General features: G+C 57.4%; 51 protein-coding genes and 1 pseudogene (2 of these 52 only partly in view). 23 read left to right on the top strand and 29 right to left on the bottom strand.

The genetic code is table 11. The annotated features are described in order from the left end of the window. The 4 genes from PYW49_RS16750 to PYW49_RS16765 all read right to left on the bottom strand — a co-directional run. Positions 1–350, bottom strand: the 5' end (the start) of a protein-coding gene (locus PYW49_RS16750; protein ID WP_089599417.1) for an MFS transporter. Its footprint begins 1,033 nt before the window's first position; 350 of the gene's 1,383 nt are visible here — the first part of the coding sequence; the start codon lies at positions 348–350; the stop codon falls past the left edge of the window. Between the two features lie 226 nt (positions 351–576). Next, positions 577–2,544 (bottom strand): xylonate dehydratase YagF, encoded by a 1,968-nt coding sequence (yagF, locus tag PYW49_RS16755; protein WP_320387008.1) that lies wholly within the window; start codon positions 2,542–2,544, stop codon positions 577–579. Positions 2,545–2,558: 14 nt separating this feature from the next. After that, a complete protein-coding gene (yagE, locus tag PYW49_RS16760; protein WP_320387009.1) occupies positions 2,559–3,467 on the bottom strand; it encodes a 2-keto-3-deoxygluconate aldolase in 909 nt (302 codons plus the stop codon). Positions 3,468–3,677: 210 nt separating this feature from the next. Beyond that, positions 3,678–4,130, bottom strand: a complete 453-nt coding sequence (locus tag PYW49_RS16765; RefSeq protein WP_320387010.1) for a YhcH/YjgK/YiaL family protein — start codon at positions 4,128–4,130, stop codon at positions 3,678–3,680. A gap of 675 nt (positions 4,131–4,805) precedes the next feature. Here PYW49_RS16765 and arcA point away from each other — a divergent pair. The 5 genes from arcA to PYW49_RS16790 all read left to right on the top strand — a co-directional run bounded on the left by arcA (position 4,806) and on the right by PYW49_RS16790 (position 9,989). Then, complete coding sequence (gene arcA, locus PYW49_RS16770; RefSeq protein ID WP_320387011.1) at positions 4,806–6,026, top strand: arginine deiminase; 1,221 nt, start codon at positions 4,806–4,808, stop codon at positions 6,024–6,026. Between the two features lie 10 nt (positions 6,027–6,036). Next, positions 6,037–6,948 (top strand): carbamate kinase, encoded by a 912-nt coding sequence (gene arcC / locus PYW49_RS16775; protein ID WP_134349484.1) that lies wholly within the window; start codon positions 6,037–6,039, stop codon positions 6,946–6,948. A 25-nt stretch (positions 6,949–6,973) separates the two neighbouring features. After that, complete coding sequence (argF, locus tag PYW49_RS16780) at positions 6,974–7,978, top strand: ornithine carbamoyltransferase (protein ID WP_320387012.1); 1,005 nt, start codon at positions 6,974–6,976, stop codon at positions 7,976–7,978. Positions 7,979–8,025: 47 nt separating this feature from the next. Beyond that, entirely contained in the window at positions 8,026–9,429 is a 1,404-nt protein-coding gene (locus PYW49_RS16785; RefSeq protein ID WP_134349483.1) for a YfcC family protein, read from the top strand. An 80-nt stretch (positions 9,430–9,509) separates the two neighbouring features. Continuing rightward, complete coding sequence (locus PYW49_RS16790; RefSeq protein WP_047346435.1) at positions 9,510–9,989, top strand: arginine repressor; 480 nt, start codon at positions 9,510–9,512, stop codon at positions 9,987–9,989. 3 nt (positions 9,990–9,992) lie between these two features. Here the strand turns inward: PYW49_RS16790 and PYW49_RS16795 are convergent. Continuing rightward, positions 9,993–10,110, bottom strand: a pseudogene (locus tag PYW49_RS16795) (hypothetical protein). Here PYW49_RS16795 and PYW49_RS16800 point away from each other — a divergent pair. The 5 genes from PYW49_RS16800 to gbpA all read left to right on the top strand — a co-directional run bounded on the left by PYW49_RS16800 (position 10,090) and on the right by gbpA (position 13,678). After that, the gene (locus tag PYW49_RS16800; protein WP_022646880.1) at positions 10,090–10,194 is read left to right on the top strand and encodes a pyrBI operon leader peptide; all 105 of its coding nucleotides are present in this window, start codon (positions 10,090–10,092) and stop codon (positions 10,192–10,194) included. The pseudogene PYW49_RS16795 and the gene PYW49_RS16800 overlap by 21 nt on opposite strands. Before the next feature lie 34 nt (positions 10,195–10,228). Beyond that, positions 10,229–11,161, top strand: a complete 933-nt coding sequence (gene pyrB, locus PYW49_RS16805) for an aspartate carbamoyltransferase (protein ID WP_320387013.1) — start codon at positions 10,229–10,231, stop codon at positions 11,159–11,161. Positions 11,162–11,173: 12 nt separating this feature from the next. Continuing rightward, positions 11,174–11,635 carry an aspartate carbamoyltransferase regulatory subunit gene (pyrI, locus tag PYW49_RS16810; RefSeq protein ID WP_134349482.1) on the top strand — a complete coding sequence of 154 codons (462 nt, stop codon included), beginning with the start codon at positions 11,174–11,176 and terminating at the stop codon, positions 11,633–11,635. Between the two features lie 73 nt (positions 11,636–11,708). Continuing rightward, positions 11,709–12,095, top strand: a complete 387-nt coding sequence (ridA, locus tag PYW49_RS16815) for a 2-iminobutanoate/2-iminopropanoate deaminase (protein ID WP_134349481.1) — start codon at positions 11,709–11,711, stop codon at positions 12,093–12,095. Between the two features lie 131 nt (positions 12,096–12,226). After that, the gene (gbpA, locus tag PYW49_RS16820) at positions 12,227–13,678 is read left to right on the top strand and encodes an N-acetylglucosamine-binding protein GbpA (protein ID WP_320387014.1); all 1,452 of its coding nucleotides are present in this window, start codon (positions 12,227–12,229) and stop codon (positions 13,676–13,678) included. A 90-nt stretch (positions 13,679–13,768) separates the two neighbouring features. Here gbpA and PYW49_RS16825 read toward each other — a convergent pair whose 3' ends face one another. Further along, positions 13,769–16,153, bottom strand: a complete 2,385-nt coding sequence (locus PYW49_RS16825; protein WP_320387015.1) for a beta-N-acetylhexosaminidase — start codon at positions 16,151–16,153, stop codon at positions 13,769–13,771. Positions 16,154–16,353: 200 nt separating this feature from the next. Continuing rightward, a complete protein-coding gene (mgtA, locus tag PYW49_RS16830) occupies positions 16,354–19,062 on the bottom strand; it encodes a magnesium-translocating P-type ATPase (RefSeq protein ID WP_320387016.1) in 2,709 nt (902 codons plus the stop codon). 390 nt (positions 19,063–19,452) lie between these two features. On the opposite strand from mgtA, the gene treR reads away from it, so the two are divergent. The 5 genes from treR (at position 19,453) to nrdG (ending at position 26,727) form a co-directional block, all read left to right on the top strand. Then, positions 19,453–20,400, top strand: a complete 948-nt coding sequence (treR, locus tag PYW49_RS16835; protein WP_134349477.1) for a trehalose operon repressor TreR — start codon at positions 19,453–19,455, stop codon at positions 20,398–20,400. Between the two features lie 128 nt (positions 20,401–20,528). Next, complete coding sequence (treB, locus tag PYW49_RS16840; protein ID WP_134349737.1) at positions 20,529–21,947, top strand: PTS trehalose transporter subunit IIBC; 1,419 nt, start codon at positions 20,529–20,531, stop codon at positions 21,945–21,947. 51 nt (positions 21,948–21,998) lie between these two features. After that, entirely contained in the window at positions 21,999–23,642 is a 1,644-nt protein-coding gene (gene treC / locus PYW49_RS16845; RefSeq protein ID WP_320387017.1) for an alpha,alpha-phosphotrehalase, read from the top strand. A gap of 376 nt (positions 23,643–24,018) precedes the next feature. After that, positions 24,019–26,157 (top strand): anaerobic ribonucleoside-triphosphate reductase, encoded by a 2,139-nt coding sequence (gene nrdD / locus PYW49_RS16850; protein ID WP_134349475.1) that lies wholly within the window; start codon positions 24,019–24,021, stop codon positions 26,155–26,157. 105 nt (positions 26,158–26,262) lie between these two features. Further along, a complete protein-coding gene (gene nrdG, locus PYW49_RS16855) occupies positions 26,263–26,727 on the top strand; it encodes an anaerobic ribonucleoside-triphosphate reductase-activating protein (RefSeq protein WP_320387018.1) in 465 nt (154 codons plus the stop codon). Positions 26,728–26,759: 32 nt separating this feature from the next. Here the strand turns inward: nrdG and PYW49_RS16860 are convergent, their stop codons facing one another. The 10 genes from PYW49_RS16860 to PYW49_RS16905 all read right to left on the bottom strand — a co-directional run bounded on the left by PYW49_RS16860 (position 26,760) and on the right by PYW49_RS16905 (position 35,392). Further along, on the bottom strand, positions 26,760–28,670 hold the full coding sequence (locus PYW49_RS16860) for a BglG family transcription antiterminator (RefSeq protein WP_320387019.1): 1,911 nt from the start codon (positions 28,668–28,670) through the stop codon (positions 26,760–26,762). 19 nt (positions 28,671–28,689) lie between these two features. Further along, complete coding sequence (locus PYW49_RS16865) at positions 28,690–29,826, bottom strand: lactonase family protein (protein ID WP_320387020.1); 1,137 nt, start codon at positions 29,824–29,826, stop codon at positions 28,690–28,692. Positions 29,827–29,910: 84 nt separating this feature from the next. Next, positions 29,911–30,651, bottom strand: coding sequence for a 2-dehydro-3-deoxy-phosphogluconate aldolase (gene dagF, locus PYW49_RS16870; RefSeq protein ID WP_320387021.1), 741 nt, complete (start codon positions 30,649–30,651; stop codon positions 29,911–29,913). Then, entirely contained in the window at positions 30,648–31,766 is a 1,119-nt protein-coding gene (locus tag PYW49_RS16875; RefSeq protein WP_320387022.1) for a DgaE family pyridoxal phosphate-dependent ammonia lyase, read from the bottom strand. Before PYW49_RS16875 ends, dagF begins: the two co-directional genes overlap by 4 nt. Beyond that, positions 31,750–32,883, bottom strand: coding sequence for an amidohydrolase/deacetylase family metallohydrolase (locus tag PYW49_RS16880; RefSeq protein ID WP_320387023.1), 1,134 nt, complete (start codon positions 32,881–32,883; stop codon positions 31,750–31,752). Before PYW49_RS16880 ends, PYW49_RS16875 begins: the two co-directional genes overlap by 17 nt. A gap of 42 nt (positions 32,884–32,925) precedes the next feature. After that, positions 32,926–33,567 (bottom strand): DUF4310 family protein, encoded by a 642-nt coding sequence (locus tag PYW49_RS16885; RefSeq protein WP_014068673.1) that lies wholly within the window; start codon positions 33,565–33,567, stop codon positions 32,926–32,928. A gap of 12 nt (positions 33,568–33,579) precedes the next feature. Further along, the gene (locus tag PYW49_RS16890) at positions 33,580–34,356 is read right to left on the bottom strand and encodes a DUF4311 domain-containing protein (RefSeq protein WP_024907277.1); all 777 of its coding nucleotides are present in this window, start codon (positions 34,354–34,356) and stop codon (positions 33,580–33,582) included. A 22-nt stretch (positions 34,357–34,378) separates the two neighbouring features. Then, the gene (locus PYW49_RS16895; protein ID WP_006810338.1) at positions 34,379–34,678 is read right to left on the bottom strand and encodes a DUF4312 family protein; all 300 of its coding nucleotides are present in this window, start codon (positions 34,676–34,678) and stop codon (positions 34,379–34,381) included. A gap of 2 nt (positions 34,679–34,680) precedes the next feature. Then, the gene (locus tag PYW49_RS16900; RefSeq protein WP_023293430.1) at positions 34,681–35,043 is read right to left on the bottom strand and encodes an SFCGS family glycine-rich protein; all 363 of its coding nucleotides are present in this window, start codon (positions 35,041–35,043) and stop codon (positions 34,681–34,683) included. A gap of 10 nt (positions 35,044–35,053) precedes the next feature. Then, complete coding sequence (locus PYW49_RS16905; protein ID WP_134349469.1) at positions 35,054–35,392, bottom strand: glycine dehydrogenase; 339 nt, start codon at positions 35,390–35,392, stop codon at positions 35,054–35,056. Between the two features lie 451 nt (positions 35,393–35,843). Between PYW49_RS16905 and PYW49_RS16910 the strand changes: the two genes are divergently transcribed. After that, positions 35,844–35,966 (top strand): Hok/Gef family protein, encoded by a 123-nt coding sequence (locus PYW49_RS16910; protein ID WP_286164385.1) that lies wholly within the window; start codon positions 35,844–35,846, stop codon positions 35,964–35,966. 70 nt (positions 35,967–36,036) lie between these two features. On the opposite strand, the gene cybC is transcribed toward PYW49_RS16910, so the two are convergent. Both cybC and pmbA read right to left on the bottom strand, forming a co-directional pair. Further along, complete coding sequence (cybC, locus tag PYW49_RS16915; protein WP_008501412.1) at positions 36,037–36,423, bottom strand: cytochrome b562; 387 nt, start codon at positions 36,421–36,423, stop codon at positions 36,037–36,039. A 44-nt stretch (positions 36,424–36,467) separates the two neighbouring features. Continuing rightward, on the bottom strand, positions 36,468–37,820 hold the full coding sequence (gene pmbA, locus PYW49_RS16920) for a metalloprotease PmbA (RefSeq protein ID WP_134349467.1): 1,353 nt from the start codon (positions 37,818–37,820) through the stop codon (positions 36,468–36,470). A gap of 95 nt (positions 37,821–37,915) precedes the next feature. On the opposite strand from pmbA, the gene yjgA reads away from it, so the two are divergent. Next, positions 37,916–38,467, top strand: a complete 552-nt coding sequence (yjgA, locus tag PYW49_RS16925; RefSeq protein ID WP_134349466.1) for a ribosome biogenesis factor YjgA — start codon at positions 37,916–37,918, stop codon at positions 38,465–38,467. A 103-nt stretch (positions 38,468–38,570) separates the two neighbouring features. Here yjgA and mpl read toward each other — a convergent pair whose 3' ends face one another. After that, on the bottom strand, positions 38,571–39,944 hold the full coding sequence (mpl, locus tag PYW49_RS16930; RefSeq protein WP_134349465.1) for a UDP-N-acetylmuramate:L-alanyl-gamma-D-glutamyl-meso-diaminopimelate ligase: 1,374 nt from the start codon (positions 39,942–39,944) through the stop codon (positions 38,571–38,573). A 197-nt stretch (positions 39,945–40,141) separates the two neighbouring features. Between mpl and fbp the strand changes: the two genes are divergently transcribed. Continuing rightward, entirely contained in the window at positions 40,142–41,140 is a 999-nt protein-coding gene (fbp, locus tag PYW49_RS16935) for a class 1 fructose-bisphosphatase (protein ID WP_134349464.1), read from the top strand. 150 nt (positions 41,141–41,290) lie between these two features. After that, positions 41,291–41,647, top strand: a complete 357-nt coding sequence (locus tag PYW49_RS16940) for a helix-turn-helix domain-containing protein (protein ID WP_320387024.1) — start codon at positions 41,291–41,293, stop codon at positions 41,645–41,647. Here the strand turns inward: PYW49_RS16940 and PYW49_RS16945 are convergent. The 5 genes from PYW49_RS16945 to ytfQ all read right to left on the bottom strand — a co-directional run bounded on the left by PYW49_RS16945 (position 41,619) and on the right by ytfQ (position 47,825). Then, positions 41,619–43,190, bottom strand: a complete 1,572-nt coding sequence (locus tag PYW49_RS16945) for a methyl-accepting chemotaxis protein (RefSeq protein ID WP_320387025.1) — start codon at positions 43,188–43,190, stop codon at positions 41,619–41,621. The two genes, PYW49_RS16940 and PYW49_RS16945, sit on opposite strands and share 29 nt — an antisense overlap. Positions 43,191–43,258: 68 nt before the next feature. Beyond that, positions 43,259–44,239, bottom strand: coding sequence for a galactofuranose ABC transporter, permease protein YjfF (gene yjfF / locus PYW49_RS16950; protein ID WP_320387026.1), 981 nt, complete (start codon positions 44,237–44,239; stop codon positions 43,259–43,261). Further along, positions 44,226–45,251: a galactofuranose ABC transporter, ATP-binding protein YtfT gene (gene ytfT, locus PYW49_RS16955; RefSeq protein ID WP_166790950.1), complete on the bottom strand. Its 1,026-nt coding sequence runs from the start codon at positions 45,249–45,251 to the stop codon at positions 44,226–44,228. Before ytfT ends, yjfF begins: the two co-directional genes overlap by 14 nt. A 10-nt stretch (positions 45,252–45,261) precedes the next feature. Continuing rightward, on the bottom strand, positions 45,262–46,764 hold the full coding sequence (ytfR, locus tag PYW49_RS16960) for a galactofuranose ABC transporter, ATP-binding protein YtfR (protein ID WP_320387027.1): 1,503 nt from the start codon (positions 46,762–46,764) through the stop codon (positions 45,262–45,264). A gap of 104 nt (positions 46,765–46,868) precedes the next feature. Beyond that, positions 46,869–47,825 (bottom strand): galactofuranose ABC transporter substrate-binding protein YtfQ, encoded by a 957-nt coding sequence (ytfQ, locus tag PYW49_RS16965; RefSeq protein ID WP_247824474.1) that lies wholly within the window; start codon positions 47,823–47,825, stop codon positions 46,869–46,871. 309 nt (positions 47,826–48,134) lie between these two features. On the opposite strand from ytfQ, the gene ppa reads away from it, so the two are divergent. The 3 genes from ppa (at position 48,135) to PYW49_RS16980 (ending at position 49,939) form a co-directional block, all read left to right on the top strand. Beyond that, positions 48,135–48,665 carry an inorganic diphosphatase gene (gene ppa / locus PYW49_RS16970; RefSeq protein ID WP_010427397.1) on the top strand — a complete coding sequence of 177 codons (531 nt, stop codon included), beginning with the start codon at positions 48,135–48,137 and terminating at the stop codon, positions 48,663–48,665. A gap of 222 nt (positions 48,666–48,887) precedes the next feature. Next, positions 48,888–49,472 (top strand): hypothetical protein, encoded by a 585-nt coding sequence (locus tag PYW49_RS16975; protein WP_134349458.1) that lies wholly within the window; start codon positions 48,888–48,890, stop codon positions 49,470–49,472. After that, complete coding sequence (locus PYW49_RS16980) at positions 49,469–49,939, top strand: hypothetical protein (protein WP_320387028.1); 471 nt, start codon at positions 49,469–49,471, stop codon at positions 49,937–49,939. Before PYW49_RS16975 ends, PYW49_RS16980 begins: the two co-directional genes overlap by 4 nt. A 316-nt stretch (positions 49,940–50,255) precedes the next feature. Here the strand turns inward: PYW49_RS16980 and PYW49_RS16985 are convergent, their stop codons facing one another. The 3 genes from PYW49_RS16985 to tamA are packed head-to-tail and all read right to left on the bottom strand — an operon-like array spanning position 50,256 to position 56,109. Beyond that, positions 50,256–50,600, bottom strand: a complete 345-nt coding sequence (locus PYW49_RS16985) for a gamma-glutamylcyclotransferase family protein (RefSeq protein WP_024907288.1) — start codon at positions 50,598–50,600, stop codon at positions 50,256–50,258. A gap of 2 nt (positions 50,601–50,602) precedes the next feature. Then, a complete protein-coding gene (gene tamB / locus PYW49_RS16990; protein WP_320387029.1) occupies positions 50,603–54,379 on the bottom strand; it encodes an autotransporter assembly complex protein TamB in 3,777 nt (1,258 codons plus the stop codon). Then, positions 54,376–56,109 (bottom strand): autotransporter assembly complex protein TamA, encoded by a 1,734-nt coding sequence (gene tamA, locus PYW49_RS16995; RefSeq protein ID WP_320387030.1) that lies wholly within the window; start codon positions 56,107–56,109, stop codon positions 54,376–54,378. The genes tamB and tamA overlap by 4 nt, the downstream gene beginning before the upstream one ends. Positions 56,110–56,333: 224 nt before the next feature. Between tamA and msrA the strand changes: the two genes are divergently transcribed. After that, positions 56,334–56,975, top strand: a complete 642-nt coding sequence (gene msrA, locus PYW49_RS17000) for a peptide-methionine (S)-S-oxide reductase MsrA (RefSeq protein ID WP_320387031.1) — start codon at positions 56,334–56,336, stop codon at positions 56,973–56,975. On the opposite strand, the gene PYW49_RS17005 is transcribed toward msrA, so the two are convergent. Then, positions 56,976–57,272: the end of a LacI family DNA-binding transcriptional regulator gene (locus PYW49_RS17005; RefSeq protein ID WP_134349454.1), read on the bottom strand. 762 nt of this gene lie beyond the right edge of the window; 297 of the gene's 1,059 nt are visible here — the last part of the coding sequence; its start codon lies off the right edge, out of view; it ends in the stop codon at positions 56,976–56,978.

The following is a 57,272-nucleotide window of genomic DNA, read 5'->3' on the forward strand; positions in this document are numbered from 1 at the left end:
AGGAGAATGTAGGTCACGCAGGCGTAGATGATTTTGCCCTGCGCGGAGAAGTCCGGCGTGTAGAAGGTCAGCACGCAGACGATGCCGAACGGGATGGCACCCCACAGCAGGAACGGGCGGAACTGACCGTGACGCGTGCGGGTGCGGTCTACCAGCAGCCCCATCAGCGGGTCGGTCACGGCGTCGAGCACGCGGGAGACCAAAAACAGCGTGCCCATAATCCCCGCCGACAGGCCGAAGACGTCGGTGTAGAAGTAGGCCAGCAGGAACATCGTGGCCTGCCAGACGAAGCCGCAGGCGGTGTCACCCAGCCCGTAGCCAATTTTGTCTTTCATGGTTAATTGCGTCATCAGAATTACACCCTTATGTAGTGTGCTGAATTACAACATCGTGTTAATGGAGTGTAATGAGCTGTTCAATTAACCAGCAATGGTCATATCTTATTTCTGAATTACGTTATTTTGCTTTTGTGACGCCAACGATATATCACAACTTATTGTTTAAATTAGCAAACAATAGACACGCGAAAACCGTCCGCGGAATATTTTCCGCAGACGGTTTTATCAAATAAAATAATTAAATACCGAGCGCTTTTTTACCGGCGTTAATTACCTCGATAATTTTATCGGTGTCATAAATACAACCTTTCCAGGTGCCGCCGCTTACCGACTGCAACGCCGCCCACAGCCGGGTATCGTCCGGCAAAAAGTCGTGGGCGTGCAGGTCCGGATGCGTCTGCCTGACTGCCAGCTCGCGCGCGCCCTCTTCCGGCGTCAGCGGCTTTTCCCCCGTGCCGATAAAGTTGACGCTTCCGGTCAGCGTCAGGCGGTCGACCGCAATTTCAATGATGTCGTTGTCGCGCAGCTTGCCAATCGGCCCGCCCGCCAGCGCCTCCGGCGACACGTGGCCGAAGCAGGCGCCCGTCGACACGCCCGAGAAGCGCGCATCGGTGATTAACGACACCGTCTTGCCCCACGAGATATGCTTCAGCGCAGAGGTGAGCTGGTAGGTCTCTTCCATGCCGGTGCCGGACGGCCCGCCGCCGATCACCACCATGATATCGCCCTGCTTTATCTCTTCCCGCTTGATGGCCTTGATCGCCTGCGCTTCCGAGACAAACACCCGCACCCGGCCGGTATGGCGGTAAACGCCATCGTCATCCACCACCGACGGGTCGATCGCCGTGGCCTTGATCACCGATCCTTCCGGCGCGATGTTGCCCGTCGGGAAGCAGACCGTTGAGGTCAGCCCTTTCGCTTTTGCCTTCTCCGGCGGCAGGATCACGTCATCCGGATCCACGCCATCCTGCTCGCGCAGGCACTGGCGGAAGCGCGCCCGGCGCTCGGACGCCTGCCACCAGTCGAGGTTCTCGCCCACCGTCTGTCCGGTGACGGTCATGGCGTCCAGATGCAGCAGGCCGAGATCGCGCAGGTGGAGCATCACTTCCGGCACGCCGCCCGCGAGGAACGCGCGCACGGTCGGGTGATAATCCGGGCCGTTGGGCAGCACGCTTACCAGGCGAGGCACCCTGCGGTTGACGCGCGTCCAGTGTTCAACGTCCGGGATGGTGCAGCCCGCCGCGTGGGCGATGGCCGGAATGTGCAGCAGTAAATTGGTGGAGCCGCCGAACGCCGCGTGGATCACCATGGCGTTTTCGATGGCTTTGTCGGTGAGGATATCGCGCGTGGTGATGCCGCGGTTATCCAGCTCGCTCACCGCCCGCGCCGACTGACGGGCGATCTCCAGCCACACGGCCTGCCCGGACGGTGCCAGCGCGGAGTGCGGCAGCGCCAGACCCAGCGCTTCCGCCACCACCTGCGAGGTGCCTGCCGTGCCGAGGAACTGGCAGCCGCCGCCCGGCGACGCGCAGGCGCGACAGCCCAGCTCGGCGGCCTCCTGCAATGACAATTCATGGTTGGCGAAGCGCGCGCCGATGGTCTGTACCTTGCCCGCGTCTTCGCCGACGGTCGGCGGCAGCGTCGCCCCGCCCGGCACCAGAATGGTCGGCAGGTCGTGCATCGCGGCCAGCGCAATCATGGTGGCGGGCAGCCCTTTATCGCAGGTCGCCACGCCGATCACCGCCCGGCGCGTCGGCAGGGAGCGGATCAGACGGCGAAACACGATCGCCGCATCGTTGCGGTACGGCAGAGAGTCGAACATGCCGTGCGTGCCCTGCGAGCGCCCGTCGCACGGATCGCTGACAAAGGCCGCGAACGGGATCCCGCCGTTGCGGGTGATCTCCTTCGCCGCCGCCTGCATCTGCATGCCGATCTCCCAGTGCCCGGTGTGGTAGCCCAGCGCGACCGGGCGTCCGTCCCCGGCGCGGATCCCGCCCTGGGTACCGATAATCAGCACCTCTTTGCCGGTCAGCTTGTTGGCGTCCCAGCCCATCCCGGCGTTCTGCGTCATGCCGAACAGGTTGCCGCTGGGGGATTCCATCAGCATCTGCGGAGTCAGCGGCAGCGCGCCCTGCGGCCCCGCCGCGTGGGTAATGACGGCATAAAACGCATCGTCCTGCGGGGTGAAAATTGTCTCGATGGTCATGGTTATCGTCCGGCTCAGCAGAGCTTGAGCTGTTGCAGCAGGGTTTTCAGCTGCGCCTTACGCGGCTCGTCCAGCGCAGAGGCGGGCGGCAGCACGTGCGTGGAAATCGGGCGGCCGCAGAGCACAATCGCCTCTTTAATGACGTTCACAAACGGCGTATCCAGCTGATACATCTGCGGTATTTGCAGTAAGGTCTGATGATACTCAGCCGCTTTCGCCACGTCTTTATCCCGCCAGGCTTTCAGAAGATTCACCGACACCTGCGGGGCAAAGTTGCCGCTCGCCGAAATAGCCCCGTCGCCGCCGAGCAGCAGAGTATTAAACAGATGATCGTCGTAGCCGCACAGCACGGTGAAGTGCGGATGGGCGGCTTTCACGGTGTGGATCATGCTGCGCAGGTGGGCGACGGAGTCGATGGTGTCTTTAATGCCGATAATGTTGCTGCGCGAGTCGGCCAGGGTTTTCACCAGCACCGGGGTCAGATCCTGCCCGGTCAGCGCCGGGAAGTTATAGAGCATTACCGGCAGCGTGACGCTGTCGGCCACCTGCTCGAAGTAGCGGATCAGGTTCGCTTCCGACACTTTCCAGTAGTAGGGGTTGATCACCACGATGCCGTCCGCGCCCGCCTGCTGCGCGTGCTGGCTCAGCTCAATGGTTTCCCGGGCGTTGGTGCCGCCGGTGCCGATCAGCACCGGCACGCGGCGATCGACGTGATCGATAGCAAAGCGGGCAATGGTTTTACGCTCTTCGGCACTGAGCTGGGAGAACTCGCCGCCGCTGCCCAGGAAGAACAGGCCGTCAACGCCTGCCTTGATCAGATCGTCGATCAGCGCGGCGGTGCCCTGCTTATCGAGCTGGCCGTCGGCGGTAAAAATGGTGGAGACAGGGGGAATGATTCCCGTGAACAACGCGGACTGCGGCATAAGATCTCCTTGCTGAATCATTTTGTTCTACATTGTAGAACAGTGTTCATTAATTTAACGATCATACTATGACGCAGAAAAAGCGCAGGTAAATGGGAAGGGAAGAGGGAGTGCGGGAAATATAAGCTGGATCACATATTGCCCCTCTCCCACGGGGAGAGGGTGTAAAAGTACCCTCTCCCCGTGGGAGAGGGTTAGGGTGAGGGAAAATTACTCCACCAGCATTTTAACGACCACTTTCCTGACCTTAGCAGGCGCTCCCACCGCGCACAGCGGCTTATGCACCTCACCCGGCCAGAACACCACGAAATCCCCTTCGCTCAGCACCACGGTTTTTTCCTGCTCGCCCTCCGGCAGGAACGCGATGTCTTTCTCCGCCAGCCAGTCGGTGTCCGGCGTGCCGTGCGGCAGGGTGCTGAAGGTCATTCCTTCCTGGCCTTTCATAATTATCTGGATATCCAGATAGCGCGCGTGGAACTCGGCGCGGCGCTCGGCGAACGGCTGGGTCGTGTCTTCAGAAACCAGATAAAACAGGCTGTTACCATTGATGTCATGTTTCCCGAGCGGCGTGGCGTCGGTGACGTGGGCTTTGACGTGCTCAATGGCCTGACGCAGTTCGTCAGGCAGCCAGGACTGCAGATGGTGGATGTTGCCGATAATCATGAGAAAATCCTCGATATAAAACAACGTTTCATTTTTATCTTTTATACGAGAATTCTCACTGCCATACCACCGCTTTCTCGATGGGTTTTGCGCGAGCGCATGTTTATCGGGAATGGTGTTAATTTGCTGTTAAACCATCGCAGGCATTTATGCAGTCATTATGCATATCTTCGGTTCTTTATAATTTTGCCCGCGCGCTAACCCACTGATCGCCAGGCTATAACAATAAAACTCGCTACAGCCTCACAGTTTATGACTTTGATAATTTGCGATTAAATTCCATAACTATTTATTGATTTTCCTTAAGCCAAAAATAATTAATTAGCAATATTGCATAGCCATTCCTTAGTAACTTTTTATTTATTTAAAATCAATAACATAATCAAATAATTCAAAGCGTAAAATTCTACAAAACAATAACAAACTCAAATAATGTCAGCGGATCCTGCTTAGCTATTCACCTCATCAAAATAACCAATTAATCATTATCTGATGCGAATCATGCAAATGAAAACAAACCCCTTAATATCCGTTTTCGCGTGAACGGCATCACAATACGGATTATTTAACTGCCTAGTATGAATCACGAAATCAATTGAGCTTAGCCGCCATGAAATTAAATACATCGCATGGCGCATGCCCTTTTTATTCTGAAAAACAGTTAAAGGAATAATTATGGAAAAGCATTACGTCGGTTCTGAAATTGGTCAATTGCGTAGCGTTATGCTGCACCGTCCGAATTTAAGTCTGAAACGTTTAACGCCATCGAATTGTCAGGAGCTGCTTTTCGATGACGTGCTCTCGGTTGAACGGGCGGGTGAGGAGCATGACATTTTCGCAAACACGCTGCGCGAGCAGGATGTGGAAGTCCTGCTGTTGACCGACCTTCTGACACAAACCCTTGATATTGCAGAGGCGAAGGCCTGGCTTCTGGATACGCAAATCTCCGACTATCGTCTCGGCCCGACCTTTGCCGGCGACGTCCGCGGCTGGCTGGCGGATATGCCGCACCGCGAACTGGCGCGCAGATTAAGCGGCGGATTAACCTACGGTGAAATTCCGGCAGCCATTAAAAATATGGTGGTCGATACCCACACGGCCAATGATTTTATTATGAAGCCGCTGCCAAACCATTTATTTACCCGCGATACCTCCTGCTGGATTTATAACGGCGTGTCCATTAATCCGATGGCCAAACCGGCGCGTCAGCGCGAAACGAATAACCTGCGGGCAATATATCGCTGGCACCCGGCGTTTGCCGACGGTGATTTTATTAAGTATTTCGGCGACGAAAATATTAATTACGACCACGCCACCTTAGAAGGCGGTGACGTATTAGTGATTGGCCGCGGTGCGGTGCTGATCGGCATGTCCGAACGCACCACCCCGCAGGGGGTGGAGTTTCTCGCCAACAGCCTGTTCAAACACCGCCAGGCCGAGCGCGTGATCGCCGTTGAGCTGCCAAAACACCGCTCCTGCATGCACCTCGACACCGTCATGACCCACATCGACGTGGATACCTTCTCCGTCTACCCGGAAGTGGTGCGCAAAGATGCCCAGTGCTGGACGCTCACCCCGGACGGACGCGGCGGCCTGCTGCGTACCCAGGAAACCGACCTGCTGCACGCCATCGAGAAGGCGCTCGGCATTAACCAGGTGCGTCTGATCACCACCGGTGGCGATGCCTTTGAAGCCGAACGCGAGCAGTGGAACGACGCCAACAACGTCCTGACCATCCGCCCCGGCGTGGTGATTGGCTACGAGCGCAACGTCTGGACCAATGAGAAGTACGACAAGGCGGGTATCACCGTGCTGCCGATTCCTGGCGACGAGCTGGGACGCGGGCGCGGCGGCGCGCGCTGCATGAGCTGCCCACTGGAACGCGACGGAATTTAAAGGAGCCATCATGGAACGAAAACCTACTCTGGTAGTGGCCCTGGGCGGCAACGCGCTGCTCAAGCGCGGTGAACCGTTAGAGGCCGACATCCAGCGCCAGAACATCGAGCTGGCCGCCCGCACCATCGCCGGGCTGACGGCGCAGTGGCGCGTGGTGCTGGTGCACGGCAACGGGCCGCAGGTCGGGCTGCTGGCGCTGCAGAACAGCGCCTACGACAAGGTCGCCCCCTACCCGCTGGACGTTCTCGGCGCCGAAAGCCAGGGAATGATCGGCTACATGCTCCAGCAGGCGCTGAAAAACAGCCTGCCCCAGCGCGAGGTGAGCGTCCTGCTCACCCAGGTGGAAGTGGACGCCGCCGACCCGGCCTTCAGCAACCCGACCAAATACATCGGCCCGGTCTACAGCGAAGCCCAGGCGAAAACGCTGGCCGCGGAGAAAGGCTGGGTGTTCAAGGCCGACGGTGGCTATTTCCGCCGCGTGGTGCCCTCACCACAGCCGAAACGTATCGTTGAGAGCGACGCCATCACGGCTCTTATTCAGCGCGACCATCTGGTGATCTGCAACGGCGGCGGCGGCGTGCCGGTGGTGGAAAACGCCAACGGCTATCGCGGCATTGAGGCGGTGATCGACAAAGACCTCTCCGCCGCCCTGCTGGCGCGCCAGATTGAGGCCGATGCCCTGCTGATCCTCACCGATGCCGACGCGGTGTACCTCGACTGGGGCAAACCGACCCAGCGTCCGCTGGCGCAGGTGACGCCGGAGTTGCTCAGAGGTATGCAGTTCGACGCCGGATCGATGGGGCCGAAAGTGGCCGCCTGCCGCGAGTTTGTTGAAGCCTGCAATGGGATAGCCGGGATCGGCGCGCTGGCCGACGGCGCGGAGATCCTCGCGGGCGAGAAAGGCACGTTGATTCGTAACTGAACACTTATTTAAAAAGGATTTACCCATGACCATCAACCTGAAAAACCGCAACTTCCTCAAGCTGCTGGACTACACCCCGGCAGAGATCCAGTACCTGATCGACCTCGCCATCGAGCTGAAAGCGGCCAAAAAAGCCGGGCGCGAGAAGAAAACCCTGGTCGGGAAAAACATCGCCCTGATTTTTGAAAAAACCTCCACCCGCACCCGCTGCGCCTTTGAAGTGGGCGCGTTTGACCAGGGCGCGCAGGTGACCTACCTCGGCCCAAGCGGCTCGCAGATCGGCCATAAAGAGTCGATGAAAGACACCGCCCGCGTATTGGGCCGGATGTATGACGGCATCGAATACCGCGGCTACGGCCAGGCCATCGTCGAAGAGCTGGGCGAGTATGCGGGCGTACCGGTGTGGAACGGTCTGACCGACGAGTTCCACCCCACCCAAATCCTCGCCGACCTGATGACCATGCTGGAGCACGCGCCGGGCAAAACCCTGCCGGAGCTGAGCTTTGCCTATCTCGGCGACACGCGCAACAACATGGGTAACTCCCTGATGGTCGGCGCGGCCAAGATGGGGATGGATATCCGCCTCGTGGCACCGAAATCCTTCTGGCCGGAAGCGGGTCTGGTTGAGCAGTGCCGTGCCATCGCGAAAGAAACGGGCGCGCGCATCACGCTGACCGACGACGTGGAAGAAGGCGTGCAGGGGACCGATTTCCTCTACACCGACGTGTGGGTCTCCATGGGCGAGCCGAAGGAGGCCTGGGCCGAGCGCGTCAGCCTGATGAAACCGTATCAAATCAATGCGGACGTGATGAAAGCCACCGGCAATCCGAACGTCAAGTTTATGCACTGCCTGCCGGCGTTCCATAACGAGCACACCAAAGTGGGCCGAGAAATCGAGATGGCCTACGGGCTGAAGGGGCTGGAGGTGACGGAAGAGGTCTTTGAATCACCGAACTCCATCGTCTTCGACGAAGCAGAGAACCGCATGCACACCATTAAAGCGGTCATGGTGGCGACACTCGGCGACTAATCACCGCCCGGCGCGCCACGGGGTGCGCCGGGTTTAAGGAGAACATCATGGGCAAGTTCAAGTTTCCCTCCGCTTACACCATTCTCTTCTTTCTGATTGCCGCTGTTGCGGCGCTGAGCTGGGTCGTCCCCGCCGGTCAGTACCAGATGGCGATGAACGAGGCGCTCGGCAAAGAAGTCCCGGTTGCCGGAACCTATGCGCACGTGGCGGCGCATCCGCAGGGGATCGTTTCCGTGCTGATGGCGCCGATTGCCGGCCTGTACGATCCGGTTTCCGGCCAGGCCGGGGCGATCGACGTAGCGCTGTTTATCCTGATCATCGGGGGATTTCTCGGGATCGTCACCAAAACCGGGGCGATTGACGCCGGGATCGAGCGCGTCACCACCCGGCTGCGCGGACGCGAAGAGTGGATGATCCCGATCCTGATGGCGCTGTTTGCCGCAGGCGGCACGATTTACGGCATGGCCGAGGAGTCGCTGCCGTTCTACACCCTGCTGGTGCCGGTGATGCTGGCCGCCCGGTTCGATCCGGTTGTCGCTGCCTCCACCGTGCTGCTCGGCGCGGGGATCGGCACGCTCGGCTCCACCATCAACCCGTTTGCCACGGTGATCGCCGCCAACGCCGCCGGGATCCCCTTCACCAACGGCATCGCCCTGCGCGTGGCGCTGCTGGTCATCGGCTGGGTCATCTGCGTGGCGTGGGTGATGCGTTATGCCCGTAAGGTGCGCCTGGATCCGTCGCTGTCGATCGTTGCGGATAAGCAGGAGGAGAACCGCGCCCATTTCCTCGGCAACAAAGGCGAGCAGTCACTGGAATTTACCCCGGTGCGCAAAATCATCCTCGTGATTTTTGCCCTCGCTTTCGCGGTGATGATTTACGGCGTGGCGGTGCTGGGCTGGTGGATGGCGGAGATCTCGGCGGTGTTCCTCGCCAGCGCCATCATCGTGGGGCTGATTGCGCGGATGAGCGAAGAGGAGCTGACCTCAACCTTTATCAACGGCGCGCGAGATTTGCTGGGCGTCGCGCTGATTATCGGCATCGCGCGCGGTATCGTAGTCATCATGGATAAGGGCATGATTACCCACACCATTTTGCACAGCGCGGAAGGGCTGGTCAGCGGGTTGTCCACGGTGGCGTTTATCAACGTGATGTACTGGCTGGAGGTCGTGCTGTCGTTTCTTGTGCCTTCTTCATCCGGCCTGGCCGTTCTGACGATGCCGATCATGGCACCGCTTGCCGATTTCGCTAACGTCAACCGCGACCTGGTGGTTACGGCTTACCAGTCGGCCTCCGGCATCGTTAACCTTGTCACACCGACCTCCGCCGTCGTGATGGGCGGTCTGGCTATCGCCCGGGTGCCTTACGTGCGCTATCTGAAATGGGTCGCGCCGCTGCTGGCGATCCTGACGGTGGTGATTATGGTGGCGTTAAGCCTGGGGGCGTTGTTGTAATTTGCCGGATGGCGCTGCGCTTATCCGGCCTACGGATCGGTGCGGTGTCACCGGTTATTTCGGGAACTGATATGGGAAACATGATGGATTACGAAGAGTACTCTCCCAAAGAACAACTGCAGCTCACGGTGTGCAAGCGTCTGGTCGCCGAAAAGGGGTATCTTTCGCAGGAAGAGATCCGCCGCGACCTGCAGGAGAGAGGGTTTGACAGCATCAGCCAGTCGACCGTTTCGCGTCTGCTGAAGTTGCTCGGAGTCATAAAAATTCGAAATGCCAAAGGGCTAAAGATTTATTCGTTGAATCCTCAACTGCGCCCTGCCCCCGACGCCGCGCGTACCGTTTCGGAAATGGTTGTGAGCGTCGAACATAATAGCGAGTTTATCCTTGTGCATACCGTCGCCGGATATGGCCGCGCGGTGGCGCGTATTCTGGATTATCACCAGCTACCGGAAATTTTAGGCGTGGTGGCCGGCAGCAGTATCGTCTGGGTCGCCCCCCGGGTGGTGAAGCGCACCGCGCTGGTGCATAAGCAAATTAATTATTTACTCAGAACGAATTAATATTCACAAAGAACCGTTTGCATTGAGTAAAGTGTGCATTAAATCGCTTGATCCGAAAAGCGAGCTGCGTATAATGCCCGACAATTTGCCGGGAGGAAGCATGGTCAAGCGTGTACGACATAACGTCTTACCGCGTCTGAAATCAGACGCTGGCCTGCCGTTTTTCTTCCCGTTGCTAAACCTATTCCCAGAGCCCCTCATTTGAGGGGCTTTTTTTTGCCCGGCGTCAGGAGATAAACATGAATCCGCTTTATCAAAAACACATCATTTCCATAAACGACCTCAGCCGCGAAGAGCTGGAACTGGTTCTGGAAACCGCGGCAAAACTGAAGGCCAATCCGCAACCGGAGCTGCTGAAGCACAAGGTGATTGCGAGCTGCTTCTTCGAAGCCTCGACCCGCACCCGCCTCTCCTTTGAGACCTCTATGCACCGCCTGGGCGCAAGCGTGGTGGGCTTCTCGGACAGCAGCAACACGTCGCTGGGTAAAAAAGGCGAAACCCTCGCGGACACCATTTCAGTCATCAGCACCTATGTAGACGCGATTGTGATGCGCCACCCGCAAGAAGGCGCGGCGCGCCTGGCAACCGAATTTTCCGGCGGCATTCCGGTGCTGAACGCAGGTGACGGTGCCAACCAGCACCCGACGCAGACCCTGCTGGATCTGTTCACCATTCAGGAGACGCAGGGCACGCTCGAGAACCTGAACATCGCCATGGTCGGCGACCTGAAGTACGGCCGTACCGTCCACTCCCTGACCCAGGCGCTGGCGAAATTTAACGGCAACCGCTTCTTCTTCATCGCCCCGGACGCGCTGGCGATGCCGCAGTACATTCTCGACATGCTGGACGAAAAAGGCATCCAGTGGAGCCTGCACGCCAGCATCGAAGAGGTAATGAGCCACGTGGATATTCTCTACATGACCCGCGTGCAGAAAGAGCGTCTGGACCCGTCCGAATACGCCAACGTGAAGGCGCAGTTCGTGCTGCGCGCCAGCGACCTTGAGGGCGCGCGCGACAACATGAAGGTCCTGCACCCGCTGCCGCGCATCGATGAGATCACCACAGACGTGGATAAAACGCCGCACGCCTGGTACTTCCAGCAGACCGGGAACGGCATCTTCGCCCGCCAGGCGTTACTGGCACTGGTTCTGAATCGCGAATTGGCTCTGTAAGGGGAAATGACCATGACACACGATAACAAACTCCAGGTTGAAGCCATCAAGCGTGGCACCGTGATTGACCACATCCCTGCGCAGGTGGGCTTTAAGCTGCTGACGCTGTTCAAACTGACCGAAACCGACCAGCGCATCACCATCGGCCTGAACCTGCCGTCAGGCGAGATGGGCCGCAAGGATCTGATCAAAATTGAGAACACCTTCCTGACCGACGAGCAGGTCAACCAGCTGTCGCTGTACGCGCCGGAGGCCACCGTCAACCGCATCGACGAGTATGAAGTGGTCGGTAAATCCCGTCCGAGCCTGCCGGATCGCATTGAGAGCGTGCTGGTCTGCCCGAACAGCAACTGCATCAGCCATGCTGAGCCGGTGTCCTCCAGCTTTGCAGTGAAAAAACGCGCTGATGACATCGCACTCAAATGCAAATACTGCGAAAAAGAGTTTTCTCATTATGTGGTGCTGGCCAACTAATTGAGGTTGGTAATGAAATCCCGGCTGTTATAATGGCCGGGAACATTCTTAACGCTGTAATTCTGGAGAAAACATGAGCAAAGTACTCGCGACGGAAAATGCACCCGCGGCTATCGGCCCCTACGTTCAGGGCGTTGATCTGGGCAGCATGATCATCACTTCAGGTCAGATCCCGGTGAACCCAAAAACCGGCGCGGTGCCGGAAGATGTAGCGGCACAGGCGCGTCAGTCGCTGGAAAACGTGCAGGCTATCGTGGAATCCGCAGGCCTGAAAGTGGGCGATATCGTGAAAACGACCGTTTTCGTGAAAGATCTGAACGATTTCGCCACCGTTAACGCCACCTACGAAGCGTTCTTCACCGAGCACAATGCCAGCTTCCCGGCGCGCTCCTGCGTGGAAGTGGCACGTCTGCCAAAAGACGTGAAAATTGAAATCGAAGCGATTGCCGTACGTCGTTAATTTATTTCAATAAATAATGGGCGGCCTCGGCTGTCCATTTTTTTTGGTTATTTTTCCTCTCTCCACAGCATGACGTCCCCCACCCGCCATTAATAACATCGAGCTGCATATTTATTATTAATGGACTAACAATGAAATTATCAAAAATTGCGCTGGCGGTAGCGACGATGACCGTTGCTTCATCCGCTTTGGCGCACGGTTATATTGAATCACCTGCCAGCCGCGCTTATATGTGTAAGCTCGGTCAAAATATTGATTGCGGTTCCGTACAGTATGAACCGCAGAGCGTGGAGAAAACCTCCGGCTTCCCGACGGGGGCGCTACCGCCGGACGGCCAGCTCGCCAGCGCGGGGATCGCTAACTTCTCCCAGCTGGATAAACAGAGTATGAACGCCTGGACGAAAACGCCGATGACCGCAGGCGCGCATGAATTTGTCTGGTACCACACCGCACCGCACAAAACCACCAACTGGCGTTATTACATCACCAGACAAAACTGGGATCCGAATAAGCCCCTGACCCGCGATCAGTTTGAATTAACCCCGTTCTGTACCGTGAATGGAAATGGCCAGGCGCCCGCCATGCGTCAGGCGATGAAATGTAATGTGCCGGCACGTACGGGTTACCAGGTTATTTATGGCGTCTGGGAAATTGCGGATACCTCGAACAGTTTCTACCAGGCCATTGATGTTGATTTTGGAAACGGCGGCAACGTTACGCCGGATGAAACCCCGGGCGTTGTTTCCGAATGGAGCAAAACCCTGAGCGGCCAGATTGCCGGTAATAACCTGAACGCAGGCGATAAAGTCATTGCCCGCTTCTTCGACGCTCACGGTGAAGTCACGTCCATGCGCACCGACATGACGATCGCCACCGCCGCCCAGGGCGATGCCAACCAGTGGTCATACGATCTGGCGCAGAAAATTAACACGGCTCACAGCGACGTCCGCGTCGGCGTGAAGGATGAAGGCGGCGAGATTAGCTCGGTTCACGGCGCGAACAGCGTCTACGTGAAAGACGGTAGCACGCTGCAGTCAGTCGCGATTTCGTATGAAGAGCAGAAAGCGGACGTGAATGAAACCATTGCCGTCACCGATCTGCAGTACAGCAAAATCGAGCATGGCAACGCGACCGTGACCTTCCACGTCAACACCAAAGGTGACGTGAATGTGGAAGCACACGTGATGAACCACAGCGGTGCGGAAAAAGGCTACCTGAAGCAGGACATGAACAACGCCAACCAAGACGTGACCATGACCCTGAATGACGTGACGCCGGGCCACCACATGCTGAAATACTATGCGACCAATAAAGACGGCACGATGTTCGCCCAGGACGTGCTGAACCTGATGCTGGAAGGCGAAGCGGCGGCGGACAACTCCGGTCAACATGACTTTATCTTCCCGGATAATATCGCGTCGTACAAAGCCGGCACCGTGGTGCTGCAGCCGAAAGACGGTAAGACCTACCAGTGTAAGCCTTTCCCGTACAGCGGCTACTGCGTGCAGTGGAGTAAACATGCCACCCAGTTTGAGCCGGGCGTGGGTTCAGCCTGGAAAGAGGCGTGGGTGTTGAAGAACTGAGTGGTCTGATTCCCTCACCCCGGCCCTCTCCCAAAGGGAGAGGGTGTATAAATTCCCTCTCCCTTTGGGAGAGGGTTAGGGTGAGGGAGTCTACTGATTCCGCGTCGCTCTGAGCAGCGTCTCCAGCGGGTACACCGCCGCAATCACCACCTCGTCCTGCACCTTCGCCGCGTTATCCAGCTCGCTCTGAATCGACGCTATCTCTTTGTCGTCCAGCGTGCCCTGACGTGCCACCAGATCGGTGAGCCGCAGGCCAATCGACGAAAGCTTGTCGACCTCCTGAATCACCGGTTTGATCGCCTTCAGCTGATAGCTGTTTTCGCTTAACGCCAGCGCATCGCTGGTGTTGCTTTGCCAGCGGGTAAAGACGTGGCGCAGGGCCTCGGCGCTTTCCGCGTCTTCCGCATCGCTCACCAGACGGTCAGCCCATTTGCTCATCTGCCGCACGGTGGCGCTTTCGGCGTTCAGCGCATCCACGAAGCGGTTGAGCGGCTCAAACTGATGGTAGTTTCCGGCCTGGAACTTGAGGTGCTGACGAGTGTAATACTGCGCTGGTTCAACTGCCTGCGCGAGGATTTGCAGCGCTATCGTGTCGGCATTGCCGGCGAGGCGCGTGAACTGCACCTGCTGCTGGGTATGCTGCTGCAGCCCGACCGACACCGTCGACCAGCTGTCCATCGCCTGCAGGCGGGTGTACATGTTGTCGACATCGTTGACGTCCTGCGCGGACCACAGGCGCTCCGCCACCGCAAAAGTGCGCGGCCACAGGCGGATATCCAGCACCGGCGCGACCACGTTTTCCGCCCACAGCGCGGCTTCGCCGCCGAGCAGGTTGGCCTGGTTCGCCACATCCGGCACGACTGTCGGAAGGCCTTTCGGCACTTCGTCCAGGCGCGTGCCGCTAATCGGATAGCGGACGTTCCCCACCAGGAAGTAGCCGGTGAGGGTATCGTTATTCACCGACACCACGGGACGCGTTTCGCCCATCCAGGTGTCGACGGTAAAGGTCACCTGGCTGTCATCGCGCCATTCAATATCCTGCACCGCACGACGGGATTTGCCGGCAAAATCAATAAACCCGCGCCAGCCGGCATCCCCTTTCGCCAGCGTGAAGCTCCCCTCCACCGGCTTGCCTTTCAGGCGCGGCATGGAGAAGGCCCAGCTCTGGGCGCTGTCGGTGTCCGCTATCACGTCCACGCCGTTCAGCCCCTGCGGGACAATCTCGTTGCGGTAGTGATAGGCGGTGGACTGGGGCTGGTCAAGATAAAAGCCGGTCGACAGAATGCCCTTGTAGCCGTTCTGCGCCACCTGCCCCAGCGCGTCCTGCCCCTGCCAGGACTGGATCAGAATGCTTTTTGGCAGATCGGGATGGTAGATCTCGTCCCAGCCGACCATCTGCCGGTGGTGTTTCTCGAGGATCGTTTCCAGCTTGCGGTTGAAGTAAGCCTGCAGCGCATGGCTGTCAGCAAGCTTCTTATCGCGCATAAATTGCTGAATAGCGGGGTTCGCTTTCCACTGGGAGTCGTCGACCTCATCGCCGCCGATGTGCAGATACGGATCGGGGAAGATCGCCGCCAGTTCGCTGACCATCGCCTCGGCAAACGCATAGGTTGCCTCTTTCGTTGGATCCAGCACCGGCTTCAGCACGCCCCAGTGTCGCTCCATTGCGTACGGCCCCGGCGCGCTCATCAGCTCGGGATAGGCCACGGCAATTGCCGAGGCGTGGCCCGGCATGTCGATCTCCGGCACCACGCGGATGCCGCGCTCGGTAGCGTAACGCACGACCTCGCGCATCTGTTCCGGGGTGTAGAACAACCCGTCGCTGGCAAGCTGGGTCAGCTTTGGATAGCGCGTCGAGCTGAAGCGCCAGCCCTGATCGTCGGTCAGATGCCAGTGCAGCACGTTGAGCTTGGCGGCCGCCATGCCGTCAATCTGCCGCTTGATGTCCGGCAGCGGGATGAAGTGGCGCGCCGAATCCAGCAGCAGCCCGCGCCACGGGAAGCGTGGGGAATCCTCAATAGAGACCCACGGAAGCGAGCTATTTTCCGCACCGTTCTGCACCAGCTGGAGCAGGGTTTCTATAGCGCGCAATGCACCGAAACGGGTGTTGGCGGAGATATTCACCCCGTTGGCGTCCACCGTCAGCTTATAGCTTTCGTCGCTGTCAGGCAGCGGCTGCGGTTTGACCTTTTTGGCGATGGCAATGCGGATGGTCGGTTTCTCTGGCTTTTCAGTCTGCGGCTGGAGCGTCCAGCCCGTTTGCAGGGCAATACGCTGGCGCAGGCGATTGACGGCGTCACCGAGATCGTCCCCGCTGACGCTAATGGAAACGTTGTTGCTCAGCACCAGCGCGCCCTGCGTTGTCGGGCGTTCGACCTTCGCGGGCCAGGGCATTAAAGGGAGATCGCCTGCCGGGGCGGCAAACGCCGACGCGCCGAGCATCAGCCCGGCGGTTAAGAGACTGTACCGTAACATGAATGTTCCTTATCTGACGGGCCAAATAAAGGCAAAACATTCTGTTAACATGCGTTCATTTTGTCGTCAAGCGAATGCGCCGACGGAGATCACAGGTTGTTGAATTTGAGAGGAAAGCCAGTTGCCGGGTGGCGGCTTCGCCTTACCCGGCCTACGTTCGGATCGTAGGCCCGGTAAGCGCAGCGCCACCGGGCTTGCCGTTACTGCCACCCATACCGACGCGCATAGAACCCTTTCACCATCTGGGTCAGCACCATATAGCCGGCGAGGATCGCCACCAGCCACGGGAAGTAGCTCAGCGGCAGCGCCTGCAGCTGCAGGTAGCTTGCCAGCGGTGAGAACGGCAGCGCGATGCCGAGCGCCATCACAATCCCCGTCATCACAATCAGCGGCCACGCGGCGCGGCTCTGGATGAACGGAATGCGGCGGGTGCGGATCATATGCACAATCAGCGTTTGCGACAGCAGCCCCACCACGAACCAGCCGGACTGGAACAGCGTCTGGTGTTCCGGGGTGTTGGCGTGGAACACAAACCACATCAGGCAGAAGGTCAGGATATCGAAGATGGAGCTGATCGGGCCAAAGAACAGCATAAAGCGCCCGAGATCCGCCGGGTTCCAGTGTTGCGGCTTCTGGATCTGCTCGTCGTCGACGTTATCAAACGGGATCGCCACCTGAGAGACATCGTACATCAGGTTCTGGATCAGCAGATGCAGCGGCAGCATCGGCAGGAACGGCAGAAACGCGCTCGCCACCAGCACGCTGAAGACGTTACCGAAGTTGGAGCTGGCGGTCATCTTGATGTACTTGAGCATGTTGGCAAAGGTGCGACGTCCTTCAATCACCCCCTCCTCCAGCACCATCAGGCTCTTTTCCAGCAGGATGATATCTGCCGCTTCGCGGGCGATATCCACCGCGCCGTCCACGGAGATACCAATATCCGCCGCACGCAGAGCAGGCGCATCGTTGATGCCGTCGCCCATAAAGCCCACCACGTGCCCTTCGCGCTTGAGCAGGGTGACAATGCGCTCTTTGTGCATCGGCGTCAGCCGGGCAAACAGCGTGGTACGCTGGGCAAGCTTCGCCAGCTCGTCATCGGAGAGGTGCTCAATATCGCTCCCCACCACCACGTCGCCCGCGTCCAGCCCCACTTCGTGGCACACTTTGGCCGCTACCAGCTCGCTGTCACCGGTCAGGATTTTGACAGTAATACCGCTCGCCTTCAGCGCCTTCAGCGCCGGCGCGGTGGTCTCTTTCGGTGGATCGAGGAAGGCGATGTAACCCTCGAGGATCAGATCGGATTCGTCGATACGCTGATAGTCCCCCTCGCGCGCGGGCAGGAACTTGCTCGCGACCGCCACTACGCGCAGCCCCTGACGGTTCAGGTTATCGGTGACGCGCTTGATGCGGCGCAGCATGGTGTCGTCCAGCGGCACGATGTCGCCGTTATAGCGAACCTGCGTCGACACGTTCAGGATCTCCTGCAGCGCCCCTTTGCAGATCAGCTGGTGGACGTCCTGCTGCTCGCTCACCACCACCGACATACGGCGGCGCTCGAAGTCGAACGGGATCTCATCCACCTTCTGCCAGCGGCCGGAGAGCGTGCGGGCTGACTCTTCATCCACCCCTTCCAGCACCGCGACGTCGAGCAGGTTTTTCAGCCCGGTCTGGTAATGGCTGTTCAGCCACGCGCTGTGCAGCACGCGCTCGCTGGTTTTGCCGGAGATATCGGTGTGGTTCTCCAGCACAATTTTATCCTGCGTCAGCGTGCCGGTTTTATCGGTGCAAAGGATGTCCATCGCGCCAAAGTTCTGGATGGCGTCGAGGTGTTTGACGATCACTTTCTGTTTAGAGAGCTTCACCGCCCCGCGCGCCAGCGTGGAGGTGACAATCATCGGCAGCATTTCCGGCGTCAGGCCGACAGCCACGGAGAGCGCAAACAGGGCCGCTTCCCACCAGTCGCCTTTGGTGTAGCCGTTGATCAGCAGGACGATCGGCGTCATCACCATCATAAAGCGGATCAGCAGCATGCTGACGCGGCCAATCCCTTTCTGGAAGGCATTGGGTTCGCTCTCCTGCTCGCTGACGCGTCCGGCAAGCTGACCAAACCAGGTGTTGCCCCCGGTGGCGGTGACAATCGCCTGCGCCGTACCGCTGACCACCGTGGTGCCCATAAAGCACAGGGTGTCGCATTCGAGCGGGTTCATCTGCTGCGGGTCGCGGCTGCGCGCCACCTTTTCAACCGGCAGGGATTCCCCGGTGAGAGAGGCCTGGGCGACGAACAGATCGCGTGCCTGAATGATGCGTAAATCCGCCGGGATCATATCTCCCGCCGCCAGCTTCACCAGATCGCCCGGTACCAGCTGGTCGATGGGCAGTTCCATCCAGGCGTTTTCGCCGAGATCGTTAATCACGCGCGAGACGGTTGCGGTGTTGCTAACCATCGCCTTCAGGGCGTCCGCCGCTTTGGTGGAACGGGCCTCCTGAATAAAGTTCAGCAGCGTGGAAATGCCCACCATCAGGGCAATCACCCCTGCGGCAAACAGATCTTCCGTGGCATAGGAGATAAGGCCGAGAACGGTCAGCAGCAGGTTAAACGGGTTGCGGTAGCAGAGCCAGAGATGCACCCACCACGGAGACGGTTTTTGCGCTGGGATCTGGTTATCGCCATGTACGGCGCGAATTTTTTCGACTTCGGACGCGTTCAGCCCTTCGGGGTGGCCGCCAAAGGCGCGCCAGACTTCATTTTCATCCATCGCCGCCACGTTCAGGCAGCGCTCGGTCAGGGACGCGGGGATCGCGGCGCCCGCCATGTTTTTGCCATTGGGCAGCGGGTCGCGCTGAACAAGACGGTGTGGCAGGTGGCGGCTCAGCAGCGCCTGCAGCTGACGGGTAATATTTTTAAACATAGTCATTCCTCCGCATCCGCAAACGCGGATGCAGCATTCCTTCAGGCGTGGCAAAGCCGTACCTGAGAGGCACTCAATTTTTCAAGCAGGAACGTTTATGACGTTGCTGCCTCACATCACCGGTGAGTCAGCAACAGGCTGGCTTACCGGATAGAACGCATTCTCCCGTTCAGGAGAGGTGTGGGATCGGGATCCATGTTGCCTCCGGTAAGTAAAAAGTCAGGTTTCGCCACGCAGTATAAGGATTTATCCATACCGTTCGTGGCGCATCGGACGGTATTATAACCCCACGCAAATAAACCGAACGTAAACCAGACTTTGCCCATAGCGAAATCGCGCTATAGCATTAGGCTCAATTGACCACTTTGTCGTTGTTACAGGGAATACAGCATGCAGAACCGCCTTACGATTAAAGACATCGCGCGTTTAAGCGGCGTGGGGAAATCCACCGTGTCGCGCGTGCTGAACAACGAAAGTGGTGTCAGCGAACGCACCCGCGAACGCGTTGAGGCGGTCATGAACCAGCACGGCTTTTCGCCTTCCCGCTCCGCGCGCGCCATGCGCGGGCAGAGTGACAAAGTTGTCGCGATCATTGTCTCGCGTCTGGATTCGCTCTCCGAAAATCTCGCCGTCCAGACCATGCTGCCCGCCTTCTACGAGCAGGGCTATGATCCGATCATGATGGAGAGCCAGTTCTCTGTGCAGCTGGTTGAAGAGCATCTGGGTATGCTCCAGCGGCGCAACATTGACGGCGTGGTGCTGTTTGGCTTTACCGGCATCAAAGACGAGATGCTGAAACCCTGGCAGCCGTCTCTGGTGCTGCTGGCGCGTGATGCCCACGGCTTCGCGTCCGTCTGCTATGACGATGAAGGGGCGATTATTACCCTAATGCAGCGCCTGTACGACCAAGGCCATCGCCACATCAGCTTCCTCGGCGTTCCTCACGCGGACATCACCACCGGCAAGCGTCGCCATGAAGCCTATCTGGCCTTCTGCAAACAGCACAACCTCTCCGCCGTGGCCTCTCTGCCGGGGCTGGGCATGAAGCAGGGCTACGAGCAGGTCGCTGGCGTTCTGACGCCACAGACCACCGCGCTGGTGTGCGCCACGGACACCCTGGCGCTGGGTGCGAGCAAATATATCCAGGAACAACGCATCGATAACCTGCAGGTGGCGAGCGTGGGCAGTACGCCGCTGATGAAGTTTTTGCACCCGGAAATTATCACCGTCGATCCGGGCTACGCCGAATCTGGCAGACAGGCCGCCGCGCAGCTTATCGAGCAGATCAACGGGCGCGCTGAGCCGCGTCAGATCGTTATTCCCGCCCACCTTTCTTAACCCCCGCTCAACGGTTTATTGTGATCTTCGCCCGATTTCGGGAACGTTCCCATTTTCGCCGTCACGCTGAAGGAGTAGGCTTGCGCTCAGGTCATTACCCCCTTCACCATCTGTCATGAGGTTTCATGATGAGTAAAGTCAAACAAGCCGATATCGATCAGCTGATCGTCCTGGTCGGCGGACGTGAAAACATCGCGACCGTCAGCCACTGCATTACCCGCCTGCGCTTCGTGCTGAACGATCCGGCCAAGGCCAATCCGAAAGCCATTGAAGAGTTGAAAATGGTAAAAGGCTGCTTCACCAACGCCGGGCAGTTCCAGGTGGTGATTGGTACCGAAGTGGGCGATTACTATCAGGCTCTGCTGGCAACAACCGGGCACTCCTCCGCCGATAAAGAGCAGGCGAAGAAGGCCGCACGTCAGAATATGAAATGGCACGAGCAGCTGATCTCCCACTTCGCGGAGATCTTCTTCCCGCTGCTGCCGGCGCTGATCAGCGGGGGCTTAATTTTAGGTTTCCGTAACGTCATTGGTGATGTGCCGATGAGCGACGGCAAAACCCTGGCGCAGATGTATCCGGCGCTGAAAACCGTGTACGACTTCCTGTGGTTGATTGGCGAAGCGATCTTCTTCTACCTGCCAGTGGGGATTTGCTGGTCCGCGGTGCGCAAGATGGGCGGCACCCCGATTCTGGGTATCGTGCTGGGCGTCACGCTGGTCTCTCCGCAGTTAATGAACGCTTACTTACTTGGTCAGCAGGTGCCGGAAGTGTGGAACTTCGGGCTGTTTACCATCGCTAAGGTGGGCTACCAGGCGCAGGTGATTCCGGCATTGCTGGCTGGTCTGGCGCTGGGCTTTATTGAAACGCGGCTGAAGCGCATCGTGCCGGATTACCTTTATCTGGTAGTAGTGCCGGTCTGCTCGCTGATTCTGGCGGTGTTCCTGGCGCATGCGTTTATCGGTCCGTTTGGCCGCATGATTGGCGACGGCGTGGCCTTCGCGGTCCGTCACCTGATGACCGGCAGCTTCGCGCCGATTGGTGCCGCGCTGTTTGGCTTCCTGTACGCCCCGCTGGTGATCACCGGCGTGCACCAGACCACGCTGGCGATTGATATGCAGATGATCCAGAGCCTCGGCGGCACGCCGGTCTGGCCTATCATCGCGCTGTCTAACATTGCGCAGGCGTCGGCGGTCACCGGGATCATCATCGTCAGCCGTAAGCATAACGAGCGTGAGATTTCCGTTCCGGCAGCCATCTCCGCTTACCTCGGCGTCACCGAACCGGCCATGTACGGCATCAACCTGAAATACCGCTTCCCGATGCTCTGCGCGATGATCGGTTCCGGTCTGGCAGGCCTGGTGTGTGGTCTGTACGGCGTGATGGCGAACGGGATTGGCGTCGGCGGGCTGCCGGGTATCCTCTCTATTCAGCCCGCTTTCTGGCAGGTGTTTGCCCTGGCGATGGCCATCGCGATTATCGTCCCAATGGCGCTCACCACCGTGGTTTATCAGCGTAAGTTCCGTCAGGGCGCGCTGCAGATTGTTTAACCTCCTTTTTCGGGGCGCAGTTGCGCCCCTTCGCATTTGCAGGAACGCATTATGAATACCCTTCCTCACTGGTGGCAGAACGGCGTCATCTATCAGATCTATCCAAAGAGTTTTCAGGACACGACCGGCAGCGGCACCGGTGATTTACGCGGCGTGACGCAGCGTCTGGACTACCTGAAAACCCTCGGCATCGACGCCATCTGGCTGACGCCGTTTTATATCTCCCCGCAGGTGGATAACGGCTACGACGTGGCGAATTACACCGCTATCGACCCGGCCTACGGCACGCTGGATGACTTCGACGCGCTGGTTGCCGGGGCGCACGAACGCGGCATTCGCATCGTGCTGGATATGGTGTTTAACCACACCTCCACACAGCACGCCTGGTTTCGGGAATCGCTGAACAAAGCGAGCCCGTACCGCCAGTTCTACATCTGGCGCGACGGCACGCCGGAGCAGCTTCCCAACAACTGGCGCTCCAAGTTTGGCGGCAACGCCTGGCGCTGGCACGCCGAGAGTGAGCAGTATTATCTGCACCTCTTCGCCCCGGAGCAGGCGGATCTCAACTGGGAAAACCCGGCCGTGCGCGCCGAGCTGAAAAAGGTGTGCGAATTCTGGGCCGATCGCGGCGTGGACGGCTTGCGTCTGGACGTGATTAACCTGATTTCGAAAGATCAGGGTTTCCCAAATGACGACATCGGCGACGGTCGCCGTTTCTATACCGACGGGCCGCGCGTTCATGAATATCTGCAGGAGATGAGCCGCGACGTCTTTACGCCGCGCAACCTGATGACGGTGGGCGAAATGTCCTCGACCTCGCTGGAAAACTGCCAGCAGTATGCGTCCCTCGACGGACGCGAGCTGTCGATGACCTTTAACTTCCACCACCTGAAGGTGGACTACCCCGGCGGCGAAAAATGGACGAAGGCGAAGCCGGACTTTGTGGCGCTGAAAACCCTCTTCCGCCACTGGCAGCAGGGCATGCATAACAAAGCCTGGAATGCGCTGTTCTGGTGTAACCACGACCAACCGCGCATCGTGTCGCGCTTTGGTGACGAAGGGGAATACCGCGTACCAGCGGCGAAGATGCTCGGCATGGTGCTGCACGGTATGCAGGGCACGCCGTACATCTACCAGGGCGAAGAGCTGGGCATGACCAACCCGCACTTCAGCCGCATCACCGATTACCGCGACGTGGAAAGCCTGAACATGTTCGCCGAACTGCGGGCCAACGGCCGCGAACCGGACGAACTCCTGGCGATTCTGGCAAGCAAGTCTCGCGACAACGGCCGCACGCCAATGCAGTGGGATGCCTCGCACAACGCGGGCTTTACCGAGGGCGAGCCATGGATTGGCGTCTGCGATAACTATGAGACCGTGAACGCCCGCGCGGCGCTCGATGACCCGAATTCGGTGTTTTACACCTACCAGTCACTCATCAGCCTGCGCAAAACCCTGCCGGTGCTGACGTGGGGTGATTATGAGGATCTGCTTCCTGAGCACCCTTCCCTGTGGTGCTATCGCCGCCGGTGGCAGGGACAGACCCTGATCGTGATGGCGAACCTGAGCGATAACCCTCATGAATGGACGAATGACCTTCTGAGCGGCCAGTGGCAGACGGTGATGAGCAACTATCCGTCACCGCAGAAAACGACGCTGCGCCCGTTTGAAGCCGTCTGGTGGCTACAGGCGTAATGCCTTCGCCGGGCGCACCCGTTGCGCCCGGCTTACTTTACTGTTTTTGTTGAATAATTAATCAGATTTTTCCTTTTCGTATTTACAATCGCTACAGCGCCCGCCGTTTGTACTCTCGTCTTTTTACTTTGTTCTGAATCAAATAAATCGCAAACATGTTTGATGCAAATCACTATATGTAGAACTTAAAATGCACGCCGACCCAACATCTTGTATTAATCGTCTACTATTCCAACAACAAGACGGCGACTCCGCTCTCCGGAATTGTGGATAACAAGGGTCAGAAACGAGGGAAGTCTCTCACCTGGCTGACAATACAGCCTCTGAATACTTCTCCGCCTCTGTGGATAACCTGTTTTTAAAAAATGGAGTGATCATGACACCGCATGTGATGAAACGTGATGGCTGTAAAGTGCCGTTTAAATCAGAGCGCATTCAGGAAGCCATTCTGCGTGCAGCTAAAGCAGCGGGAGTCGATGACGCAGATTACTGCGCCACCGTCGCAGAAGTCGTTAGCAGCCAGATGAATGAACGCAGCCAGGTCGATATCAACGAGATCCAGACCGCGGTTGAGAACCAGCTGATGGCGGGCCCCTACAAGCAGCTGGCGCGCGCCTACATTGAGTATCGCCACGATCGTGACGTTCAGCGTGAGAAGCGCGGCCGTCTGAACCAGGAAATTCGCGGCCTGGTGGAGCAGACCAACTCTGCGCTGCTCAATGAAAACGCCAACAAAGACAGTAAAGTGATCCCTACCCAGCGCGATCTGCTGGCCGGTATCGTCGCCAAACACTATGCCCGCCAGCATCTGCTGCCGCGCGACGTGGTGTCGGCGCACGAGCGCGGTGAGATCCACTACCACGATCTCGACTACTCGCCATTCTTCCCGATGTTCAACTGCATGCTGATCGACCTGAAGGGCATGCTGACCCACGGTTTTAAAATGGGTAACGCCGAGATTGAGCCACCTAAGTCGATCTCCACCGCCACCGCGGTCACGGCGCAGATTATCGCCCAGGTCGCCAGCCATATTTACGGCGGCACCACCATTAACCGTATTGATGAAGTGCTGGCCCCGTTCGTGACGGCCAGCTTCAACAAGCACCGTAAAACGGCCGAAGAGTGGCAGATCCCGGACGCTGACGGCTATGCGCATTCCCGCACCGAGAAAGAGTGCTACGACGCGTTCCAGTCGCTGGAATATGAGGTAAACACCCTGCACACCGCCAACGGCCAGACGCCGTTTGTGACCTTCGGCTTCGGTCTGGGCACCAGCTGGGAATCGCGTCTGATCCAGCAGTCTATCCTGCGCAACCGTATCTCCGGACTCGGCAAAAACCGCAAAACCGCGGTGTTCCCGAAACTGGTGTTCGCCATCCGCGACGGCCTGAACCACAAGTTTGGCGATCCGAACTACGACATTAAACAGCTGGCGCTGGAGTGCGCGAGCAAGCGCATGTATCCGGACATTCTGAACTACGACCAGGTGGTGAAGGTCACCGGTTCGTTTAAAACGCCAATGGGCTGCCGCAGCTTCCTCGGCGTGTACGAAGATGAAAACGGTGAGCAGATCCACGACGGACGCAACAACCTGGGCGTTATCAGCCTGAACCTGCCGCGCATCGCGCTGGAAGCGAAAGGTAATGAAGACGCCTTCTGGACGCTGCTGGACGAGCGCCTGCAGCTGGCGCGTAAAGCGCTGATGACCCGCATTGCGCGCCTCGAAGGGGTCAAAGCCCGCGTTGCGCCCATCCTCTATATGGAAGGAGCCTGCGGCGTGCGCCTGAAGGCGGACGATGACGTGTCCGAAATCTTCAAAAACGGGCGCGCGTCGATTTCGCTGGGCTATATCGGCATTCACGAAACCATCAATGCGCTGGCCGGCGGCACGCACATGTACGACAGCGCCGCGCTGCGTGAGAAAGGCATCGCCATCGTTCAGCGCCTGCGCGACGCGGTAGACCAGTGGAAAGAGGAGACCGGCTACGGCTTCAGCCTCTACAGCACGCCGAGCGAAAACCTGTGCGACCGCTTCTGCCGTCTGGATACCGCCGAGTTCGGTATTGTGGAAGGTGTGACCGACAAAGGGTACTACACCAACAGCTTCCACCTCGACGTGGAGAAAAAGGTGAACCCGTACGACAAGATCGACTTCGAAGCGGCGTATCCGCCTATCGCCAGCGGCGGCTTCATCTGCTACGGCGAGTATCCGAATATTCAGCACAACCTGAAAGCGCTGGAAGACGTGTGGGATTACAGCTACCAGCACGTGCCGTATTACGGAACCAACACGCCAATCGACGAGTGCTATGAGTGCGGTTTTACCGGTGAGTTTGAGTGCACCAGCAAAGGCTTTACCTGCCCGAAATGCGGCAACCACGACGCGGCTCGCGTCTCCGTCACCCGCCGCGTGTGCGGCTATCTCGGCAGCCCGGATGCACGTCCGTTTAACGCCGGCAAGCAGGAAGAGGTGAAGCGCCGCGTGAAGCATTTAGGGAATGGGCAGATCGGTTAACCCTCTGCCGCGTTAATGCCCGGTGGCGCTGCGCTTACCGGGCCTACGGACCGCACTCTTTTGTAGGCCGGGTAAGCGCAGCGCCACCCGGCTTGGTTATTCGCGATGAACTATCACCAGTACTACCCCGTCGACATCGTCAACGGCCCCGGCACCCGCTGCACCCTGTTTGTCTCAGGCTGCGTTCATGAATGCCCCGGCTGCTACAACAAAAGCACCTGGCGCCTTAATTCCGGCATGCCGTTCACCGCGGAGATGGAAGATAAAATCATCAGCGACCTGAACGACACGCGCATTCACCGCCAGGGGATTTCCCTCTCCGGTGGCGACCCCCTGCACCCGCAAAACGTGCCGGATATTTTGAAGCTGGTGAAGCGCATTCGCCGCGAGTGCTCGGGAAAAGATATCTGGGTCTGGACGGGCTACAAACTGGACGAGCTGAATGCGCAGCAAAGGGAAGTCGTGGATCTGATTAACGTGCTGGTCGACGGCAAGTTCGTGCAGGATTTAAAAGACCCGGCTCTAATCTGGCGCGGCAGCAGCAACCAGGTTGTGCATCATCTGCGTTGATCAAAGGCGGATGTTATCCGTCCGCCCTTATCTCAAAACCGGCTCAAACTCTCCATCGCCACCGCCTTAAACTCGGCAAAATCTCCGCAGCTACAGAGGCGTGACATCGCCCGTTCTCGCAGGAAGGTGACGAAGATATCGTAAATCGCCATCGCCTCTTCGTACTCGCTTTTGCTGATGGCGAGCAGGAAGATGACGTGCGCGGTTTCGTCACCCCACTGGACGCCGTGCGGGGCGAGCACGGTATAGACTACCGTTTTCTGCGCCAGCAGGCCGAGGGAGTGCGGCAGCGCAATGCCGTCGCCGAGCATGGTGCTGACGATGGCTTCGCGCTCGATGACCGAATCCAGGAACTCCGCACCAACAAAGCCTTCGCCTTCAAGCTGCGCGCACAGTTCATGGAACAGCTTTTGCTGGTCGACAGGTTTGTCGAGAATACGGAAATGGGCTGCATCGAAGTATTTATCCAGCATCCACGGGCGGGTGCGGTCCACCAGCACCAGCTTGCCGATCTGTTCTAACTGGTAGTCGGTCGGGAATGGGGCGATCGTCACCACCGGTTTCGACTTTTCGCTGACGCGGGCGGTGGCGATCACAAAGTCTTCGCTAATCATTTCCGCCAGCTCGTACTCGCGCAGGGTGAGCGTGCGCGTAACCTCAATCTGCGGGTATTTGCGCTGCAGCACCGCCTCAATCATGCGCACCATCGCATTACCGGCGTCGCACACCAGCAGCACGCGCGGCTGGCGCTGGTAACCAATGTTGTAGTGGCGCTCCAGCCCGACGCCGATGTGCAGCACCAGGAAGCCGATTTCGTTTTCGCTGATGACGTACGGCGTGTATTTGCCCCAGCTCGACACCGCCGCCAGGGTCATATCCCACGCCATCGGGTAGTGCTGCTTGATGTTATCCAGCAGTGGATTCGGGATCATGATTTGATACCGCACGCGGGTGATCATAGTTTTGATGTGCGTGAGCAGATCCGCATGCAGCTGCTCGTCGCTGAGCAGGTTGTAGTTATAGTGGGTGTTGATGTAGCGCAGGATGTAGTTGACCAGCGCTTCGTCGTCATCGGCGTTAATGGCGCTGGGCGCGATCTCCTGAATCTGCCGCGCGGCGATGTGGACGCACAGCCAGCTCTCCTCCGAGGGCGAAAGCGCTTTGCCCGCCAGTTGCTGGATGGTCACTGCGATATCTTTCGCCGCCTCGCGCACGTTCTCTTCCACGTCTTCGGCATGGAATTCCGGCAGCGGGTAACCTTCGCTAATGCGGCGCACCGACACCGCGCAGTACAGGCGCAGGAACAGCTCGCCTTCATCGGTCAGGCGAATGTGATGACGCGTCAGCGCGTCGTGCAGCACGGGCACCATCTGCTCCGCCACGCCCGCATTGAGCGCCACGTCCGTGACCAGCGGGTTCAGGCTATCCTGCTGCGCCAGCTCCCAGAGCAGATCGGTCAGGCACGCGCGGGTCGACATCTCGCTGCCAAACAGCTTCATCCCGTGACGCGGACGGGTTTCAAGCGTCAGGTTATAGCGGTGGAACCACTCGCGTACCTCCGCCATGTCGCTTTGCAGCGTGGCGCGGCTGACGAACCACTCGTCCGCCAGATCCTCAAGCTTGAGGGAAAACGCCGAGGTCAGAAAACGCACCACCAGATAATGCACGCGCTCCGGCCCGGTCCGCGGAATACGCAGCGCGCGCGGGTGGGAGGCCTGCAGCTGCTGATAGCGTTCGGCATCCTCAATTTTGAGCTGGTAGCCGTTGCCCCGGCTCAGGATAAACTGCGCGCCGTGGCTTGCCAGCAGCGCGTTCAGGGCGGTGATGTCCGCACGGACGGTTCGCGTGGAGACCGACAGCCGCTGCGCCAGCTCGTCCTGCGGCAGCGTCTCGTTTTGCAACAGTTCGAAAAGTTGCGCTAAACGTTGATTCGGGAATCGCACGTCGTTGTCCTCTTACGGCTTAAGGTGAAATGACCATCTGGGATGGGCTGCCGACCGGGGTATAGTCTGGCTCAAAGCTTAGCTTGCCGTCCTGACCGACGCGGAAACGGGTAATGTTGTCGCTGCGCTGGTTCATGACGTACAGCCAGCGTCCCTGTTTATCGAGCGTCAGGGTGCGCGGGTAATCACCCCGGGTCCACACATCATCCTGATGCGTCAGCGTGCCCTCCGCTGTTACGGTAAAGTGCCCGATGCTGTTATGCAAACGGTTAGCCACATACAGCTGTTTACCGTCGGCGCTTAACGCCAGCCCGGCAGCGAAACTGGTGCCTTTGTATCCTTCCGGCAGTGCAGAAACCGTTTTGCCCTCTCTCAGCGTGCCGTTTGCCTCCACCGAATAGTGGGTCAGCGTAGACGCCTCTTCGTTAATCAGCCACAGGGCATCGCCTTTCGGCGTAAAGACAAAGTGGCGCGGCCCGGCCCCTTTTGAGGAGGCGCTGACAAACGGCGGATCGTTCGGCGTCAGCTTGCCTGTTCGATCGTCAAAGCGGTACTGGTAGATGCGATCCAGCCCCAGATCGGTGGAAAACACGGATTTCCCGCTCGGATCGGCGGCGATCATATGCGCGTGAGGGCCGTTGTGATCGCTGATGGCAAAGCTGCCCTCAGCAGCGGCTTCCGGTTTTGCCGCGCCCGGCTCACCCTGATCCTGGTGCTGATCCGTGGCGTCACCCAGGCTGCCGTCTGCCTTGACCGATAATACGGCAATCGACCCGCTGACGTAGTTGGCCACCAGCAGGTGCTTGCCGTTCGGCGTCAGGGAGAGATACACCGGCCCCGCGCCGCCGGAGGTCACCTGATTGAGTTCGCTCAGCGCGCCGTTATCGCCCACGCGCAGCGCCTGCACCACGCCCTGCTCCACTTCGCTTGCCAGGTAGAGCGTTTTGCCGTCGCGTGAAACGGCCAGCTGCGCGGCGTTCGGCAGCTTGCTGACCAGCGTTTTATTGCCGAGCGCGCCGCTTTGCGGGTCAACGGTAAAGCGGTACAGCCCTTCGCCGTTCGGATTATAGGTACCCACCCAGGCATACTGGTTCTGGGCGACGGCGGTGGTAGCAAGTAAAGAGAGTGAAGCGACAAGCAGGTTACGGGTGTGCATGGTGGCTCCTTCAGGTTTGTGCGGCGTGTTTCCCCTCACCCCGGCCCTCTCCCAAAGGGAGAGGGTTAGGGTGAGGGGCAGGTTTTACTTCACCAGCTTCTTCGTCATCGCAAGCAGCGTGCGCACATCTTCCGGGCGCGTATCGCCGCTGGCTTTGTCGATAATTGAGCTGTAAATATGCGGGATGATTTTGCTCACGCCCGCGTCCAGAGCGATCTGCAGGATCTCTTCATAATTTTCCAGATCGATTCCCCCGGTTGGCTCCAGCCAGAAGTCGTGACGGGCGCAGGCTTCCGCTACCGCTTTGTACTCGTCACGGCACTTGAGGCCGCCCATCGGGAAGTATTTGATTGAGCTGCCGCCGAAATCTTTCAGCAGGGCAATCGCAGTTTCAACCGGCACGATACCGTCCATAGCTGCGCTGCTCAGCGGGCCGGTGGAGATTTTGACCATCCCGACGGTGCCGGTCGGGGAGACCAGGCCATTGACGACCGATTCGTTCTGCCCCAGCAGCGCGCGGCTGGTGGCGACGCCGGTAAAGACCTGGTTAACGTGCTGCGGCTGCACCTGGCGGGAAATTTCGCTCACCATCGCCGACTGGTTCGGATCGCCCGCACCAAGGCCCACGGAGAGCGCGTTATCAATCAGGGCAGCGTATTCGCGCATATCGGCCACCGCGCTCGCCACATCCGGGTAATTTTTGGAGAGCACGCCCACCAGCACATGGCCTTCCGCCGCCTCGTAAATGGCGCTGGCGTTGGCTTTCGAGCCTGCCAGCACGTTCAGGCAGACGCGGTCACGGTAAAAGTTGGGGGTCAGTTTCATGCTTTTTTCTCCTGTCCTAATACTTCGCTAATGCGGCGATACACAATGTTCAGCTGGTCTGCGTTTACGCTGCGCACGTCCGCTTCGATAATCCCTTCGTTGGCCTTGTAGCCACGGAAGTAAATGGCGTATTCGCCCTGCTTGAGCGCGTTCACCAGCTCGCCGGTGCCGACGCCGGTGGTCGCTTCGTCAAATTTAATCTCGGTACGGGCGATATCGCGACCGGCGCTGTCCCAGACCACGCGCGCGGTGACGCCGTTCAGGGTGTTGAGCGCGTCGATAAACGGCGTCATCTTCGCCACCATCTCGGCACCGCTCTCCTTGGTCGCGGTAAGGTAATGTTCGATGGCGCAGGTCAGGCCAAGAATGCCCTCTTTACCCACCTTCATCGCGCGGCCAATGCCCGCCGTCTGACGCTTCACCCACTCGACGTACTGGGTCTTGCCGATCACCAGCCCGCTGGTTGGCCCTTCAATTGCCTTCGCGCCGCTGTAGATCACCAGATCGGCTCCGGATCGGTAGTAGGTATGCAGATCTTCTTCCGCTGCGGCGTCGACGATCAGCGGCAGATCGTGCTTACGCGCCACCGCCGCCGCCTGCTCAACGCTGAGCATGCTTTTCTGCACGCAGTGGTGAGATTTGATGTAGAGGATCGCCGCGGTGCGTGGGGTAATTGCCGCCGCCAGCTGATCGGCGGAGCATTCGTTAGCGTAGCCCGCTTCCACCAGCTTACCGCCGCCCAGCGCCACCATGGTGCCCACCGGCGCGCCAAAGTTCACGTTGTGGCCTTTCGGCAGCACGATTTCGTTGTTTTCAACTGGCGTGACGTGCAGATTTTCCAGCAGCCAGTCGCTGTCTTTGACCAGCACCGCCGCCACGGACTGGGCGATACCGGCCGATGCGCAGGAGACCACAGTCGCCCCTTCCACATCCAGCAGCTTCGCAATGTATTCCCCGGTTTTGTTGACCAGATCCTTCATTTCAAAATAGTGATTCATGCCGTCCATCGCCGCCTGAACCACTTCCGGGCGCGGCGTGGAGACGCCCAGCGCCGTCATGCGGCCAGAGGTGTTGATGACTTGTTTTAAATGGTATTTCTCATAAATCGAAGGCATGTTCCGTGCTCCCTTGTTCGGTCATGTAGCCCTTGCCCGCGCGGATCGCGGCAAGCGGCACCAGAATGTGTTCAGCCTGCAGGCTGTCGTTTTCGGCATCCGTCAGCAGCGTCGGCTGGCGTTTAACCGTGAACAGCGTCAGGTCAGCGTCGAGACCCGGCTGAATGCGGCCTTTGCGCGTCAGGCGCAGGCCGTCTGCAGCATTGGCGGTTACGCAGTCAATCACCTGCGGCAATGACATGCCGATGGCGAGAAACTTCGACATCACGCTCGCCAGCGAGCCCACCGGGCCGTTAATGCGGTTGCGGCAGTAGATATCCGAGCTGATGGTGTGCGGCAGAATGCCCATCGCGATGGCGCGTTTCGCCACCTCAAAGCTGAAGCTCGCGGTGCCGTGGCCGACGTCCAGACGCACGCCGCGCTTCAGGGCCGAGGTGATTGAGGCACGCAGCTCGCCGGACGGCGTCAGAATGCGGTTTGGCTTGCCGTTATAGCAGTGGGTGATGATGTCGCCCGAGCTCAGCAGTTCGGCGATTTCGTCGAGGTTCGGCGGGTTGTTGCCGATGTGGACCATCAGCGGCAAATCGCCATTCTCTTTCTGGATGGCTTTCGCGCGCTCCAGCGGCGTAATACCGTTCTCGCCGACCACGCTGCTGCTCATGCGCGCCTTCAGGCCGACGATAAAATCGGGGTGGCGTTTCACCGCCTGTTTGACAGCGTCGGCGTCGATGTTGGCCATATTGGCCAGCTCGTTCTGCGCAATCAGCCCCACGCGGGAGATATTCAGCAGGGCAAACACCTCGGTTGAGGCTTTGCGGGTAATCTCATAGAAGTCATCTACGTCGTCGGCTCCGGTACTGCCCGCATCCACCACGGAGGTGACGCCGGTCGCAATGCCGACGCTGTCCGGTTCGTCGTGATAAATCGGGGAATTGGGGTAACAGTGGACGTGTGAGTCAATCCAGCCAGCGCTCACAAAGACTTCGCCGTTAAGCTCAACCGTTTTATGTGCGGGAGCGTCAATCTCGCCCAGCGCCGCGATCTTCCCATCCTGAATGGCGATATCGGTCAGGGTATCGTCGGTGAGGCGCGCACGGCGCAGGAGTAAATCAAACATGAGGATCTCCTGATAAGGCGGGCGCCTGAGCGCCCGCGGGTATTAAAGGGCGACCGGGAACAGCCAGCCCAACAGCATGGCACCGAGGATCGCGCCGCCGGTAATCGGCTTCTGCCAGATGTAGAACAGCAGCGCACCTAAGAGTGAACCCACGCCAATCGGAATGGAGGCGGTCATGGCGCTGAGGATAATCAACGGCCCGAGGAAGCGGCCGGAGGCGTTACCCGCGCCCATCATCACGTCTGCACCGTAGGTAGAGTTGCTCTGATTGATGGTGAACTTACGCGCCAGGATGATGACGTAGCCAATCGCCAGGCCAATTACCAGGCCGGTAATCAGCGCAGCAATGAAGTTGGTCACCGGGAACATAATGCCCGCGCCCAGCAGCAGCGCCGGAACGCCAAGACCCACGCCGGTCTGAATGGCTCCGCCGATATCAAGAATACCCACCAGCGAGCCTTCGATAATACGGGCGAACAGGAAGCTTGCGCCGAACGCCGCGACCGCGCCGTAGACGCCGGTATCAATCCCCGCCTTCAGCATCGCCACGAAGGCCACTTCGTTAAACGCGCCGATGCCGTAGAGGTAGTACATATGCGTCCCGGCAAACACGCCGGAGGAGAGCAGGCCAACGAAGATCGGGAACGACCAGTCGGCATACCAAAAACCTTTATTCTGTTCCATGTAGAGGCTCCGTTATTTACCGCTGAGCGAGTTGTGGATCATGTCGAGCCAGTTCGGCACGGTCAGATGGAAGGATTCGATCATCTTCATGTCGAAGCCGCGGAAGAAGCCGCTCAGCACGAAGAGCAGGACGATAGCCGCCATCATCACTTTAGTAACGTGGTTCCAGCCGCTCTCTTCAACACCTTTACCGATCAGGATCCCCAGCACCAGGCCCGGTACGGCGTTGCCCATAATCAGCTGCGCTGCGCCGCCGAAGATGGTGGCCCAGAAGCCCGACTTTTTACCCGCGTCGATGGCCGCCAGCCAGAAGATCACCGGCATGACGGTGTTAACCAGCAGGTTTGCCGCCGGCACCAGCACCTTCACGGCGGTGACCTGAAGCGCAGCCGGCACGGAGGAGGCGGTCAGGTTCAGGAAGGTCACGACGATCATGCCGATCAGGCCGCAGGCAATCGCCATTTTGCGCGGGTCGTGCAGCGTTTCGCCGACGTTACGGTTTTTGATCATCAGTGCAGCAGCACCCCAGTTCGGGATGATGCGGTGGTCAACGTCCTGTGTGAAAGCCCCTGCGGCCACGGAAGAGGCCCAGGCGTTAAAGAAGAAACCTAACCCAAAGGAGAAGTGGGACGCCGGATCCCCTTCACAGGAGTTCAGTTCCCCTAACGTACGAAACGCGCCCATACCCTGTGTGGTAGGCGCATGAAACATGCGTGCAGCCCCGGCTCCGACACCGACGCCAACCAGGCCGCCAATGATGAGCGATTTTATTAATATAATTAAGAACATCAGTCTGCCCTTTTATGAATAATCAGCGTTGCGTGACGAAATCCACCTGGTCGAGATTGATGGCGGTCACGTTGACGGTCACATCCAGCTCCACGCTGTAGGTGCGTCTTTCCCGGCGCAAAAAGAAGAACAGAAACGCTTCTTTACGCACCGCTTCTTGCGCCTGAACGACCTGCACATCCTGTGGCTCAATACGCAGTAAGATATGCGGTGAGGCTTTCATCACCGCGGCCTGAACGTGGTTGAGCGCGTCAGCAAAGGCGCGCGCTTTGGCGTCGCCTTTGCCCTTCACTCTCACCGTGGTTGTGAACTGTTCTTTCATGCTTATGCGCCGTATTTTTTCTGCCACGCCTGCACCAGACGCTCGCCCAGCTCTTCTTTATCCATAAAGCCAAAGCCCAGCACGTTGCAGCCTTCGTTGATGGCGGTCACGCCCTCTTCCACGGAACGCATGCCGTATTTGGCTTTGTAGCCATATTTGGTCTGAGCAGTAATTGCGCCCGCGCCGCCGCTGCCGCAGAAGGAGATGCCGAAGGTGGCGTTTTCCGCTTTCATCACGTCACCGAGCTTCATATCGGCAGCCATACCCGGTACGACAACCGCGCGTCCACCTGCTTTTTCCACACCCGCGGCCACTTTCTGACCTTTGCCCAGGCGATCGCCAATCACGACTGTAATCTGTTCCATGTGTTGCTCCTTAAAGGTTGTCTTTCGCGACTTCGAAGTGAACGGAGAGCAGCCAGGCTTCTTCATCAGGAAGGTTGCCAAACTGCGCTACCACTTCACGGGCAAGTTGCATTGAATCGGGTGAAATTTCGTCGAACAGCTCCGCTTCAACCTCCGGCAGCGGCTCGCCGGTCACGGACCGGTGCGCCATTGCGCGAACGTGGGAGGTGAGCATCTGCTCCTGTACTGCATTGGGGATGATGTCGTGCCGGGCCAGCAGGGCATAAACCTGCTGCAGCATAGTGTTCGCGAGCTGCTCTGTTTGCACTGTCTGTTCCCCAACGTCGTTCATTACCGCTCCGTTAATCACTGGTCTTACCCCGTTAATGGCTCTGGAATAAAACTAACGTTGAGGGGGAATTGTTTGTAGCGAGTTGTTTTCCACTTCGAAGTGGAAAGGCGAGCCGCAGCAGTGATCTGTGCCACATAAATGCGCTGAATATGGATAAAACTCTGGATTTACGTGATGAATATCACGCTATCGCGCGGCAAATAAGGGGTAAGCGAAGCGGAAAAGATTCCGAGCGGGCTCGTAGAAATGTGATGTGGATAAGGTTTTCTTATGGGGATTCGCTAGAGTGGCGACGGGTGCTTGAGACTGACCGTCTCAGGCATGGGACGGAAAGTGGAAAGCCCCTACCTGAATTTAAATCAGGACGGGGCTGTAAACGACACGTCTAGCCACGTGATGTTTGCTACCTCGCCCGCTTTAAAGCAAGGAGGCATCCATGAAACGCAGAAACCCAAGTATCGGGGTTCTGATGATTATTTCTTTGACAATAATCATCTTAACGCTGGTGACGAGGAAAACACTGTGCGAGATCCGTTTTCGAAACGGCTCGCTTGAAGTGACAGCGCGGATGGATTGTCGCTCCGGCCGGTAGGGAGCAAAGATGCGGGGGCGCGTAATGCGCCTCCGCATACGGAGGAAGGACGTACAGCTCAGGCACCCAATTAACGATACTTTTTGTGATACGTGTTGCGCGTAGTCACAAACTGCTCGGCCGCCGCCTGGGCTTCTTTCACTTTACCTTCATTTGCCAGCTTCAGCGCACCGTCGATCTGGCCGACCAGCACGTCAAAGCCGTGGCGGTAATCTTTCATCTCTGCACTGTCCGCCGCTTTGCTTTCCAGCTTTGGCGGTGTCGCTTTTTGGGCGTCCAGCGCTGCTTCACGCATTTTGGTCAGTGCGTCTTTCATTTCAGCCGCATTGTCCGTTTTCTGCACCACCTTCAGGTTTTGACCGAGGATGCCCATGTCGTCTTCAAGATCGGCAGCAAACGCAGAAGAGCCAAGAACCAGCGTTGAAGCCGCGACGATCGCTAACAGATGTTTACGCATTGCTCACTTCCTTTTTTATTATTAAGAAAACGCTATCTCTATTGTCATTGTCCGGCGATTTTCATTTCCGGCAGTAATACAGAACCACACTGTATATTGCTGCGTGTTTCAATATCGTTACCGACCGTAACGATGTTGCGCCACATGTCCTTCAGGTTTCCCGCAATCGTAATTTCGCTCACCGGATATTGGATTTCGCCGTTTTCCACCCAGAAGCCCGCCGCACCGCGAGAGTAATCCCCGGTGATGCCGCTTACGCCCTGGCCCATCAGCTCGGTCACCACCAGACCGGTGCCCATCTCTTTCAGCATCTGCTCAAAGTTGAGGCCCTGTCCCGCAATCCGCCAGTTATGGATACCGCCCGCATGACCGGTGCTTTTCAGCCCCAGCTTGCGCGCAGAGTAGTTGGTCAGCAGCCACTGGGTCAGCACGCCGTCTTTGATGATATCGCGACGTTCGGTACGCACGCCTTCGCTGTCGAACGGCGTGGAGGCCAGCCCTTTCAGCAGGTGCGGATGCTCTTCGATAGTCAGCCATTCCGGCAGGATCTGCTTGCCCAGCGAGTCGAGCAGGAATGTCGATTTACGGTAAACGGAGCCACCCGCGATAGCGCCCACCAGATGGCCAAACAGACCGGTCGCCACTTCATTGGCAAAAATCACCGGGGCCTTCATGGTGGAGAGTTTACGCGGCGACAGGCGTGACAGCGTGCGTTCGGCGCACTCTTTACCGACCCACTCCGGAGACTGTAAATCCCCCAGCGCGCGGCCAATGGTGTAGGCGTAGTCGCGTTCCATGTCGCCGTTCTCTTCGGCGATCACGCAGCTGGAGAGTGAGTGGCGGGTGGAGCAGTAGCCCTGCAGCATGCCGTGGCTGTTGCCGAAGACTTTGATGCCGTAGTGGCTGTTAAAGCTGCCGCCTTCGGTATTGGTAATACGTTTATCAGCCTGCAGGGAAGCCTGCTCTGCGCGTGCAGCCAGTTCAATCGCTTCGTCCGGCGTGACCTCTGCCGGGTGGAAAAGATCGAGATCCGGCGCGTCAAACGCCAGCAGATCTTTATCCGCCACGCCTGCGTAAGGGTCTGGCGAGGTGTAACGTGCAATATCCAGCGCCGCCTGCACCGTACGGGCGATGGCATCCGGACTGAGATCGGTAGATGACGCACTGCCTTTGCGATTCTGGTGATAGACCGTGATCCCCAGCGCGCCATCGCTGTTGAATTCGACATTCTCCACCTCGCCAAAGCGGGTGCTCACGCTAATGCCGGTGGTTTTGCTGACCGCCACTTCGGCGCCATCTGATTTTTCTGAAGCAAGCATCAGCGCGGTGGAGACGGCTTCTTCCAGAATCTTACGCTGCGCTTCAACTTGTGAGGTTACTTTCATCGCAAATGCCATACTGTAAGAGAGAGTTATCTGAAGTCTAACAGAGAACCGTTTTTCAGTGCGCGTCTTAACTGGTAACATTAGCCTCTTTTTTTAAGGAGCCTGACATGACTAAGCAGCCCGAAGACTGGCTCGACGACGTTCCCGGTGATGACATCGAAGACGAAGATGATGAGATCATCTGGGTCAGTAAAAGTGAAATTAAACGTGACGCCGAAGAGTTAAAACAGCTTGGCGGAGAACTGGTAGAACTGGGTAAAAACGCGCTGGATAAGATCCCGCTCGACCAGGATCTGCGTGATGCCATTGAACTGGCACAGAAAATCAAAAAAGAAGGCCGTCGTCGCCAGCTTCAGCTTATCGGTAAAATGCTGCGTCAGCGCGACGTCGATCCGATCCGCCAGGCGCTGGACAAGCTGAAAAACCGCCACAACCAGCAGGTTGCGTTTTTCCATAAGCTTGAGCAGATCCGCGATCGTCTGATTGAACAGGGTGATGATGCCGTACCGGAAGTGCTGAACCTTTGGCCGGATGCTGACCGTCAGCAGCTGCGTTCCTTGATCCGCAACGCGAAGAAAGAGAAAGAAGGGAATAAGCCGCCGAAGTCTGCGCGCCTGATTTTCCAGTATCTGCGCGAGCTGTCTGAGAACGAAGAGTAATCTGTGCGGTTGTGCGCCGGATGGCGGCGTAAACGCCTTATCCGGCCTACAAGGTCGTGCAGTGTGTAGGCCCGGTAAGCGCTAGCGCCACCGGGCTCTTTTGTTACTCAGCGGCCTCGGCTTTCTTCGCCAGACCATCCAGCAGCTTCTGATGGATCCCACCAAAACCGCCGTTGCTCATGACCAGAATATGGTCGCCGGGCTGGGCCGCTTTCACCACCATGTCCGCAAGCACATCCACATCCGCACTCCAGTGCGCAGGCTGAATGCAGGCATCGGCCACTTCAGCCACCTGCCACGGAATATGCTGCGGCTGCAGCAGGAAGACCTCATCGGCGCGTCCTAATGACGGCGCGAGATCGTCTTTGCAGATGCCCATCTTCATGGTGTTCGAGCGTGGTTCCAGCACCGCCAGAATGCGCGCGGTACCGCCGACTTTGCCGCGCAGGGCCGCAAGCGTCGCCAGAATCGCCGTTGGGTGGTGTGCGAAATCGTCATACACCGTGACGCCGTGGGCTTCACCGCGCAGTTCCAGACGGCGACGGGCATTGATAAACGAGCCCAGCGCATTAGCCGCATCCGCAGGCTGAACGCCCACATGGCGTGCGGCCGCGATCGCCATCAGGCCGTTGTGCATGTTGTGTTCGCCCACCAGGCCCCACTTCACCTCACCCACTTTTTCACCGTCGAGCAGCACTTCCCACTCAGAGGCATCGGCGTTAAGTTTTTTCGCCTGCCAGTGGCCCTGCTCGCCCACCAGCTCCTGCTCGCTCCAGCAGCCCATCGCCATCGTCTGCTTCAGGTTGATGTCGTTCTCAGGCAGGATGATGCGCCCCTGGCCCGGCACGATGCGCACCAGGTGGTGGAACTGTTTCTGAATCGCTTTCAGGTCGTCAAAGATATCCGCGTGGTCGAACTCAAGGTTGTTGAGGATCAGCGTTCGCGGGCAGTAATGGACGAATTTGGAACGTTTATCGAAGAACGCGCAGTCATACTCGTCGGCTTCGATAACAAAGAACGGGCTGTCTCCCAGGCGTGCAGAAACGTCAAAGTTGCCCGGAACGCCGCCGATCACAAAGCCCGGCTTGTAGCCACAGGCTTCGAGGATCCAGGTGGCCATCCCGGCGGTGGTGGTTTTGCCGTGCGTACCGGCAACCGCGATAACCCAGCGGTCGCGCAGCACGAAATCATGCAACCACTGCGGGCCGGACATGAACGGAATATTGCGTTCCAGTACCGCCTCAACGCACGGATTGCCGCGGGTCATGGCGTTGCCAATGATCACCAGATCCGGCTCGGGATCAAGCTGGCTGGCGTCATAGCCCTGAATGAGAGATATCCCCTCTTTCTCCAGAAGTGTGCTCATCGGCGGATACACATTGGCGTCCGAACCTGTCACTTCATGGCCCAGCGAGCGCGCCAGCATTGCCAGTCCGCCCATGAAAGTGCCACAAATCCCCAATATATGAATGCGCATACGTCACTATCCTTCTTCAATGTGGCGCACATTTTACTCACATGTTAGCGGCTGTGAAACGCATTTCAGGTAAATCCGTATGTTGCTGGCGCGATTCACCTCTGCGCTAATATTTGAATGTTTGTTAAGATTGTTGGGCTTTAGTCGTTTTAGTGAACATACAATCGCTCTACTCACAAAGATGCAGGGAAAGTGTTATGAAAACGTTAGGTGAATTTATTGTCGAAAAGCAGCACGAGTTCTCTCATGCTACCGGTGAACTCACTGCTTTGCTGTCGGCAATAAAGCTGGGCGCTAAGATCATCCACCGTGATATCAACAAGGCCGGTCTGGTCGATATCCTGGGTGCCAGCGGTGCCGAGAACGTTCAGGGCGAGGTTCAACAGAAACTCGATCTGTTCGCAAATGAAAAATTGAAAGCTGCACTGCGCGCGCGCGACATCGTTGCGGGTATCGCCTCCGAAGAAGAAGATGAAATTGTTGTTTTCGAAGGGTGTGAACACGCTAAATACGTTGTTCTGATGGATCCGCTCGACGGTTCCTCAAACATCGACGTTAACGTTTCTGTCGGTACCATTTTCTCCATCTACCGCCGCGTCACGCCTGTTGGCACGCCGGTGACCGAAGAAGATTTCCTGCAGCCAGGCATTAATCAAGTGGCTGCCGGTTACGTCGTTTATGGCTCCTCCACCATGCTGGTGTACACCACCGGCTGCGGGGTTCACGCCTTTACGTACGATCCTTCACTGGGCGTTTTCTGCCTGAGCCAGGAACGCATGCGCTTCCCGGAGAAGGGCAATACCTACTCCATCAACGAAGGCAACTACATCCGATTCCCGAACGGCGTGAAGAAGTACATCAAATTCTGCCAGGAAGAAGATAAACTGACGCAGCGCCCTTACACGTCCCGCTATATTGGCTCTCTGGTCGCGGATTTCCACCGTAACCTGCTGAAAGGCGGTATCTACCTCTATCCAAGCACCGCAAGCCACCCTGACGGGAAGCTGCGTCTGCTGTACGAATGCAACCCGATGGCGTTCCTCGCCGAGCAGGCGGGCGGCAAGGCGAGCGACGGTAAAGAGCGTATTCTGGATATCGTGCCAGAAAGCCTTCACCAGCGCCGTTCATTCTTCGTCGGCAACAACCACATGGTTGAAGACGTTGAACGTTTTATCCGTGAGTACCCGGACGCGTAATACCTTTCTTCAGGGGAGCCGTTCTGGCTCCCCTGGTCATTTATATATTTTAACGTATAAGTGTTTATAAAAAACAGGCTTTAATATTCACCACTGCTCCTGCATTATTTCCATAACAGTTTGACAGATATTTCCTGGAGCAGAATCGCAATGAAAAATTATTCTCGTGCTACAACCGGTATTGATTTAAATCTTATCCCTGTATTTATTGAAATCGTCCGCTGCGGCAGCATGGCAAAGGCCTCTGTGCGCCTGGAGATGTCACGCCCTGCGGTGAGCCTGGCCTTGAAACGTTTTAATCAACTGTTTGATGAGCCATTATTTTTCCGCAAGGGCTTATATCTTGAGCCGACTGAAAAAGCGTTAGCCTTAACCCGTTCGCTGGAAATATTAATGGGCGATATTCACGATAATATTGCGGCAGTTAATTCTGCAAAGAATAAAACCCCGGCACAGAACGTCCCGGGGCTGGGAAATATTATGCAGCGGTCTGAGTCGTCACTTTGAATGATGACATGGCTTCCATCAGCTGACGCGACTGCTCCTCAAGGGAGCGGGTTGCGGCGGAGGATTGCTGCACCAGCGCCGCATTCTGCTGCGCGGTTTCGTCCATCTGGTTCACCGCAATATTCACCTGTTCAATGCCGCGGCTCTGCTCCTGGGACGCGGTCGCAATCTCGCGCATCAGTTTGGTCATGCGCAGCACTTCCGTTGCGATCTCATCCATCGTTTCACCAGCCTGCTGGGCCAGCTCGCTGCCCTCGCTAACGTGGGTCTGCGAATCACTGATAAGCGATCGGATCTCTTTCGCCGCATCGGCGCTGCGGCTGGCGAGGTTTCGCACTTCGCCGGCGACGACGGCAAACCCGCGCCCCTGCTCGCCCGCGCGCGCCGCTTCCACGGAGGCGTTAAGCGCCAGAATATTGGTCTGGAAGGCAATGCCGTCAATCACGCTCAGGATGTCGGCGATGCGCGCCGAGCTGCCGGAGATATCACGCATTTTTTCAATCACGTAGCAGACCATTTCGCTGCCGTGATCGGCCGTGTCGGACACTGACTTCGCCAGCTGGTGCGCCTGCTCTGCGTTATCGGCGTTGAGTTTCACCGTGGCGGTGATCTGTTCCATGCTGGCTGCCGTCTGCTCCAGCGAGGTGGCGGTGGATTCCGTACGCTCGGCGAGATCGCGGTTCCCCGCCGTGAGCTCGCGGCTGCCGGTGTCAATTTGCGAACTGGCATCACGTACCCGCAGAACCGAGTTCATCAGCGACTGGCGCATCTCCTCTATCGCCGCGTTGAGACGGTTAAACTCCTGGCTCGCTGGCGCATTCAGCGTATGGGTTAAATCGCCCGCCGCCACGTTCTCCAGTTGAGCGATCGACGCCGAAAGCGGCTTGAGAAGCATATGGCGCAGCACCAGCCACGCCAGCACGATAATACCTGCCGTCAGCAGCGCCGCAACGATAATCAGGATCAGCACGCGGGTTTTACTCGCCTGCACGGCGCTGACTTCCGCCTGACCCCGCGCTTCGCTCCATTTCTGAAACGCCTGCATGTCGTTATCAAACTGCTTCGCCACCGGGATCAACGTGTTTTCCAGCAGATCGTAATAGCTGTCTGCACTCTGGTCATTCAGGGTTTTCAGCATCGGGTTGATCCCCTGCTGGTTATACGTCGCCAGGCTGGTGGCGACTTTATTGAGAAGCTGTTGCCCTTGCTCATCAGACACGCCGCCGTCGATCACGCCTTTGAGCGTTTTCTGGGCCAGAACGACTTCCTGATTGATGTTTTTCACCGCTTTGGCCGCATCGTCCAGCATGCCGATTTCCATCAGCCGGACGGCCTGGCCCGCCTCGTTGCGCGCGCGCAGGATCAGCGTATAGCCAGAATTAAGCTGCACCATCTGCTCACCCTGAAGGTGGTTGATACGCTGCAGCGAAGAAGAACTCTGTGTGAGGGCATAAATACCAATGCCGCTGACAATCAGCAGCAGAAGGGTCATAACGGCCAGTAAAGAGAGCAAGCCGGTACGAATCGATAGCGTTTTAAGCATGATATTATTTCCGGTAGCGAGATATTTCTTGGCGTAAAAGAAGAGTATCGGCCGCTACCGGAAAATGTTTATACACGCGTAACCGGTGAACTCTGGCGGTTCTCCCAAAGCACAGTAAGACCGCGCTGCAGGGCAATAAAAATAAACAGCAAAATGCCGATGGCGATCTTCGTCCACCACGAACTGAGCGTACCGTCAAAGTTGATATAGGTTTGTATCAGCCCCTGGATCGCCACGCCGAACAGCGTGCCCAGCACCGTACCCACCCCGCCGCTGAGCAGCGTGCCGCCGATGACCACAGAAGCTATCGCATCCAGTTCCACGCCAACGCCTGCCAGAGCATAGCCTGCCTGGGTATACACCGAGAAGACGATACCCGCCAGCGTCGCCAGCCCGGTCGAAAGCATATAGATGCGGATGGTGGTGCTGCGGGTGGAGATCCCCATCAGGTTTGCCGACGTGGCGTTGCCGCCAATAGCGTAAACCTGGTTGCCAAACCGGGTACGGTGGGCAAGGAAGATGCCAATGACCACCACGCCCAGCATCAGGAGCCCCATCGCGCTCAGGCGGCCGCCGCCGGGGATTTTCCACGCCAGGCTGGAGAGCGTGTCGTAGATCGGGTGGTTAATCGGAATCGACTCTTCCGACACCAGATAGCTCACCCCGCGCAGGAAGAACATTCCCGCGAGCGTAATAATAAAGGCCGGGATTTTCAGCGCGTCGATTAAAAGTCCCATAAAGGCACCAAACGCACAGCCCATCACCAGCACCAGCGGAAACGCCACCAGAGGAGAGAGCCCCCAGAAGCCGATCGCCTTCGCGAGGAACACGCCCGTAAACGCGATCACCGAGCCGACGGAGAGATCGATCCCACCGGAGAGGATCACAAAGGTCATGCCGACGGCGATGATGCCTAAAAAGGCGTTATCGGTCAGGATATTGCAAATCACACGCGTCGAGGCAAACCCCGGAAACTGCGTCAGACAGTAGAGATACCCCAGCACAAACACGCCCAGGGTGATCATTAACGGTAAATTACGTTTTATCATGGCCACGGATCCCCTTAATGATGCTGACAAAGCGCGGTGACTGGACGATCAGCACGCAGAGCACAACCACGGCTTTCACCACCTGGTTGAGTTCCGGCTGAAAACCGGAGAGCAGGATCCCGGTGTTCATTCCCTGAATGATCAGCGCGCCAATCACCGAGAGCAGCAGGTTAAAGCGCCCGCCCATCAGCGACCCACCGCCGATCACTACCGCCAGGATCGCATCCAGCTCCAGCCAGAGTCCCGCGTTGTTGGCGTCGGCCCCGCGGATATCCGCCGCGACGATGACCCCGGCGATGGCGGCGCACACGCCGCTCAGCACGTAGGTCAGCATGACCATCAGCCGCGTGTTGACCCCGGCGTTGCGTGCCGCACGAATATTGATCCCGACGGCTTCAATGAACATCCCCAGCGCCGTTTTGCGGGTGAAGAGCCAGAACACCACTAACGTCACCAGGGCAATGATGACCGGCGTGGGGAAGAAAAACAGCTTGCCGCTGCCCAGCCACGCCAGGCTCGGCGAGTTGAAGGTGACAATCTGACCGGAGGTAATGAGCTGCGCCACGCCGCGTCCGGCTACCATTAAAATCAGTGTGGCGACAAAAGGCTGGATTTTCAGCACCGCCACCAGAATGCCGTTCCATAATCCTGCCAGTACGCCGGTGCCTAATGCCGCCAGCAGAACGACGGGCAGGCTGTGCCCGGCCACGGTCATTGAGGCTGCCGTGGCCCCGGCGATGGCCATCACCGCGCCGACGGAGAGGTCAATCCCGCCGGTGGCGATAACCAGCGTCATCCCAATGGCCAGCAGCGCCACGGGCGCGGCACGGTTTAAAATGTCTATCGGGCTGCCAAACAGGCGGCCATCCTGAACAATAATCTGGAAGAAATGCGGCGCGACCAGGCTATCTACCAGCAGTACCACCAGCAGCGCCGCGATTTGCGGCGTGCCGGTTGGCCAGCTAAAGCGGCGCTTTGTCTCACCGGTTTGCGAAAGCGAACGGGGCATCACGATTCACTCCTTATGCCGCGATGGCATTCATGATTGCCGGAACGGACAGCTTATCCAGCGGGATCTCTGCCACCTGTTTGCGATCGCGCATAATGATGACGCGATCGGCATAGCCCACCAGCTCTTCCAGCTCAGACGAAATGACCAGCAGCGCCAGCCCGTCCGCACACAGGGTTTCGATAAGGCGGATAATTTCGGCGTGCGCCCCCACGTCAATGCCGCGGGTCGGTTCGTCGAGGATCAGGAACTGGGGTTTGGTCAGCAGCCAGCGTGACAGCAGCACTTTCTGCTGGTTACCGCCGGAGAGAAATTCAATGGGCTGTTCCGCGCTCGGGGTGCGGATGCCGAGCTGGCGGATAAAGCGCTCGGCAATGGCGTTTTGCTCTTTGCGTGGGATCGGCCTCAGCCAGCCGCGCTGCGCCTGTAGCGCCAGAATGATGTTTTCCCGCACCGAGGCCGCGGCAATGATGCCATCCGTTTTCCTGTCTTCCGGGCAGAAGCCCACCCCCAGGCAGGAGGCCTGATGCGGCGATCGCAAGGTTTGCGGTTTGCCCTTGATCCACGCGCTGCCGCTGTCCGCAGGCTTGATCCCGAAGATCACCTCGGCAGTTTCGGTTCGCCCGGAGCCTAACAGGCCCGCCAGACCGACAATTTCACCGGGCCGCACTTCCAGGTTAAACGGCGAAATGACCCCTTTTTTGCCGTAATCGCTGAAGGCAGCGACCGGTTTATCACTCAGCAGCGTGCGGCCTGCGCGCTGAAGGGCATTGGTTTCGAGCTCGCGACCCAGCATCATTTTGACCAGCTCGATCTGCGGCAGTTCGCGGGTTTCACGGCAGCCGACAAAGCTGCCGTTGCGTAGCACCGTAATGCGATCGCTCACCTCATACACCTGATCGAGGAAGTGCGTGACGAAGATCAGGCTGACGCCCCGATCGCGCAGCTGGCGCATCAGGGTAAAGAGCATCTCCACCTCCTGGGTATCGAGGCTGGCGGTGGGCTCGTCAAGAATCAACACCTTCGCAGAGAGATCGATGGCACGACAAATCGCGACGATCTGCTGCATGGCGACGGAAAAGCGGTTCAGCGGCTCGCGGACGTCGAGGGAGAAGCCGTACGATTCCATCAGCGTTGTCGCCCGTGCCTCCATCTCTTTGCGCCGCAGCAGGCCAAAGCGGCGTGGCTCACGGCCAATAAACAGGTTATCCGCCACTGACATGTTCGGCAGCAGGTTCACTTCCTGGTATACCGTTCCGATCCCCAGCTGTTGGGCATGGGCGGTATTTTTTGGCGAAATGGCCTGGCCTTCCAGCCAGATGGTGCCGCGATCGGCGTGATAAACGCCGGTCAGCGCTTTGATCAGCGTCGATTTCCCCGCGCCGTTCTCGCCCAGCAGCGCCATGATTTCACCGCGCCGCAGGCTGAAATCAACGTTATCCAGCGCTTTTACGCCGGGAAAGAATTTACTCAAGCCCTCTGTGCGGAGGATTTCCTGATGTTGTTCAGTGGTCATGGTTTTCCCCCTGCATCAAGCCGGATGGCGCTACGCTTATCCGGCCTACAAAAGAGCGTATCGTAGGCCGGGTAAGCGCAGCGCCACCCGGCAATTTCACTGGATCAGTAGCCCATATTTTTCTTCTTCTCTAACTCTTCTTTCGCCGTATCCGGCAGGTAGAGCGTAGATTTGGTGACCGTCACCTTCTCAGGCATCGTGCCGTCTTTCTTGAATTTCTCCAGCGCATCGAATGCCGGGCCGGCCATATTTGGCGTGAGTTCCACGCTGGCGTTGGCTTCGCCGTCGATCATCGCTTTATAGATGTCAGGCACGCCGTCGATAGAGCCGGTGAGGATATCTTTGCCCGGCTTCAGGCCCGCTTCTTTAATCGCCTGAATCGCACCGATCACCATGTCATCGTTATGGGCGTAAACCATGCAGATGTTTTTGCCGTTGTTTTCAGCCTTGATGAAGCTCTCCATAACCTCTTTACCTTTACTACGGGTAAAGTCGCCGGACTGAGAGCGGATAATCTTGATGTTTGGCGCTTTCGCGATGGCCTCAGCAAAACCTTTTTTACGGTCGATGGCCACGCTCGCCCCGACGGTTCCCTGCAGCTCAACCACGTTACACGGCTTGCCATTGACCTGTTTCACCAGCCAGTCACCAATCAATTGTCCTTCAAGAACGTTATTGGCGGTGACGGTGGTCATATAGAGGGATTTGTCTTTGACGTCGATGGAACGGTCGAGCAGGAAGACCGGGATCTCAGCGTCTTTCGCTTCCTTCAGGACGGGTTCCCAGCCGGTCGCCACGACGGGTGCAATAAAGATGGCATCTACGCCCTGGGCGATAAAGGAGCGTACGGCTTTGATTTGGTTCTCTTGTTTTTGCTGACCATCGGCGATTTTCAGGGTGATGCCGCGTTTCTGGGCCTCGCTTTTCGCCACGTTGGTTTCTGCCGCTCGCCAGCCAGATTCAGAGCCGACTTGCGAAAAACCTACGGTTAAGGGAGCGGCCATCGCCATAGACGACATGGCTGCCGAAACTGCTGTGACCAGGAGTAAGCGCTTCCACATATGAACGTCCTCGTAGGGTGAGTTATTGTTGGTTAAAAGATGTTCTGCGGAATGACTATAGCCCATGAAATATGTAACGAATTGCGTTACATCACACTTCAGAAAAGTGAATAAAACGTTAATCACAAGTTTGTAATCGCTTTCATTTCGCCATGAAAAATGCGGCTGAGTTTATGGATTTTTCTGTCATGGAATCGGTCTGAAAAGTGGAGAAAGCGGGGAGAGAAAGCGAAAACAGGCGGAGACATTCAGCGCGAGTTGGCTATAATACCTGCCACTTGTTTACCATCCATTTTAAAGGACACCGACATGAGCTTACTCAACGTCCCAGCGGGTAAAGAACTGCCAGAAGACATCTACGTAGTTATCGAAATCCCGGCTAACGCAGATCCTATCAAATACGAAGTGGACAAAGAGAGCGGCGCCCTGTTCGTAGACCGTTTCATGTCTACTGCGATGTTCTATCCGTGCAACTACGGTTACATCAACCACACCCTGTCTCTGGACGGTGACCCGGTTGACGTGCTGGTCCCAACGCCATACCCACTGGAGCCAGGCTCCGTCATTCGCTGCCGTCCAGTTGGCGTGCTGAAAATGACCGACGAATCCGGTGAAGATGCGAAGCTGGTTGCGGTACCGCACACCAAGCTGAGCAAAGAATACGATCACATCAAAGATGTGAACGACCTGCCAGAACTGCTGAAAGCGCAGATCACTCACTTCTTCGAGCACTACAAAGACCTCGAAAAAGGCAAGTGGGTTAAAGTTGACGGCTGGGACAACGCAGAAGCGGCGAAAGCAGAAATCATCGCCTCTTTCGAACGCGCGGCTAAGAAGTAATTCTTACTGCCAATCGATAAAGCCCCGCTGGTCGGGGCTTTTTTATTTCTTTGGTTAAAATCGGCACAAACGGATCATTTAAGATAAATCCCATTCTTTTTGATTTGGATATTAAAAACAGAAAAGACACCCTATCATTTATGGTGGGAGTGGTTGAATAGCCTGGCTGTTCACAACATACTGTCATGATGAACATTAATCCCCACTCATTATAGGATTCTTATGTCATCCATTAACATTGATGTTGCCCGCCCAACAGGGATTTATTTTATCATTGAACGGCTTTATTCTCGCGATGGTCTTATGCCTTCTATTGGGGAAATCAGCCCCTCTATGACACAGGTGCACCGTACTGTCATTCAGCTAAAACGCAAGCAAGATATGTTTATGGATGGCGTTAAGGTTATCCCTAAAGATATTACCCTTTGGCAACAGATAAAATATATTACGGGTTCAAAAGTAACGACCAAAGATACAGATGCGTTAGTGTATACAACCGATTTTATTGGTTCTCTTGTTGCCACAACACCTTTAGGTAATATTGAGCATGAAAATATTCCTCGGTTCCTCACGACAGAGTCTATCCACTCCCTGCCGCAGGCGGTGAGTTATGGGCGAGATCCCATCCCACAAGTTCTTCTTTATGGTCGTAAGGATATTGTCTTCTTTATGGACAATGGTGGTAAAGGTACGCCAACCGCTATTGCAAAATATAACCACAATACTCGTGACCTTGCCATAATCAAAGATCAGCTAGAAGCCAGTAAAACGATGAAGGAGCTGCTATCTAAGGGAGCGAAATTATGAGTAAGAAAAACCATTTCGTGAGCCTATTCGTCCTTATTATTGCCTCCTTTATATTTGGCAGAGGTACGTATGTTGAATATCTGTCATGGTACTATGGAAGCGATAATTTAATATTCAGCGAATTAAACAGCTCCTTACTATCTAGTTTATTTAACGGGCTTTACTTCGCTCTATCAGCAAGTATTATTTATGCGTTACTCACTCTATTAAAAAGAATCCCAAGGAATATTGTCACTTCTTCTCTGCTTCAGTTCTGTATTAACATCGGGCTATATACGCTTTTTGTTGCAGTAGATAGAGGATATAGTAAATTGCATACTTTAGGCTCGGGTGCTACTGATATCACCCACAGCTATTTTTTAGGGGCGTTGCTGACGAGCACACTCCTGACCGTCGCGATCGTGAGCGTTATACATGCTAAGTTTCTTTCTTCAAAGCATAAAAATGGGCTACATAAAGGCGTTTGACTGTTACGGTAAAGACAGCAAATGGCAGTATCTCTGCATCATGACATTCCAGCTCGCCTGGTTTTTGTTTTACTTATGGATCCCTTATCGAAGCGATTATGCGATTCTGCTGTTTTTACTGTTTTTCCTGCCCGTCATTTCAAGCAATACGCGGTGCATAAACTACTATGGCCGTTCACGCGCCCTGTGTTTGTTATGGCTTATTGCCCCGTACATCATGCTGTTCGTTCCTCTGTTTTTAACCCGGGGCCGGGATACAGAAGAGAGTTGAAGGAATAAAAAAAACAACGCCACCTCACGGTGGCGTTATTTTTTTTCAGTACTGGTCTCTGTCTAACCAGTTACCGCTTACAATCCGCGTTAACCCTTCGACCGGACGCTGGTAGACGTACATCCACGCACTTCCGTACGGCGTCTGGATCAACTGGCGCGCGTATTCACCGCCCCTGGTGCGCAAGGCATCAAGTTCGGCAAGTGTCGCGTTATCAATACGATAAACCTCACCCTGTACCGTTCCCTCCCCGGGAACCGCGCCTGGATAGTGGCCCAGGCTGTACAACTGGTAGTTCTCGATATTGTAATTCCCCAGCAGCAGGGCATTGGTCATCCAGTGACTGTTGCCTTGCCTGGTTCTTAAACTGCCGTAGACAAATATTCGCATTGCTAAAACTCAAACTGATAGAGCAGATCAAGTGCCTGGTCTATGCCGGACACTGCTTCCAGATATAGCTTAGGCATCAGGCGATAGCGTAACGTGAGTGTTGCCAGTGAGTCAAAGATCCCCACACCATATTTTACCTGCAGACCCGGCAGTACATAACCGCTGACCACCACCTGCGAGGAGTCACCCACGCCCTGGGTGTCCAGCGCCAGATTACTTACGCCGAACGTCTCGCCGATTTTACCCACAACCTGCCCACTTTGTGCAACCCCCAGACCCACTAACATCGAGGTCATCGCTGCACTGTCGCTCTGACCGCTGTCCAGACCTTGTCCACGCAGCAGGTAAGAGAGTGCTTCCTGCTGCGACATCGCCGGGTCAGAGAAGATCTCCGCCTTCGGTTCGTCGGCAGAGCCGGTGACGCGTACGCCAGCAATAACGTCGTTTTCCGTCGCTTCCGGGTTACGAATCGCTTCGATGTTCAACAGGGGTTGATCCGGTGGACCGGAGAACAACAGCTCGCCTTTGCGGACAATCAGATCCTGACCATAGGCGTGGAAACGCCCTTCAGGAATATTGATTTGCCCGTTCAGGCCAAGCCCTTGTTTATCCTGCGCCACTTTCAGGTCGCCCGTAAGCCTCGCCTTCAGCCCAAACGCATCCAGCCGCACGTTATTCCCCACGTGCACGATAAGGTTACTATTAATCGGTATGCCTGCGCTCTTCTGTTCGACAGGTTTCAGATTTTCATTGAGCATAACTTCATCGCTTGAGACGCCGACCGCACTTTCCGGTACGTCGTGGACCACGATACGCGCCCACGGCACGTCGACGCGTCCGTCAAGCGTAAAGAGGCTTGGCGTGGCTTCAAAGACTACATCTGGCGAGACATCCAGGCGCACCATTGGCGGTACGGTGATGCGCACCTTACTGCCTTTCGCGGCAATACGAGCGCGCCAGTTATCGAGCTGGCTCCAGTCCGCGTCGCCGCTGAGGTTGATTTGCCCCTGTTGTGTTAATACCGAGCCGCTCAGCGTCGAGCTCATGCCGTTGAAGTTCATCGCGATCTGGCTGGGCTGCATGTCAAACGGCATGAAGTTGCCGTCGATATCTACGCCGCTGAGCCGCAACTGACCGAACAGCTGCGGGCTTTGCGCATTGCCGGCCAGGCGCAGGTTGGCGTTGAGCATACCCTCGGCTTTTTCCCCGCGCGCGAAAATCGGGTTCACCATCGCCAGGTTGAAGTTACGGATGTTGACGTTGCCGCCCAGATTACGCCGTCCCTGCGGGTCGGTAATCTGTACCTGCCCGTCCAGCTGGCCGTTGTTGGTCAGACGGATAAGCCACCCCAGCTCCGCACGGTTGTTATGCAGGTCCGCGCTCAGGTTCAGGGTGTCGAATGCCACCGGCAGCGGCGCATCGTTGACCTCCTGCGTCACCTTCACGTTACGCCCGGAAAGCGTGACGCTGCCCTGCGGCAGCCCCTCTTTAGTGGTGTCCCAGGCCACATCGGCCTTCCCGCTGAAGACGCCGCTGGCCTGCGTGGTATCCGGCATAAACGGTTTCAGCATTGCCAGATCGAAGCGATTGAGGTTGATCTGCGCGCGCCCTTCGGCACCCGCATCGATGGTCTGCGGTACGCACAGTTCCGCATTCGGGTTAGTCCAGCAGTGTGGCCCAATGCTGATCTTCTGCTCGGCGTTGCGGTAGTCCAGCGCGATGGAGCGTGACAGCGCCAGCGGCCCAACCGGGGTGTTGAAGCGGGTGTTATCCAGCGTCCCTTTCCAGCGTTCTTCTTTGCGGTCGAAGCTGCCGGTCAGGTGAAGCTGGCCGGAGACCGGCTCGCCCTGAACGCGCAGTTGCAGGTCGTGCTGCTTCTCGTTCCCTTTAGCGTCCAGAGTAACCAGGTTAATGTTGACGTCCGGCTGAGAAATACGCTCCACGCGCAGGTTCAGGTTACCACCGATCTGATCGGTGGATTTCACATCCCCTTCCACGCGGACGCGGGCAACGCTCAGTTCCTGCCAGCGCAGGTTATTGGCAGTGATATCCGCCAGCAGCTGCGGCGCGTCTACCGTGCCGCGCACTTTCACTAACCCTTTCGCCGTACCGCCAAGACCCGGCAGGGCGTTATCCAGGTTCGGGGCGTCAATGGTGGCATCCAGATTGAGATCTTTCACCCCCAGCTCGCCTTTGATATCCGCCGTATTGCGACCCAGCGCCACGTGCAGGCCCGGGATCGTCCACTGCAGATAGCTGTTGCCTTTGACCGAGCCTTCAACGTTAACCTTGTTCTGCTTCACGTTACCGGTGAGCTTAATTTCCGGCACGTCCATCTGCCATGTCCCGCCGTACAGGCTGCCGCGGGTCTTGATCAGGCCATCCAGTTTTGACGGCCAGTCCGGCACCTCTTTGGCGGTGTTAATGCCCGTCAGCTTAAGCTCACCGCGCCAGCTGATCGCCTGCTGCCAGTCGAGCAGCGCGGTCAGCTCGGTTTTACCTTCCAGCGCCGCGACGGTCAGCTTGTCGAGGTTGACCTGCTGTTCGTTGCCCTTCGCATCCAGCGTGATGTTCGCAGGCGGCACGCCCTGCCCCTTCACCGCGGTGCGGAACGAGAGCGTATAATCGGTCATCTTGCCGCTCAGCTTCAGCTTCAGGTCATCGGCCTGGAACTGCTTTTCGCCGGTGAACGGCCAGGAAAGCTGCTTGCTGACAACCTCAACATTAAGCGGCAGCCCGGCTTCCGCCAGCTGCGTTTGCGCACGCAGAACCATGTCCACCGGGCCGGAAAGATTCACGCCGACGTCCAGCTTCTCGCGCAGCGCCCCGCCCACTTTGACCTTCACCTTTTCGCCTTTCAGGGGGTCGATGTTAAGCGCGCTGTTCAGCGTGATGTCCACCGGCCAGCTGTCGCGCAGCAGGGCATTCCCTGACGCGTTAACCGAGCCCTGATTGGTGTCGATATCCAGCGCGTCGAGCTTCATGTTGCCGTCAATGCTGCTGACTTTCAGCAGCATAGTGTAGACCGTCAGATCGGTATCGCCGGTCAGACGCAGCTGCTCGCCTTTGAATTCCTCAATGTTGAGATTCAGCGGCAGATGAACGTCGGTCATCTCCGGCAGGACAGGCTTCGAGAAGAGGTCTTTCAGCGTTTCGCCCAGCGGCTTTTCTTCCGGCTGCGGGTTCTGGATCTTCGGCTCGACGATCTCTTCCTGCGCCACGTCCGCCACTTTCGGCAGCGCGATCAGTAAGCCCTGCAGCGACGTCGGCGTCAGGGTGAGGTTTTTCTCCTGCCAGCGCAGGCCGGAGGTGAAATCCATCACCGACACGGTGGTGTCGTCGATTTTGATATTAACGTTATCCAGCGCCACGCGATAAAGCGCAATCGGGTACGGGGTGGAGAGATTCAGCGGGCCGCTGTCCTCTTCCTCAACCGGCGCAGACTTCGGCATTTTTTTCGAATCTATCGCCACGTTGACATCTTTTAGCGACAGATCGTTAACGCAGAGCTTACTGTCGCGCAGGCAGCCCAGCTTCACCGCGAGGTGGAATTCGCCGGCGTTTACCGCCACGCCCGGCTGTTCATAGCGGATGTTTTTCAGACGCAGGTCGCGCCAGCCACCGGTGACCTGGCCGATTTCCAGCCCGGGCACCCAGCGGTTCGCGGCGTTAAACAGCAGATGCAGCCCGGTCGTCGTTCCCACCAGAAACGCCACCGTACCGAGCAGCAGCACGATAAAAATCACCACACCGAGGCTTATCTTCTTCCATAAACTCATAATTCAGGCCCCAGACCGATGTAAAACTGTAATCCGTGTTCTTCTTTGTCGCCCACCGGAACGGCGAAATCGAGCTTGATGGGCCCGACGGGTGACTGCCAGCGCACGCCTACGCCCGCGCCGGTTTTGAAATCGCTGCGGCGGATATCGTTCACCGCTTCACCGCCGTCAACGAACATGGCGCCCCACCACTTTCCGCTGACGTTGTACTGATACTCCAGCGAGCCGGTCGCCAGTTTTGACGCCCCGGTCAGCTGACCTTTTTCGTTTTCCGGTGAGATCGATTTGTACTTATACCCACGAATGCTGCGGTCGCCCCCGGCGAAGAAGCGCAGGTCCGGCGGAACGCGCTCGAAGTCTCCCGTTTCAATCCAGCCGAGATTACCGCGCATCACAAAGCGGTGTTTGTCGTACAGCGTGCGGATCCAGACGTTTTGCGCCTGAAAGACGGAGAAGTCTACGTCGGAGCCCCAGGCGGTGTTGGAATAATCGATGGAGTAGCGCTGTGAATCGCCCCAGGTCGGCATCAGGCCCCCGCGCGAGCGGGTGCGGCTGATCATCACGCCCGGATAAAGCAGCATGGTGGTATTGGTGACGTTGGCCTGGGTAAAGTGGTCAAGGCTCCAGCGCAGGTTAATGGCGCGCTGCCAGCCGCTGGAAAGCTCCCAGTAGCGGGAGACTGCAAACGTCGTCGTGTCCTGCTCGGTATCGTTCAAATCGGTGCGCTTAAAGCCGCCCTGCAGAAGGTAATACTGCTCAAGCGGATTTTTCAGCAGCGGCATTTTGTAGCTGAAATCCAGCTGCTGCTCGGGCGCAGAGAGGCTCAGGCTGGTAGTCAGGCTGTGGCCGTAGGAGTTCATCCACGGTTTTTTCCACGAGGTTTTCACGCGAGGGCCAACGTCCGTCGAATAGCCCACACCGGTCTCAATGGTGTTCTCGGTGCGCGGCGAGACAACGCCGTGCAGCGGCAACACCTTGGTTTTGCGAGACTTATCAAATTCCGGTGCGACAATCACGGAGTTAAACCAGCCGGTGGCGGAGAGGCGTCGGTTCAGCTCTCCCAGGTCGCTCGACTGGTAGTAATCCCCTTTTTTGAAGGGCACGAGGTTTTGCAGGTACTCTTCACGAATTTGCGACCCTTCAAACGTCACGTCGCCAAAACGATAGCGCTCCCCGCTGTCGTAGTCGATATCCCAGAAGGCCTGACGCCGTTCCAGCGACACCCCAAGCTGGCTTTTGTTGAACTGGCTGTCGAAGTAGCCCTTACGCAGCGCGACGCTGGTTAAGGATTTTTTAAAATGATCGTAATCGCCATGATTCAGAACGGTGCCAATTTTTGGACGTGTACTCAGCAGATCGAGGTAATCCCGATCCGTGCGCGCACCGCCGCGCAGCACCACGTTAGTGCCGCCAATCAAGACCGGCTCGCCCGGCGAAACGCGGGCAATAAGCACCTGACGCCCCTTCTTTGGCGGCGGACGGAGGTCAAAATCAATGGTGGGTTCGTAATAACCCAGCGCTTTCAGCCCTTCGCGGATGGCATCATCCACGCGCGCGCGAAAACGCCGGTCCGGCGTCACCTCATCACTCTGGATGGTCGATAACTGCGCACGCACGTTTTTTTGTAGCGCCCCGGATAACCCCTCAACCTGCAAACGGACATTCGCCGCGCTGGCAATCCCGCTTGTCAGCAACACACTGACTAAACATAACTGGCGGATTTTTGTCACGTTTTCTCCTGAATATCCCTGTTTCCACCCTGGAAGCAAATGAAGTGCCGCTCCGCGACAAAATACGGCCTGTTGGCCAAAAACCCAAATCACGGGTTGAAAACGGGTGTAACACCCAAATATTTCTTATGATTAAATCTAGACTCATTCAGCGCATTTATTGTGTTCAATTAAACGCTTCGTGACAACCTTAACTGAAACATCGCACCCCGGGAGGCCCCATCGTGAGTTTATTCGACAAAAAGCATCTGGTTTCACAAGCCGATGCATTACCGGGACGCAACACCCCTATGCCTGTGGCGACCTTACACGCCGTCAATAACCATTCAATGACCAACGTTCCAGAAGGTATGGAAACCGCCCTGTTCGCGATGGGCTGCTTCTGGGGGGTTGAACGCCTTTTCTGGCAACTGCCCGGCGTTTACAGCACGGCAGCCGGCTACACGGGCGGTTACACGCCTAATCCAACCTACCGCGAAGTCTGCTCCGGCGAAACCGGCCATGCGGAAGCGGTTCGCGTGGTTTATGACCCTGCGGTGATTAGCTACGAGCAACTCCTGCAGGTCTTCTGGGAAAACCACGACCCGGCGCAGGGCATGCGTCAGGGCAACGACCATGGCACACAGTACCGCTCAGCGATTTATCCGCTCACACCGGAGCAGGATGCTGCCGCGCGCGCCAGCCTTGAGCGTTTCCAGCAGGCCATGCGTGAAGCTGGCGATACGCGTGAGGTGACTACGGAAATCGCGACCGCGAAACCGTTCTACTATGCCGAGGACGATCACCAGCAGTATCTGCATAAAAACCCCTATGGCTACTGCGGTATCGGGGGCATCGGCGTCTGCCTGCCGCCACAGCTGGCGTAATTACCGATCCAGCGCCACGCGAGCCGCATGGCGCGTGGCGTTACTGACCGAGCCGTAGTCCATCACTTTGCCCTGCAGCAGCAGGTTAAAGACCGGTGCCTGTGGCCGGTTGAGCCGCGTTTGCAGCAGGTGAACGGCCTCAATCCCCAGTTCACGGCAGGGCACCGTAACGCCCGTGACCGGTCTTTCCAGGCGGTGCGCTAAATTCCAGGCAAAATCGGTTGTGATGAGCGAAATGTCTTCCGGAATGCGCAGCCCGTGGCGCGTTAACGCCCTGACCACGCCTTCCGTCATGCT

It is taken from the genome of Enterobacter chinensis, from assembly GCF_034008295.1.
GTDB classification, from domain to species: domain Bacteria; phylum Pseudomonadota; class Gammaproteobacteria; order Enterobacterales; family Enterobacteriaceae; genus Enterobacter; species Enterobacter chinensis.

What these genes read in the sequence shown, in the direction of transcription:
- pyrI (WP_134349482.1), top strand. Translation starts at nt 11,174, where the DNA reads ATGACACACGATAACAAACTCCAGGTTGAAGCCATCAAGCGTGGCACC.
- PYW49_RS16790 (WP_047346435.1), top strand. Translation starts at nt 9,510, where the DNA reads ATGATGGATTACGAAGAGTACTCTCCCAAAGAACAACTGCAGCTCACG.
- PYW49_RS16890 (WP_024907277.1), bottom strand. Translation starts at nt 34,356, where the DNA reads ATGTTCTTAATTATATTAATAAAATCGCTCATCATTGGCGGCCTGGTT.
- PYW49_RS16940 (WP_320387024.1), top strand. Translation starts at nt 41,291, where the DNA reads ATGAAAAATTATTCTCGTGCTACAACCGGTATTGATTTAAATCTTATC.
- PYW49_RS16785 (WP_134349483.1), top strand. Translation starts at nt 8,026, where the DNA reads ATGGGCAAGTTCAAGTTTCCCTCCGCTTACACCATTCTCTTCTTTCTG.
- nrdD (WP_134349475.1), top strand. Translation starts at nt 24,019, where the DNA reads ATGACACCGCATGTGATGAAACGTGATGGCTGTAAAGTGCCGTTTAAA.
- ppa (WP_010427397.1), top strand. Translation starts at nt 48,135, where the DNA reads ATGAGCTTACTCAACGTCCCAGCGGGTAAAGAACTGCCAGAAGACATC.
- pmbA (WP_134349467.1), bottom strand. Translation starts at nt 37,820, where the DNA reads ATGGCATTTGCGATGAAAGTAACCTCACAAGTTGAAGCGCAGCGTAAG.
- PYW49_RS16885 (WP_014068673.1), bottom strand. Translation starts at nt 33,567, where the DNA reads ATGGAACAGAATAAAGGTTTTTGGTATGCCGACTGGTCGTTCCCGATC.
- PYW49_RS16975 (WP_134349458.1), top strand. Translation starts at nt 48,888, where the DNA reads ATGTCATCCATTAACATTGATGTTGCCCGCCCAACAGGGATTTATTTT.
- pyrB (WP_320387013.1), top strand. Translation starts at nt 10,229, where the DNA reads ATGAATCCGCTTTATCAAAAACACATCATTTCCATAAACGACCTCAGC.
- gbpA (WP_320387014.1), top strand. Translation starts at nt 12,227, where the DNA reads ATGAAATTATCAAAAATTGCGCTGGCGGTAGCGACGATGACCGTTGCT.
- cybC (WP_008501412.1), bottom strand. Translation starts at nt 36,423, where the DNA reads ATGCGTAAACATCTGTTAGCGATCGTCGCGGCTTCAACGCTGGTTCTT.
- PYW49_RS16945 (WP_320387025.1), bottom strand. Translation starts at nt 43,190, where the DNA reads ATGCTTAAAACGCTATCGATTCGTACCGGCTTGCTCTCTTTACTGGCC.
- PYW49_RS16980 (WP_320387028.1), top strand. Translation starts at nt 49,469, where the DNA reads ATGAGTAAGAAAAACCATTTCGTGAGCCTATTCGTCCTTATTATTGCC.
- yjgA (WP_134349466.1), top strand. Translation starts at nt 37,916, where the DNA reads ATGACTAAGCAGCCCGAAGACTGGCTCGACGACGTTCCCGGTGATGAC.
- PYW49_RS16900 (WP_023293430.1), bottom strand. Translation starts at nt 35,043, where the DNA reads ATGGAACAGATTACAGTCGTGATTGGCGATCGCCTGGGCAAAGGTCAG.
- treC (WP_320387017.1), top strand. Translation starts at nt 21,999, where the DNA reads ATGAATACCCTTCCTCACTGGTGGCAGAACGGCGTCATCTATCAGATC.
- yagF (WP_320387008.1), bottom strand. Translation starts at nt 2,544, where the DNA reads ATGACCATCGAGACAATTTTCACCCCGCAGGACGATGCGTTTTATGCC.
- dagF (WP_320387021.1), bottom strand. Translation starts at nt 30,651, where the DNA reads ATGAAACTGACCCCCAACTTTTACCGTGACCGCGTCTGCCTGAACGTG.
- yjfF (WP_320387026.1), bottom strand. Translation starts at nt 44,239, where the DNA reads ATGATAAAACGTAATTTACCGTTAATGATCACCCTGGGCGTGTTTGTG.
- mpl (WP_134349465.1), bottom strand. Translation starts at nt 39,944, where the DNA reads ATGCGCATTCATATATTGGGGATTTGTGGCACTTTCATGGGCGGACTG.
- PYW49_RS16875 (WP_320387022.1), bottom strand. Translation starts at nt 31,766, where the DNA reads ATGCCTTCGATTTATGAGAAATACCATTTAAAACAAGTCATCAACACC.
- fbp (WP_134349464.1), top strand. Translation starts at nt 40,142, where the DNA reads ATGAAAACGTTAGGTGAATTTATTGTCGAAAAGCAGCACGAGTTCTCT.
- nrdG (WP_320387018.1), top strand. Translation starts at nt 26,263, where the DNA reads ATGAACTATCACCAGTACTACCCCGTCGACATCGTCAACGGCCCCGGC.
- mgtA (WP_320387016.1), bottom strand. Translation starts at nt 19,062, where the DNA reads ATGTTTAAAAATATTACCCGTCAGCTGCAGGCGCTGCTGAGCCGCCAC.
- yagE (WP_320387009.1), bottom strand. Translation starts at nt 3,467, where the DNA reads ATGCCGCAGTCCGCGTTGTTCACGGGAATCATTCCCCCTGTCTCCACC.
- PYW49_RS16985 (WP_024907288.1), bottom strand. Translation starts at nt 50,600, where the DNA reads ATGCGAATATTTGTCTACGGCAGTTTAAGAACCAGGCAAGGCAACAGT.
- argF (WP_320387012.1), top strand. Translation starts at nt 6,974, where the DNA reads ATGACCATCAACCTGAAAAACCGCAACTTCCTCAAGCTGCTGGACTAC.
- tamB (WP_320387029.1), bottom strand. Translation starts at nt 54,379, where the DNA reads ATGAGTTTATGGAAGAAGATAAGCCTCGGTGTGGTGATTTTTATCGTG.
- arcA (WP_320387011.1), top strand. Translation starts at nt 4,806, where the DNA reads ATGGAAAAGCATTACGTCGGTTCTGAAATTGGTCAATTGCGTAGCGTT.
- PYW49_RS16895 (WP_006810338.1), bottom strand. Translation starts at nt 34,678, where the DNA reads ATGAAAGAACAGTTCACAACCACGGTGAGAGTGAAGGGCAAAGGCGAC.
- treB (WP_134349737.1), top strand. Translation starts at nt 20,529, where the DNA reads ATGAGTAAAGTCAAACAAGCCGATATCGATCAGCTGATCGTCCTGGTC.
- ridA (WP_134349481.1), top strand. Translation starts at nt 11,709, where the DNA reads ATGAGCAAAGTACTCGCGACGGAAAATGCACCCGCGGCTATCGGCCCC.
- PYW49_RS16865 (WP_320387020.1), bottom strand. Translation starts at nt 29,826, where the DNA reads ATGCACACCCGTAACCTGCTTGTCGCTTCACTCTCTTTACTTGCTACC.
- PYW49_RS16800 (WP_022646880.1), top strand. Translation starts at nt 10,090, where the DNA reads ATGGTCAAGCGTGTACGACATAACGTCTTACCGCGTCTGAAATCAGAC.
- PYW49_RS16910 (WP_286164385.1), top strand. Translation starts at nt 35,844, where the DNA reads ATGATTATTTCTTTGACAATAATCATCTTAACGCTGGTGACGAGGAAA.
- arcC (WP_134349484.1), top strand. Translation starts at nt 6,037, where the DNA reads ATGGAACGAAAACCTACTCTGGTAGTGGCCCTGGGCGGCAACGCGCTG.
- ytfQ (WP_247824474.1), bottom strand. Translation starts at nt 47,825, where the DNA reads ATGTGGAAGCGCTTACTCCTGGTCACAGCAGTTTCGGCAGCCATGTCG.
- PYW49_RS16825 (WP_320387015.1), bottom strand. Translation starts at nt 16,153, where the DNA reads ATGTTACGGTACAGTCTCTTAACCGCCGGGCTGATGCTCGGCGCGTCG.
- treR (WP_134349477.1), top strand. Translation starts at nt 19,453, where the DNA reads ATGCAGAACCGCCTTACGATTAAAGACATCGCGCGTTTAAGCGGCGTG.
- PYW49_RS16880 (WP_320387023.1), bottom strand. Translation starts at nt 32,883, where the DNA reads ATGTTTGATTTACTCCTGCGCCGTGCGCGCCTCACCGACGATACCCTG.
- ytfR (WP_320387027.1), bottom strand. Translation starts at nt 46,764, where the DNA reads ATGACCACTGAACAACATCAGGAAATCCTCCGCACAGAGGGCTTGAGT.
- PYW49_RS16765 (WP_320387010.1), bottom strand. Translation starts at nt 4,130, where the DNA reads ATGATTATCGGCAACATCCACCATCTGCAGTCCTGGCTGCCTGACGAA.